Genomic DNA, 55613 nt, shown 5'->3' on the forward strand with positions numbered 1-55613 from the left:
GCCCAGAAAAAAACAAATTGCATCGATAGGGACCCACCTATAAAAAGAAAAAATAAGATCCGTCGCTACGCTCCGAGTGGGTCCCTATCCTTGCGGATCACTGGGTCCCTGTCTTGCGATTTCGCAAAAATGAGGTTCTAACAACTTTAGTAGGCTTTCTGAATAAGCAAAGGTCCCAGCCTTCTCAAGGCGTTTAATAAGATGAGGAATAATTGGAATCGGGTGTTTATCAATAAGAGGCTTAAAAAATTCTTCTGATAAAGAGCTCGGTTGTATTTTTTGGCTTTGAATATGGGAAATGAAGCCGAAGGAAACTGTGCCATCTAAAGAAAGAGGAATGAAAATAACATCAGATCGTTGAGAAACTAAACCAATTTCTTGAGAGCACCAATCTGAGCTTTTGAATTCTGCACTAAGAATGGGAATAAAAAAATCACATATTTGTAGCTCTTGAATTATTCTTTTTTTCCATTCCTCAGAAACTATCAAATCCTCATGTGCTAAAAAGCAATCTATTCCTAATTCTTTTAATTTAGCTTTAACTTTGCGCCCTTCTAATTTATTTTTAGTAGAATAACTAAGGAATGCTTTGAGATTTGCTTTTGAATTTAATCTGTTGGAAAAATGATCTTTTAGCTCAAGCCAAAGTAATTCTAAATCACTGTTTAATGGATTATGTTCAAGAATAAGTTGATTCTTGAGTTGTTGGCTTTGAGTATCTAGAGATTCTTTTAAAATGTGAACATTATATAAACTTCTTAGGGCAATTTCAGGATCAAATATTGTTTCTAAATCAATTTGTAAAATTTTCTTAATATCATCACTTGGGAAAAAATTTTTCTGAATTATTAAGTTTTTAAAAGCTTGAATTAAGTCACTTTTTCTTTCTCTTAAATTTTTAAAGAAATTTTCTATTACTTCGGAAATGGCCATTCCACTATTTAGCATTCCTCTGGTATTCATTTTTTGAAGAATGCTTATTCGTTCTTTGGAAATTCTTTCGAGAGAAGATGATAAAATCTTTGATTTAATTAGCTGCCAATGGTCCTTGAATTCTTCTAAATGATTTTTCATAATTAAGCTGCTAAGCACTCCATTGCTTCTATTAAGTCTTCTTTACTAGGCTCTAGGTAAATTCCAGTAGCCTGTAAACTAGAATGTTTTTCTGCACGGCATGTTTACTGATCCAACGCTTCTCATAATCCAGATAAATCTGCTTCATTAAGTCTGACGCAGCAAGTCGTGACGCCTCTAAAATATTTTTCTCAATCTCTTGATATTTACCGAAATCTTCCGCTAGTTCTATCCGAACGATCAGTTCGTAGCTGATCATAGGCGAGGCTCCTTTCTTGTCCTTTTCAAACCAAGAAATCCTCGCCTTCTTTTTATCTCTAAGCAAAATTAAACTTTCCTTACTTTTTGCTCTTTTTTACCCCCAGTAATTAAATGCATCCCAACACGACGCGTTAGCAACTTTTTTTGATTGGAGTCGATAAGTGAAACAAGAGCAGCAATTATTATTTTAACTTAGGAGGTATTTTATGTCTTCACAAGGTGGTACAAAAAGAATTCCGACCGCAAGTTTTATTCCTGTCCATGCGCCTGTATCGCACGATCCCAGTGAGCCTGTGGTTTTCGCAAGATTAACACCTCTGCCTCCAACGACAAATCCTTCTGCCTATGCTTCTCAAAATGCTGCAAACCACTATGCTCAAGCCCCCCAAGCACCTTCAAGAAATTTTTGGACCCGGGGTTGGGAGAATTTTTCCATTTTTGATTTGATCCCTGGCGTAGGCTGTTCAGCCAGTTTAGGTGTGAATGAATCCAATGCAGATGCTGGTGCTACAGACAGGCCCGATGGTTTTGTTTCTGTCTGCAATACCTATGCTCCATTTACACCTCTGGCCTCTATTCGACCCAACACACCTTTAAACGCTATTGTTTTAGGGGGCCCCAACGGAGAGTTTGTTTGTTATCAGGAATGGAATTATGTTCCCCCAAGAGACCCGCTTCCTCCTTCAACATATACTCCTTATGTGGACGGTTATGCCATTTTGAATCGAGGTACAGGCGGTATTACTCGTTTGCCTATAGTACACAATCAAGAGTTCTCTTCTAGAACGTGTTCTCTTTCAGACGATGGACGTTATGCGGTAGTGATAGAAAGCCCTCATGCAGCAGGCCCTGAGCAAATTTTGCTGGTTGATTTGCAAAATCCCAACTCACCGCGCCGCCTCACAGCGGGAGATGCTTCTAGTGTTGCAGGAGTGATCAGTGCAGATGGAAGCACCGTTTACTTTATCTCTCGCGCCAGCAATCTCACAAGTGATTTTAATGGCAATGGGGGTATTTTCGCCTATGATGTGGCACGTAGAACGATGAGCCGATTGCCTCTTCCTTCTGACATCCATTTTCCCGTATCTCCGCTCGATGGAACCCTGACTCAGGAGTTGGCATTAAGTGCCGATGGAAATCGTTTGGTCTTTACAGCAAACTCAAATTCTTCAGACGATGTACTGTATGCCCAAGTTTATCTATTTGATCGAAGAACAAACAACACCATTCGTCTCTCTTCCTCTATCTCAGGACAGGAGGGTAGCCATTATTCTTTGGAACCGTATATTTCAGGAGATGGGCGAAGGGTCTTATTTACCTCAGCATCAGATAATTTAATCCCAGGAACAACAGGCTTCCGTACTTATCATGCTATTTTATGGGAAGAAGGAAGAGGTTTGCGTCTCTTGAGTACCACTCCTGATGGAAGACCCTTGGGAAGTCCCAATTACTTTACACGTTCCGACACCTATGGAATTAGTCGTGATGGAAGCCGCGCGTTTATAACAAGTAGTGATCCTCAAATCCTGCCAGACATGTGGAATACCCTTCCACCCGGCTACATGGCCGCCGGCGCTCAAGAACTGCTTGCACTCGATCTTAATACAGGACGGCGTTCTCTCATTTATCAAAGCTTATGCTTAGGACTCCGTTTTGGCATAGGCGCTATCTCTCCTGATGGTCGTTACGGTGTAGGCTCTTTTATGGGCATCGACCCAGAGACTAATAATCCCTATGCTTACCCCTTATTAGGATTTGGTGTGGATTATTTTTTGGATCCTTAAAAAGCTTGAACCAAATCCAGCGCCAAATTCAGCCTCAAAACATTCACACTCGCCTCGCCAAAGAGCCCCTGTTGAATGCAGTATTGCTCTAAGTACTCAGAGTGATAATAACGACTTGTCATCGCGAATGTTTATCGAATGGTTTTAGATTTGGATTCATCACGGACCCGGGGACCTGCATGAATAATCATGCCAAATTAGTGAGCTTTTTGGCTTGCTCGATGGGGAAAAATCACGATGCAGCCTAATATAAATAGGAACAACACTGCGGATGCAGTATAGCGACTCAATGCCAGGCCGCCGGAGCCGATGGGCTTATCTAAAAAATCACCCACCACCGCACCTAAGGGTCGGGTTAAAATAAATGCCGCCCAAAAGAGGAATGTGCGAGAAATACGTGTCCAGAAATAAAGAACCGCCACGATAACCAGTAAAAGGCTGAATAGGATAGCCCCTCCGCGATAGCCAAGACTTGCCGTGTCGGCAGTCCAGTCGCCCAAGGCAGTTCCCAAAGTTTGTGAAAACATAATGGTGACCCAGTAAAACATCTCCGTTTTCGGATTGCGGACTGTGTCCACAGAAACAGAACCCAAAGTCCAATACCAAGTGGCTAGAGAACTCATCAATAAAACAAAAAGTAATAAACTCCCCCCCGCGTAACCCACGCCTAGAGAACGGTCGGCAAAATCAGCTAAGGTCGTACCCACAGTGGTGGTAGCGATAATCGTAGACCAGTAAATAATAGGGTGGAACCGAGTGGCCTTAATCTGGACAATCACCGCAATTAAAAAGATTGTGGCGAAGATCAGCGTACTCACCAGATAGCCTAAATTCATCGACATCGAGACGGCATCCCCTGCGGTTTCTCCCAAGGTGGTTGCTGTAATTTTGATCATCCAGAAAATGAGGGTGAGTTCAGGCACTTTGCTCAGATTTTTTTCAATAGTAGTGTTTCCCATTTGATCTCTGCTTGAATTAGTTTTTCATCACGAGGATTTCCACAGTCCCCGGAAGGATAGAAGGTCGGGGATGAGGTTGTGTGGCAGTGGGTGGCAAAGGATCACTAAATTTTGCCGTAATCAGATACACAGAATGAGTTTTGGAATTAAGGGCCATCGTCCGTGCGCCCTTTTGTGTAGCGACATTGGCAATGACTTCAAATTGATCCGGAGTTTTTTCCTGCACCACGCTCAGAGTGCCTTCTCCATTGGGAGAAAATGCAAGTTGGGTTACAGGCTCAAAGGCTGCAGCATCGGGTTTTTTACCGATGCTCACGCTCGTAATAAATGCACCTGTGTCCGAATTTAAAATAATCATCTTCTCATTTTCACACACTGAAAAAAGTCGATGATTTTTTTGATCGATTGCTAAACCTGACGGGGATTCGCAGGGTGTCAGAGGCCATTCCGCGATCAGCTTCATTTGCTTGGCATCCATCACCGCTAGAGAATTTTTATCTTCCAGATTTACAAAAATATTTCCTTTTTCATCTGAAACCGCAAACTCAGGTTTAGCATTCAAGGGAATCGTTTGAAGCACTGAATCTTTTTTAACATCGATCACCGTAGAATCATGACTCTCCCCATTAAAGGCAAAAATTCTCTTGCTGAACGAGTCGTAAAGGATGGCATCCGGTTTTTTCCCCACCGGGATTTCGCTCAGAGTTTTGTAAGATTTCAAATCGAAAGAAGTAACGGTATTAGTTTTACCATTGCTGACAAAACCCTTGTGCAAGGTGGAAACAAGGGCGACGCCATGAACTCCCGAAAGATTTTTAATGGTTCCAATGATTTTTTCTGTAGCAAGGTCCATCACATCCACTTCTGTCCCGCGTGTGATGTAGAGTCGATTTGCATTTTCATCGAGAATCAGCCAATCCCAGCCTTGATTTCCTTCTAAGGCAATACGATGATCAATATGATATTTTGCTTCTGCGATAAAAGGTAAAAAACAGAAAAGCACTACGATGAATGTTAGAAACAATTTTTTCATAAATACCTCTAAAATAATTAAGCCACCCATCTCTCCGCAATTTCCCAAAGTCTTTTCCCTTCCCCACTCATTAAAAAATTTCTATAGCTATTCAGTTCTTCGAGTACAGTTGTGATACGCAAAGCACTTGCCGTAGTGATAATCCATGGCTATTCCAGGAATCCATCCAATTGCGGGCAAATGTTTCGGTTTGGGTTTGGGGAATCATTTTTATCTTCTTTGTAAAAATGGGAAAGAGAGAATGTTTTTTTGAGTATTCATCATTAATTTATTATTAAAAAAGCTAAGAAACTATTTTGAGAATTTTTTTACTCTTCGTATCGAAATAACATCGATTGTGACCCCAAGGTACTTGAAACAAAAAGCCAACAGCTTGTTGGCTTTTTTCAGCTTCTTCTTTATAGAACAAAAACCATCGCCCCATTGTGTATGTTTTTGTTTTTCAACGATGTCTTTACCCAAATCCCAATAGAACTGAAGTAGTTCAATATTTACTTTTACAGCCGCCTTGAGTTGGACGCTGCGAACTTTATTTTTAAGCTCTTTCAGCCAAGTGGAATAGTCCGCATCTTTTTTTGGCGTAAGATTCATATTCGTAATTTTCTGGGGAAGGCGTTTATAGAGCTAGAAAAAGTTTAGATTTTTTGCAAAGGGTTTTGTCAAACACTTTGCATTTTAACTTAAATTTCGCATTCTCTACAAACTCCCCATATCAATCACAAACCGACACCTCACATCACTCTTCACCACGCGCTCATAAGCCTCATTCACTTTCTGAATCGCAATCTCTTCAATGTCGCAAACGATGTTATGCTTGCCACAGAAATCGAGCATTTCTTGAGTTTCCGCAAAGGTTTTAAAGGTTCTTTGGCTTGATGGGCGGCATAGGCTTTGGCTTGAGTCATAAATTTTCCTTTCGGTTGAAATCGTGGCTGATTTTTTGCGCTTACAATAATCTGGCAGGGATGACATCCCTTTTTAGAAGGGGTAGCCTTTTCGAATGAGAGACTCTTTCCACATTCGCAATGCAGCAGTAGAAGATTTTCACAAAGCGTGCTCGCTGATTTACCAATCGTCTCCGCGAGATTTTGATTTTCTCTTTTCTAGCTCGCAACACTCTCCTCTCGATTTTCTGCACTATGCCTTTCAAAAGAAAAAAGATTTTCTTTCGCATGAAGTGCACCGTGTTTTAGAGAAGTCAGGAGAAGTAATGGGAGTCGGTGCTTTCTATAGTCGTAAGAATTATGCTGTTTTGGAAAAGGGTCACGAAGCACATGTGGAAGAATTTTATCGGCAAGATGCAGCTGTTATTTTTAAACGAGAAGAGGGCTTGGACGATTACTTGCCTTTGCCTCCGTCACACACGCTCTACATCGCGAATCTCGCGATTGATCCACCTTTTCAACATCAGGGGGCGATGAGCTTTTTCTTGTCCCAGCAATTTGCCAAAGCAAAAGCGGAGGGATTTCAGTTTTGCGCTCTGGATGTGGATACGGATAATTTTGTGGCACAAAATCTTTATAAAAAATTAGGTTTTGAAAATCATGGCGAGAAGTCTTTCTTTTTTAAAGGTAAGCGGGGCCTTTTGCAAAATGTTTATCGAATGGTTTTAGATTTGGATTCATCTAAGAATTAAAGCAGCGAAGGGGCAATATTAGCGAGTGAGCTTGTGTTTTGGGTTTGGCTTAGATCGCTTGGTTGCATGCTTTGAGCCAAAGCGCTGGCTGAACTCGAAGTGATAGATTGAAACTGGAGGATGCTTTGCAAAGCCTTTTGTAGAGAATCCGAAGCTGTGCTGAGCTGGGAGGAAACATTTTGTAATTGAAGAGAAGCAGAGTTGGAAGTGAAAAAGGCTTTATTCAAAATATTCAGAGACTGTAGCACCTTTTGAGGAGAAGAGGCATCCAGCTGATCTAGCCCAAGAGCTTGAGCGGACAGATTGGGAAGATGAATTTGTGCTTTATTTTCTGAATCGGTGTCGCTGGTGTTTACAAAAATTGTTTTTTCATTAGAGAAAAGCTGTTGCCCCGAATATTGGGTTGAGTCGATCAATTGGGTATAGTTTTCTAAAGTACTTTTGATATTCTGATCGATTGTGGTTCTTTCTTGGGAAGAAAGGGTGGAGCTTTCAGCCTGGGTCAAAAGATTTTTTAAGGAATTTAACAAATTATTCACCTGGCTCAAGCCCCCCTGGGCGGTTTGAACCAGACTCGCATTGTCGGTTACTTCCGTAAGTGTTTTGGAGATGGAATTTTGTCTTTTGGATAAAATTTGGGCAGTATTTGAAATACTGAGTAGGGGAGTGAATAAAAGTGAATTGTCAGTAGCATTGGGATCGGTGGAGCCCAAAAGGGAAGAAGATAATGCCGAATTGGGATCAGTACTCGTTCCGGCATTAGGATCGATCACCCAGCTAGAGGCCGCATTCTGCTGTTGCGAAGAACTCGAAGGATTTAAGATCGAGTTTGCTAGAAGATTCAAATTCAAATTCGAAATGTTAAGTGTCATAAAAATGCTCCCATTAATTTTGTTTTGTCCCCAGGGTGTTAAACTAGCAAACCACATGCCAAACCCTTATTGCCTCATTCAGAAGAAGAAAATTAATGGGTTAATGGTGAATAAGGTAAATGTAAAAAGAAATTAAGGATTGTGGACGGAAAAAACTTCCCAAGATTATCTCGATCCAGCTATCCTTTCACTTCCTCATAATTGGGATTAGAAAATTAGCTTGAACCTTTTTTGTTTAATGTCGTCTTTAAAAAAAAGGGAGGGTTTTCATTGATTTTTTGGCAAAGAAGATTGTGGCTGAAACAGCCTCTGTGGCGTTGGATGGGACTTGGGTTATTTCTGTTTCTGGCGATTTGGGCATTTCATACCCGCTCTAAACCAGATAAAAAAACAGGCCTCGCAGTGAGCGTAGCCACTGCGGAGTTGGGGGATATCCCTTTTTATCTGGATGGGTTGGGATCGGTTACTGCTTATTACTCGGTTACCGTGCGGAGCCGAGTGGATGGGCAATTAATCTCAGCCCCCTTTACGGAAGGACATTTTGTACAAAAGGGAGAGGTGTTGGCTGAGATTGACCCCCGTCCTTTTCAAGCACAACTGGCCCAAGCAGAAGGACAGCTCGCAAAAGACGAGGCCTTGCTCACGAATGCCCGTTTGGATCTGCAACGTTACAAAGGTTTATTTGCCCAGAATGCAGTTTCAAAACAGCAATTGGATACCCAAGTGGCCCTTGTCGCTCAAGATGAGGGAGTGGTAAAAAGCGATCGGGGGGCTGTGGCGGCTGCTAAACTTCAATTGAATTATTGCCACATCGCCTCTCCCATTGGTGGTCGTATTGGTCTGCGTCTGGTGGATCCCGGTAACATGGTTCATGCGTCTGACGCGAATGGCTTGTTGCTGATCACCCAACTCCAACCTATCACTATTGTTTTTACACTTCCTGAAGATAACATCCCAAAGATAATGGAAATGGTTAATAAAACTTTCCAACTCACGGTAGAGGCCTATAACCGTGATAAATCCCAAAAGCTGGCCTCAGGGAAATTACTCACTCTGGATAATCAAATTGATCCGAATACAGGAACCTTGAAACTCAAGGCCGTTTTTGACAACAAAGACAATTTGTTATTTCCCAATCAATTTGTGAATGTTCGGCTTTTGCTCGAGACCAAGCAAGATCAGGTTTTGATTCCTCCGGTGGCCGTTCAGCGCGGCTCTCAAGGGACTTTTGTTTATGTGGTGGCAGCAGATAATAAGGTCGAGATGCGGCCGGTGAAGCTGGGTCTTGTCGAAGGAAATAATGCCTTAATCGAAAGTGGTCTGCAGCCCGGAGAAACTGTGGTGATTGATGGAGCCGATAAACTTCAACCGGGAAGTTCTGTCAAGGTTCAAGCGCCCAATAACAATTCCAATGCTTCAGACGCTGCCTCTACCGAATCCAAACCGGGGACGAGGAAGTCTAAAAAATGAGTCCTTCCCGTATTTTTATTTTACGTCCAGTGGCCACTTCGCTCTTGATGCTTGGACTTTTTTTGGTGGGTCTCTTTGCCTTTCGCGAATTGCCTATTTCTGCTCTTCCCCAAGTGGATTATCCGACCATTCAGGTGCAGACTTTTTATCCAGGCGCCAATCCAGAAGTCATGACCTCTTCGGTGACCAGTCCTCTCGAGCGGCAATTTGGCCAGTTACCGGGGCTGACACAAATGACTTCAACGAGTTCTTTTGGAAGTTCTCTCATCATTTTACAATTTTCTCTTAACCTGAATATCGATGTGGCCGAACAAGAAGTCCAGGCGGCAATTAATGCCGCTTCGAGTTATCTTCCCCGGGATCTTCCTAATCCTCCCATTTACAGTAAAAACAATCCGGCGGATGCTCCTATTCTCACTTTAGCTCTTACTTCGGACATCTTGCCGCTTCCCCAGGTGGAAGAGTTGGCGGATACCCGACTTGCTCAAAAAATTTCTCAGCTGCCTGGCATAGGTCTCGTGAGCATTAGCGGAGGACAGCGTCCCGCCGTGCGTGTTCAAGTCAATCCTACGGCGATTGCTTCCTATAGCATGAGTTTGGAAGATATTCGAACGGCCTTGGGACAGGCGAATGTGGACCAGGCCAAAGGGGTCTTTGATGGTCCGAGGCAATCCTGGACCATTGGCGCCAATGATCAGCTTCTTTCCAGCAAAGAATATGCCCCTCTCATTGTTGCTTATCGTAAGGGCGCACCTATCCGCTTATCGGATGTGGCGACCGTGGTCGATAGTGCAGAAAATATCCGACAAGCGGCCTGGGTGAATACCAGGCCCACCGTGTTGCTCAATATTCAGCGCCAACCGGGGACCAATATTATTGGCTTGGTCGACAACATTCAGAAAGTGCTTCCTCAACTCAAGGCCTCACTTCCTTCTACCGTTCAGGTTTCCATTATTTCCAATCGGACCACGACCATTCGTGCTTCGGTGGAGGATGTAGAGCTTGAACTGGTTTTGACTATCTTTTTGGTGGTGGCAGTTATTTTTGTTTTCTTGAGAAGTTTTTCCGCCACTCTCATTCCGGGCATCGCGGTTCCTTTGTCGCTCATTGGCACTTTTGGCGTCATGTATCTATTGGGCTACAGTCTGGACAATTTGTCGCTCATGGCCCTCACCATCTCCACCGGTTTCGTCGTCGATGATGCGATTGTGATGGTTGAGAATATCATGCGCTATATTGAAGGGGGAGAGCCTCCGCTGGAAGCCGCCTTGAAGGGAGCCCGTGAGATTGGATTTACCATCGTTTCACTCACGGTCTCTTTAATTGCAGTGCTGATTCCCTTGCTTTTCATGGGTGATATTGTGGGTCGTCTCTTTCGGGAATTTGCAGTGACCTTGGCGGTGACCATCATGATGTCCGCTATTATCTCTCTCACGCTCACACCCATGATGGCTTCCAAAATTTTAAAACACAAAGAAGAGGGACAGCAAGGGCGCTTCAGTCGGCTTTTTGAAAAATATTTTAACCTCACCCTCGAATCTTATGGGAAGTGGTTAAAGTTTGTCTTGAGACATCAAAAAGAAACGATAGCCATTGCTTTAGGAACTTTATTCCTCACCTTTCTGATGTTTTATTTTGTGTCTAAGGGATTTTTCCCTGTGCAAGATACGGGCGTGATTCTTGGGATTTCTGATGCCTCACAAAGTATTTCTTTTGCCCAAATGGCGCAGCATCAGCAAGAGTTGGTGAAGGCCATTCTTCAAGATCCTGCGGTAGAAAATCTTTCTTCTTTTATCGGAGTCGATGGGGCAAACAGCACTCCCAACAGCGGGCGTATTCAAATCATCTTAAAACCTCGGGAAGATCGGGATGCAAACGCCTCCGAAGTTATTCTTCGTCTTCAAAAACGTTTGGCCGATATTCCGGGCATCACCCTGTATATGCAGCCTATACAAGATCTGACGGTAGAAAACAGGATCAGCCGTACCCAATATCAATATACGATTGAAAGCCCCAGTTCAAAAGAATTGGCCCTGTGGGCCCCTCAGCTTTTGGAGAAATTAAAATCCCTCAAAGATTTAAAAGATGTGGCGAGTGATCAACAAAATAATGGACTGGGGCTTTTTCTCAACCTGGATCGGGATACGATGTCACGTTTTGGAATTACACCGCAGATGATTGACAATACCCTCTACGATGCCTTTGGCCAGCGGCAAGTTTCCACGATTTTTACCCAATCCAACCAGTATCATGTGGTGTTAGAGGCCAAGCCGGAGTGGCAGAAAGATTTGGAGGGCTTGGGGGGGATTTACATTGCGACTCCCAGCGGGGCCCAAGTTCCCCTGATGTCTCTCGTACGCTCCGAAACCATTTCGACACCGCTTTCTATCAATCATCAGGGCCAATTTCCCTCGGTCACTCTCTCTTTTAACCTGGCCTCGTCTGTTTCACTGGGTTCGGCGGTGGAGGCCATTCACAAAGCGACAACTGAATTGAAGATGCCGGCGAGTATTCAGACCAATTTTCAGGGCACGGCCCAGGCCTTTGAGGCCTCACTTCAAAATCAGCTGGTACTGATTTTGGCCGCGATTATCACGGTCTATATCGTCCTTGGAATTTTGTACGAAAGTTATATCCATCCGGTGACCATTCTTTCCACTTTACCCTCTGCAGGCGTAGGGGCCATCCTGGCGCTGATTCTCTTTCGCCAGGATTTGGGAATTATAGCCCTTATTGGAATTATTTTACTCATCGGTATTGTGAAGAAAAACGCCATCATGATGATCGATTTTGCCCTGGAGGCCGAACGTAAAGAGAAAAAGTCTCCTGCAGAAGCCATCTACCAAGCCTCCCTTTTGCGCTTTCGACCCATTATGATGACTACCCTGGCAGCCTTGCTAGGGGCTGTGCCCCTTGCCTTTGGGAGTGGTACCGGTTCGGAATTGCGCCGCCCCTTGGGAATTACCATCATCGGGGGCTTGCTTTTCAGTCAGCTGCTTACCCTGTTTACGACCCCTGTCATTTATTTGCAATTTGATCGTCTCAAGACCTGGTTTGCCGAATGGCGAAAAAAGGCAAGACACGAAAACAAGGAACCCATTCCCCTGGAGGGCCTGTGAGAAATGAATATCTCTGAACCCTTCATTCGCCGTCCCGTTGCCACCTCTCTTCTCACCTTGGCTCTAGCCCTGGCGGGGATTATTGGATTTCGTCTCTTGCCCGTTTCTCCTTTGCCCCAGGTGGATTTCCCCACCATTCAAGTTTCTGCCGGACTTCCGGGCGCCAATCCGGACACCATGGCTTCTTCTGTAGCCACACCGCTGGAGCGCCAACTTGGGCATATTGCGGGTGTGACCGAAATGACCTCTACCAGTTATACGGGCTCTAGCACTGTCGTCCTTCAATTTGATTTGAGTCGTAATGTCGATGCCGCCGCGCGAGATGTCCAGGCCGCGATCAACGCGGCACGCAGCAATCTTCCCGCGAATTTGCCGAGCAATCCCACTTACAGAAAAGTGAATCCAGCCGATGCACCGGTTTTAATTCTTTCTCTGAGCTCAGATATTTATGATACCGCGCGTCTCTACGACGCGGCTTCTTCCATCCTGCAACAGAAGATTGCCCAGGTGAGCGGGGTGGGGCAGGTTTCGGTGGGAGGAAGCTCGCTTCCTTCCGTACGGGTAGAATTGAATCCCTTTATAGTGAACAAATACGGCATCGCCCTGGATTCTCTGCGCGCCACTTTGTCTGCTGCGAATAGTAATATTCCCAAAGGCGAATTGGCCGAGGGAAATAGCGTGATGTCGATTTATGCCAGCGACCAATTGCTTAAGGCCGATCAATATAAATCGCTCATTGTGGCCTATCGCAATGGTGCCGCGATACGACTTTCCGATATAGGAGAGGTTCGAGATTCGGTGGAGGATCTTCGGAATGCAGGACTGGCCAACGGTAAGCCGGCTGTCCTTCTAATTATTTTTCGCCAGCCGGGGGCCAATATTATTGAAACAGTGGATCGAGTGTATGCGCTCTTGCCCCAGCTGGAGGCCTCCATTCCTTCAGCCATGAAACTGCAAGCGATGGTGGATCGCACGACGACCATTCGTGCTTCTATTCGAGATGTGGAGGTCACGCTTTTAATCTCTATTGCCTTGGTTGTTTTAGTCGTCTTTGTTTTTCTTCGAAACGTCTTGGCCACCTTAATTCCGAGTATCGTCGTTCCTCTTTCTCTGGTTGGGACTTTTGCAGTCATGTACCTGCTGGGTTACAGCCTAGATAATCTCTCGCTCATGGCCCTCACGGTATCGACCGGTTTTGTAGTGGATGATGCCATTGTGGTCATCGAAAATATTGCCCGACATCTGGAAAAAGGGATGGATCCTTTCGCCGCCGCGTTGAAGGGGGCAAAGGAAATTGGTTTCACCGTACTTTCAATGAGCCTCTCACTGATCGCGGTATTTATTCCAATTTTATTGATGGGTGGAATTGTGGGACGCCTTTTTCGCGAGTTTGCGGTGACTCTTTCGGTAGCCATCGTCGTTTCTCTGCTGATTTCTCTCATTGTTACCCCCATGATGTCTGCCCGATTTTTAAAACATGAAAGTGTGGAGCAGCAGGGGAAACTTTATCAATGGAGCGAGAGATTATTTCAGCGTATTCATGAGGCCTATGCGTCGGCCTTGCGAAAGGTGTTGCATCATCAGGCACTGACACTCGTTGTTCTGGGAATTACAATTTTCATTAATGTTTTACTTTTTATTGAAGTGCCCAAGGGGTTTTTCCCTCAGCAGGATACAGGGCGCTTAACCGGATCGATTCAAGCCGAACAAAGTATTTCCTTTCAGTGGATGAAACAGAAGCTGGCGCAATTTGTAAAGATAATCATGGAGGATCCTGCGATTGCAAATATTGTTGCCTTTACAGGAGGGTCCGGAGGAAGCAATACAGGCCGGATGTTCATTGCGTTGAAAGATCTTGGAGAACGTAAAATTTCAGCGGAAGCGGTGATCGCCCGTATTCGCCAAAAGACTGCAAATGTGCCGGGGGCAACGCTATTCATGCAGATGGTTCAAGATATTCGTGTGGGAGGTCGATCCAGCAATGCCCAATATCAATTTACCCTGCAGAGTCAGGATTCGGATCTCCTCAACACCTGGTCCCCTCTTGTTTTGAAAAAGTTGCGCACCCTGACACAAATGGTCGATTTGAATTCCGACCAGCAAAATAATGGTCAGCAAATGATGCTTTCGATTGATCGCGACACGGCGTCTCGCTTGGGTTTGACGCTGCAAAATATTGACGATGCCCTGTATAGCGCCTTTGGTCAAAGGCAGGCTTCCACGATGTACACGCCTCTCAATCAGTATCATGTGGTGCTCGAAGTTGCACCTGTCTATTGGCAAAATCCGGAGATATTAAAAACACTCTTTGTGCACACTCCTACGGGTAACGATGTGCCTATGGCCGCCTTTGCGCGTTTCGAACCGGCCAAAACTCCGTTGGTGGTTAATCATCAGGGGCAACTTCCTTCCACGACCTTTTCTTTTAATTTACCGGAAGGCATTTCTCTGGGGGAAGCAGTAGAAGCCATTCACAGGGCGACCGATGAAATTCGAATGCCGGCGGTGATTTCCGGAAAATTTTCAGGAACGGCTCAGGCCTTTCAGGATTCTTTAGCCAATCAATCGCTGTTGATTTTGAGTGCCCTGCTTGCCGTGTATATTGTGTTGGGGGTTCTCTACGAGAGTTACATTCATCCTGTTACCATTCTTTCCACGCTTCCCTCCGCAGGGGTAGGGGCCTTGTTGGCACTACTGATTTGCCGGATGGAATTGAGTGTAATCGCCTTGATTGGAATTATTTTGTTGATTGGGATCGTCAAGAAAAACGCCATCCTGATGATCGATTTTGCCTTGGAGGCCGAGAGGCAAGAAAAGAAAAGTTCCCAAGAAGCCATCTACGAAGCCTGTTTGCTGCGTTTCAGACCTATCATGATGACGACTCTGGCTGCCTTACTCGGGGCCTTACCGCTGGCCTTGGGGACAGGAACCGGTTCGGAATTGAGACGCCCCCTGGGCATTGCCATCGTGGGGGGATTAATTGTCAGTCAAATGCTTACCCTCTTTACGACGCCGGTGGTTTACCTTTATATGGAACGGTTACGAATTAGGGTTGAACAACTTCGAGTTCGAATTCAGAGGCGTTTTAAGAGGGTGTAAAAAATAAATAGGAAGAAGAATATCATGCAGAATTTCATCCCCACCCAAAAAATAATTTTAAAATTATTTGTGCTGGCCTTGGCGGCAAACCTAGGCGCCTGCTTAGCTCCTCGTTATATCCGCCCTACAGTCGAAACGGCTCCTGCCTTTAAAGAACAGGCTACTCCCGAGGAAGCGAAGCAATGGAAAATGGCGATTCCCAGCGATCTTTTGGCCTGCGGACCCTGGTGGGAACTTTTTGGGGATGCTCAATTGAATGAGCTGGAACAGAAAATTGCCAGTGGCAATCAGAATGTGAAACAAGCGGAGGCGCGGTATCGTCAGGCCCGTGCCTTGGTGAGTGGTGCCCGAGCGGTATTTTTACCGACGGTCACGATACAACCTGCACTCAATCGAAAAAATACGGGAGGCGATATGAGTCATAGCTTTGACTTATCGGGAACTGCCTCCTGGGAGTCGAATGTGTGGGAAACGGCTTCGGCTTTTAAGGGCGCCAAGGCTAGGGCCCAATCGAGTGCAGCTCAATTAGAAGGCATGAAGCTCAGCATGCAGGCAGAACTTGCGACCGATTTTTTTTCCTTGCAAGAATTGGATATGGAAATCGGCCTTCTGAATTCTTCCGTGACTTATTATCAGGAGGCCTTGAAGCTCAATCAGATACGATTGCAGGGCGGAATTTCTTCGGAGCTGGAGGTCGCCCAGGCTCAAACGCAATTAGAGAGCACGCGGGCGCAGGCGACAGATCTTGGGATAGCACGGGCTCAATTTGAACACGCCCTCGCGGTTCTGATTGGCGAGTCGCCTTCTACTTTTTCTCTTCCGCTTAGCCAAATTCAACGCGAGCCTCCTTCTATTCCAGCAGGACTTCCTTCTCAATTATTGGAGAGACGACCCGATATTGCTTCGGCCGAAAGACTCGTCATGGCGGCCAATGCTCAAATTGGACAAGCACGGGCCGCTTATTTCCCTGCCCTCTCTTTAACCTCTTCGAGGGGATATACAGGGCTATTGAGTTCTCCTCTTAGCTTTTGGAGTATAGGCGCGTCTGCTGTTGAAACCTTGCTGGATTTCGGTCGCCGCCGAGCAGGAGTTAGACAGGCGCATGCCACCTATGAGGAATCGGTGGCCTTCTATCGTCAAACCGTGCTGAATGCCTTCAAAGAAGTGGAAGACAATCTCGCGGCACTGCGTTTACTTTCGCAGGAGATTGCTCAACAAAATTCCGCCGTGAAAGCCGCCGAAAAATCTCTACAAATCGAAAGTGCTCGCCTGAAAGCGGGAACTGTTTCCAATCTTGATGTAATTGTGGAAGAAAATATTTTGCTCACAAATAAACGCAATGCTGTTCAATTGATCGGTCGTCGCATGAACTTGACAGTTGCGCTTATCCGCGCGCTGGGAGGGGGATGGGAGAGTTTCCGGCTTCCCTGAAAAGCCTGTATTAGCGATTGAGTTCTCGCCTTGACATCTCGATTGGCTGTGCTTACTTCGCCAGAGCTGCTTTTAGTAAAAATTTAATCCGACATTTCTTTAGGGGGGGTCATTATGGAAAATATCAGCGAACGCGAAAAAGCCATCGCACTTGCACTGCAATCCATCGAAAAACAATTTGGCAAAGGTTCTATCTTGCGCATGGGCGATAAAGATTATGTGCAGGAGGCCCTGGAGGTCATTCCCTCGGGTTCTATTTCCCTCGATTTAGCCTTGGGCGTAGGGGGCTTTCCCAAGGGGCGCATTGTGGAAGTTTATGGGCCGGAATCCAGCGGTAAAACCACACTCACCCTGCATGCCATTGCTGAGGCCCAAAAGAAGGGGGGCATTGTGGCTTTTATCGACGCGGAACATGCCTTTGATATTCAATATGCAAAAAAACTGGGGGTGAAGGTAGAAGATCTGCTGCTGTCCCAACCCGATTCCGGTGAGCAGGCCCTGGAGATCGCAGAATCCCTCGTGCGGTCGAATGCCATTGATGTCATTGTGGTCGACTCCGTGGCAGCGTTGGTTCCCAAGGCAGAACTCGAAGGCGATATGGGTGACGCACAGATGGGAGCTCAAGCCCGCTTGATGAGTCAGGCCCTACGTAAGCTGACAGGGCTTGTTTCCAAAAGTAAAACCCTGCTTTTCTTCATCAATCAAATTCGCATGAAAATTGGGGTCATGTTCGGAAATCCGGAAACGACTACCGGTGGAAACGCGCTGAAATTTTATGCCTCCATCCGTTTGGATATACGCCGCATCGGGCCTATCAAACAAGGGGATCAAATGGTGGGAAATCGAACCCGCGTGAAAGTTGTCAAAAATAAGGTGGCTCCTCCTTTTAAAGAAGTGGAATTTGATATCATCTACGGAGAAGGAATTTCCAAGGATGGCGATCTACTCGATTTGGCGGCCAACAGTGAGATTATCGAAAAAAGTGGTTCCTGGTTTACCTACCAGGGAGAACGTTTGGGACAAGGACGCGAAAATGCGAAGCAGTTTTTAAAAGATAATCCGAGCATCGCGGCTAAAATTGAAAAACAGGTTTTTGAAAATTATGGCATTGTCAGAAGCGAAGCCCCTGTGGCGGGAAAAGAAGAATCTAAAATAGAAGCCAAGGAAAAGAAGAGAGAGAAAGAGAAGTTGAATTAGGAGGCATTTATGGGATTAGTTTATGCCGACATAGAACTCACTTCCGGAGACGATTTGGTTCTTTTTCGAAAGAAGAAAATTCAGGAAAAAGAGATCAGAACGCTTCCAGTCAAAATACTCGTCGACAGTGGGGCTTATACTTTATCCATTAATGAACATATCAAGGAACAGCTAGGCTTGGAAAAAATTGAGGAAAGGGTAGTGGAATTGGCGGATGGTTCCGAAATGCGTCTGGAGGTTGTCGCTGCAGTAGAGATTCGTTTTGAGAATAGACGGGCGATGGTGGAACCTGTTGTGTTACCTGGTAATGCAGAACCCCTTTTGGGAGTGGTTCCCATGGAAATTATGGATGTGCGGATCGAACCGCTTCAAGAAAAGTTGATTGTAAATCCGGAGACACCGTTTATTCCGAAGAGTAAATTGAAAAAAATATGAATTCCAAACAAATCCGAGAAAAATTTCTTCAATATTTTGAATCTAAAAATCATCAACGTGTGCGAAGTTCTTCGCTGATTCCCAGCAATGATCCGACCTTGTTTTTTACCAATGCCGGCATGGTGCAGTTTAAGAATCTTTTTTTGGGATTAGAAAAAGCGAGTTACAAGCGGGCAACTACCTCCCAAAAATGCATGCGTGTTTCGGGAAAGCACAATGATTTGGAAAACGTGGGTCGTACTCATCGGCATCATACCTTTTTTGAGATGCTCGGAAATTTTTCTTTTGGGGATTATTTCAAAAAAGACGCCATCCATTATGCCTGGGAATTTTTAACTAAAGTGATGAATTTGCCCAAAGATCGTTTGTGGGTCACGGTTTTCCGCGAAGATGATGAAGCGGCAGCTTTGTGGGAAAAAGAGATAGGGATAGATCCTAAAAGGATCATTCGTCTGGGTGAAAAAGACAACTTTTGGAGTATGGGCGAAGAAGGCCCTTGTGGACCTTGTACCGAAATTCATTATGATTTTCGGGTAAAATTTGAAGAGACTGAAGAGAGCTTTTTGAAGGCCGCCGATTCGGGTGAAGTGGTAGAAATCTGGAATCTGGTTTTCATGCAGTATAACCGCAGTGCGGATGGCACTATGGAAGATCTGCCCAAACCCAGTGTGGATACGGGAATGGGCCTGGAGCGTCTGGCTTGTGTGGTGCAAGGAAAACTTTCCAATTATGAATGTGATTTGTTCACGCCGCTCATTTCCAGAATAGAAGAGTTGGTCGGAAAAAAATGTGGAGTGAATGAAGCCACGACGGTTTCCATTCGAGTATTGGCCGATCATATCCGCGCCACCGCTTTTTTAATTGGTGACGGTGTGCAACCTGCCAACGAAGGCCGAGGTTATGTGCTGCGACGTATTATGCGCCGTGCCATTCGCCATGGACGCATGCTGGGGCAGAATCAGCCTTTCTTTTATAAATTGCTCGATACCTTGGTGGCTGAAATGGGCGAGGCCTATCCCGAATTAATTAAACACAAAACCTTTATCGAATCGGTAATCAAAGCTGAAGAAGAACGCTTTCTCACCACCCTTGAAAAAGGTCTGGAGATGATTGAGGCCGAAAAACAAAAGCTGAAGCAGAGTGGGGAAAAGTGTTTTGCGGGAGACATCGTCTTTAAACTTTACGACACCTTTGGTTTTCCCGTCGATCTCATCCAGAATATCGCCGATGAAGAAGGCTATATCGTGGACATGGAAGGCTTTGAAGAAGCCATGCTGACCCAGAAACAATCCGCCCGCCGTGCCTGGAGAGGTTCAGGTCAGGAAAAAGTGGCCCAAGTTTATCAAGAGTTGGCCAAGCATTTTCCTCCCACAAAATTTTTGGGATATGAAAGTTTGGAGGCCGATTCTAAAATGTTGGCCATGGTTCGCAATGGTGAAAAAATCAACGAAGCAAAAGTGGGCGATCAAATTTATCTCCTCGCAGAACAAACTCCTTTTTATGGCGAGTCGGGGGGACAAGTGGGTGATGTGGGAACACTCAGTGGAAGAAATTTTAAGATTCAAATCGAAGATACCCAAAAACCCGTGCCCGATTACGTGGTGCATATTGGAAAAGTTACGCAAGGTTTCGTGAAAACGGGGGACCTTATCCATCTGAGCGTGGATGCCAAATTTCGTACACCGACTCAACTCAATCACACGGCGACACATCTATTGCATGCTGCGCTCCGCCAGGTCTTGGGAGATCATGTTCGTCAGGCGGGGTCACAAGTGGCGCCTCATCGCTTGAGATTTGATTTCAGTCATTTCGAGCCGCTGACGGACGAGCAAGTGGAGAAGATTGAATCCATCGTGAATCAAAAAATCCGCGAAAGTATTCCTGTCGCAAAAAAAGAAATGGCTTATGACGAGGCTATTTCCACCGGCGCGATGGCCTTGTTTGGAGAAAAATATGGAGACAAAGTTCGCGTGTTGAGCGTGGGTGATTTTTCAACTGAACTTTGTGGGGGAACTCATATCGATCATACCGGCGAAATTGGCTTCTTTAAAATTGTGGAAGAAACTTCAGTCGCCGCCGGTGTGCGTCGTATTGAGGCTGTGACGGGACAAGACGCCCTCCAGTATTGCCGCAAGTTGGAGCGTCAATTGAAGCAGCTTGCGCAGCAACTGAAGGTAGGGGTGAGTGACTTGCCTGAAAAATTAAATAAACTGAGCGAGCAGACCAAAAAAATGGAGAAAGAAATTGCAGCTCTTCGCAAGAAGCTGCTTTCAGGAGACTCTGCAGCGGATACTGCTCAAGACATCCGTGAAAAAAATGGTGCGAAATTTTTGGCCACAAAAGTGGAGGCCGAAGATATTAATTCTTTACGCGCCTATTCGGATCAGCTTCTGGCAAAGCTGGGAAATGGTGTGCTGCTCTTGTCCGCAGCTATGGAAGGCAAAGTGACCCTCATTGTTCGTGTGTCCAAAGAACTCTGTTCCCAATACAAGGCCGGTGAGATCATTAAACCGTTGGCAGAAATTATCGGTGGCTCCGGCGGAGGTAGACCTGATATGGCCCAGGCGGGAGGGACTCATGTGGAGAAGATAGAAGAGGCCTTGAAGAAGTTTTATGAAATCATGAAATGAGAACTCTAACAGCAAGTCTGGAGAGCGATTGCTTGGATAATAGTGTGCTGGTTTCCCCCTATCCCAATGTAGTTTTTATTTTAGCCCGACGCGCCAGGAGGGCTTTTTTGATCAGCGTGAGCAGCATCGGTAAAATGGAGATAAAAACGACCGACAAAATGATGCTATGAATTTTTTCTCCCAGGGCGCTTTTACCCAAAAAATGCCCAACGCTAGTTAAGGAAATAATCCAAAGGCTAGCTCCCAAGATACTGAATAAAATAAATTTTTTATAGGGCATCTCGGCAACGCCGGCGATGAAGGGAACAAAGGTTCTGAAGATGGGAACAAAGCGGGCCATCACCACCGCCTTGCCACCATGTCTTTCATAAAAGGCATGGGCATCCTCGGCATATTTCTTTTTAAAAAATCGTCCGTCCGCTTTGGCAAAAATTCTATGTCCGGTCTTGTTCCCTAAAAAGTAGCCCAGTTGGTCCCCAATAAATGCTGCGCCAATTAATCCAAGGTTAAGTAAATAAAAATCTAAAATGGGTTGGTGGTATCCAAAACTTTTTGTGGTGAGATAGCCGGCGGTCACCAGCAAAGAATCGCCCGGTAAAAAGAAACCGGCCAGCAAGCCTGTTTCTGAAAAAATGATAAACATGATTAACCACGGCCCACCTGTTCGAATAAGCTGTTCAAGTCCGCCACTGGAGTGAAGTTCTGTTAAGAATTGATAAAAAGAATTCATGAGTTCCCTTAAAAGCTATTAATAGTAATTGATTAAAGCCTTCTACTTCTTTTAAAATATTTGAATAGGAAAAAATAATTATGGGGAAAATTGCTTTGGTTCTATCAGGGGGCGGTGCTCGGGGGGCCTATGAAGCCGGTGTGATTAATTATATTCGTACAGGCCTGCCTAAAACAGTCAGTTCCAGGGCCTTTGAGATCATCTCGGGTTCTTCAGCAGGAGCCATCAATGCCGCCGCCGTAGCCGCTTTTGCTCACGATCCTGAGCTTCAAGGCAAAATTATTCGGGAATTCTGGTCAAACTTAAAGCCGGAAGATGTCTACAATCGAAGTTTTTCGGCAGCCGCACAGTTTATTTCCTCTTCTGTGGGGGGCTTGTTTCGAAATCTCATTGCCCTGAATCCTCTCCGCTCCAAAAAAAGCTCATCCCATCATTTTAATTACATTTTAGATACTAATCCCCTGCGTGAATATCTCAAAAAAAATATCCCCTGGGCCCAGCTCAATAAGAATGTTTTAAAAGGCACAGTGGATGCCCTTACCGTGACGGCAACCAACACCAAAAGTGGACGCTGTGAACTTTTTATCAAAAAGAAACCCGAAATCAACTACACCGGAGAATATCGGGTTCATGAGGTGAATTTTCAGGCCGAACATGTCATTGCCTCGGCCGCTATTCCTGTCATCTTTCCCACTATTAAAATTGGAAAAACCTATTACACCGATGGCGGCTTGCGTCTTTTTGCGCCCATGTCTCCCGCGATTCAATTGAATGCCTCGGGCATCATCATGGTGGGGCTGAGACACAAGGCCACCGAACAAGAGATTCGTGCCTACGATGATGTTGAAATGAAAACGCCTCCCACGATTGCCCAACTTGCAGGACGAGTGATGAACATGATTTTTCTGGATCGTGTCCAATACGACCTGGAGCAGATGGATCGCATTAATAAAGTGATAGAATGGAGTGAAAAAGTTTACGGAAAAGATTATCTGACAAAAATCAACAGAATGCTTTCCAAAGAAAGAAGGACCGTCGACATTGCCAAGCGCGGGCTTAAAAAAATTAATGTCGTTGAAATTTTACCTTCCACTTTTATCAGCAATATTTTCGAGCAATGGTACACCAAGCTTTCAAAAGGGGTTTACAAGCTTTCGGCGATGGAACAATTGCTCTTGAGAGTACTTGACGTCAATGCCACAGATTCTCTAGAGCTGCTCAGCTATCTGACTTTTTCCAAAGAGTATATACAAGATCTGGTTGAGCTCGGTTATCAAGATGCCAAAAAACAGAAAGACCGTTTGATCGATCTTTTATCAACCCCTCATGAAACTGATTAGCTGGAATGTAAATGGACTCCGCGCTGTAGCCACCAAGGGCTTTCACGATTGGCTTGCTCAAACAGATCCTGATATCCTGGGACTTCAGGAAATTAAATGTAAAACAGAACAACTCACCCCGCTCCTCAAGGAATTCCCGGGTTATCATTCCTATTGGAATCCCGCCCAGCGCCCTGGCTATAGCGGGGTGGCTCTCTTTACCAAGCAAAAACCCATTGAGGTGCAGCTCAGCCTGGGGATTCCTCATTTTGACGACGAGGGAAGAACTATTATTGCCGAGTATGAAAATTTTTTTCTCATCAATAGTTACTATCCGAATGGTCGAGATGATCTTTCCCGCGTGTCCTTTAAATTGGAGTACAGCGATGCCGTCCTCGCTCTAGCAAATAAACTCAAGGCTTCCAAACCCGTTCTGCTTTGTGGAGATTTCAACACCGCTCACCAGGAGATTGATTTGGCACGTCCCAAGGAAAATCAGGAGAACACAGGGTTTCTTCCGCAGGAAAGAGCGTGGATCGATAAGCTGCTGCTTGATGGTTATGTGGATATTTTCAGAAAGCTTAATCCAAACCCCGGACATTATTCCTGGTGGTCTTATCGGGCCGCTGCACGAAAAAAAAATGTGGGTTGGAGGATTGATTATTTTTTTGTAAGTGAAAACTTTGTTTCGCAGGTGAAAAAATCTTATTATCAACACGAGGTTTTAGGGTCGGATCATTGTCCGGTGGTTTTGGAAACTGCATAAAGTCCCTCCCCTTAAGCTAAGGGGAGGTTAGGAGGGGTTATGGTCCACTTGCATAAAATTGCCATAACGCCCCCTGACCCCCTCTTAGCTTAAGAGGGGGAAATCTCATGTTCAGCTCAAAAAAACAAATTGAACAATTAGAAACACAAATTGCTTCACTCCAAAAAAAAATTAAAAACATCCAAGAAAGTTACGAGCAAAATTTAAGATCTCTGCGTCAACAAGTTGCGGCCATGGTCAGTGGTTATCCGGTGAGTCCGGAGGCCATCCTTTCGGGATTGGGCTATTCTGAAATCCCCAAAGAAAATGTGCTTGAGTTTATAGAACAGCATCCCGAGTTGTTGGTGCTGGATGTTCGCTCCGATACAGGCTGGAATGCAGGTCATATCCCCAATGCCAAGCATATCCCTGCCGAGCAAGTGCTGTTGCGACTGCATGAATTTCCCAGTAAAAAACAGCCCATCCTCACGATTTGCACCAATGGCAACACCGGGGTGAGCGTGGCTCAACAACTGGCCCGCGAAGGTTTTCAACTGGTGTTTAATGCCTTGGGTGGAATGGCTGGATATAGCGGAAAACTGGAAGCGCCGAAGGCAGAGATCACAAACGAAGAAGAAATCGAAGGTGAAAATAGAGAGCTCATCGCAAAAGTGGTAGAAATTATCGACAGAGATATTCGTCCAGGGCTTAAAAAAGATGGGGGAGATTTAAAAATTCTTTCAGTCCACGAAGGTGTTGTAAATATTAAAATGATTGGTGCCTGTGCAGGTTGCGGGGCACTGCATTCTACAGTGAATGAGGGAATTAAAAAACATGTGATGAAATTGATTTCAGAAATAAAAGATGTGAGAGATTTGAGTAAGGGAATTTAGATGTTTCAAGTCACCCTCCATCAACCAACAAAAGGTTACCGCTACAATATCGATTCATTACTTCTCTCCAAATTTGCAAAATTCAAAAAAAATGAAAGGGTCTGTGACCTCGGTTGTGGAGTGGGAATTCTCGGTATCCTGGCCTTAATTTGGGGAAAAGCTAGTGAAGTAGTGGGAGTCGAAGTACAGGAAGAGCTTGCACGATTTGCACAGCAAAATATTGAAGAGCTTCAGCTGCAAAATTCTTTTCGCCTGATTTGCGACAATTGGAAAAGAGTGGCAAAGCAGCTGAAGTCAGAGCGTTTTGATTTAATTTTGTCCAATCCTCCTTACCGAAAATCAGGGAGCGGAAGACTTTCCAGTCATACTCAAAAAATTATTGCCAAGCACGAGGTGAAAGGAAGTTTGAAAGATCTGCTTATTACTGGAAAACAATTGATGGCCCGCAAAGGCCGATTTTGTTTGATTTATCCGACGCTGCGACTTGAAGAATTCATTCAAGAAACCGGGAAGCAGGGGCTAAAAATTTCCAGACTCCAAATGGTACATCCCTTTGTCCATCAAAAAGCTAATCATTTTATGGTGGAATTAAAATTGAGTGTGCAAGGGGAAATTGAGATACAACCTGCTTTAGTGGTTTATAAAGAAGCAGGTGTTTACACAGAAGAAGTCGAAGGGTGGGTGGGAAAGCAGTTTGATCCATCGGAGTTGGATAGGGAATAAGGCCTCAATTTGGGAAGGTGACTTCGCTCACTTTCAGGCGATCACTTCAGTGTTTCCCCTCTCCCTTCGAGGGGAGAGGGCAGGGTGAGGGTGATATTGATGGAATCAAATTGAATCAAATGTCACCCCCTCCCTAACCCTCCCCCCTCAAGGTGGAGGGGATTTCTAATCCAAGTGGCGTCTGTTGACTTCTAGTCGACAGTGGTTGAATCAATTTCCCTTAAACCCCGGCCTCCGTTTTTCTTGAATCGCTCTTACACCTTCTTTCAAATCTTCCGTGGGGAAACACTGGGCTTGTCCACTAGACTCGTAATCAAACACTTCCTCTAAAGTCCAATTTACCGCCTTTTGAAGGCCTTTCTTCATAATCTTGAGAGGAAGAGGTGCGTTGGTGGCGATTAGATTTGCAAAAGCCAGAGTTTCTTTTTCCAGATTTTCAGGGCTGCAGATTCTGTTCAATAAGCCCATCTGAAAAGCTTCAGAAGCTTCTAATGTCCGTCCGCTAAAGAAGAGATCGGCGGCCTTGGCGGGGCCTAGTAATTTGGTGACGAAATAAAGCCCACCCATTCCCGAAGATAAACCTAACTTTGCAAAATTAACTCCCATTTTGGCTTGGTCCGAGGAATAACGAATGTCGCAAGCGAGGGCCAGACAAAAGCCAGCGCCAATGCTGGGGCCATTGATCATGGCAATGCTGGGGACTTCCAAATTTCTCACCGATAAAAATTTGGAATAAAATTCGATCATGTCTTGTTTATTTTGCTCCGGGGTTCTCTTCGTACGATCCAAAATAAATTGCAGATTTCCACCGGCAGAAAAAGCTTTGCCAGTGCCTGTCACAAGCACGACGCGGAGTTCTTTCTTCTGATTCAGCTGAGGGATAAGCGCTTTGAGTTCGTCTCCCATTTCTGGCGTGATCGCATTGAGTTGTTCGGGATTGTTTAAGGTGATTTTTCCTATAGGCCCATCTTGATTAAAAAGAATCAGTGGCATATTCATCCTCTATTATAAGTTTTAATGTGAGAATCTCGGAAATCATAAAAAGGTTTTTCTGTCATGAATAAAATTGCCCTTGTTCAAGACCCTCTTTACTTAGAACACCTCACCGGTGCCTTGCATCCCGAGTCTCCTCAGCGCTTAAAAGCCATTTCTGCAATGCTGAAAAATAGTGGCTTAGAAAGCAAAACCAAAAAACTCGAGCCCCGAAGAGCTACCCCAGAAGAAATCCAACTCATTCATACTCCGCAACTTTTTAAACAAATCGAGGCCACTCAATACCGCGAATCTACTTATCTGGATGCCGATACCCATGCCTCAGAAAAATCTTTTTTAGCGGCGGAGTCTGCGGTGGGGGGATTGTTAACGGCCTTGGATGAATTGCTCGAAGGAAACATTGAACAGGCCTTTTGTTTTCCGCGTCCCCCCGGACACCACGCAGAAGCGCATCGGGCGATGGGTTTCTGTTTATTTAATAATGTGGCGATTGCGGCGGAATATGCGTTGAAGAAAAAAAATCTTAAAAAAGTTTTCATCTACGATTTTGATGTGCATCACGGCAATGGCACTCAGCATGTTTTTGAAGATCGTGCAGATGTGTTTTATCTCTCACTCCATCAATATCCGTTTTATCCTGGCACGGGTGCTGCTTCTGAAAAGGGCCAAGGAGCAGGCGAGGGTTATACGCTCAACCTTCCACTGCCTGCGGGTTGTGGGGATAAGGAATACCTGCAAAATATTCAAAATCAAGTTGAGCCAGCCCTCCTGAATTACAAACCAGATCTCTTGATTGTCTCAGCAGGTTTTGATGCCCATCAACGGGATCCTCTAGGAGGGATGGAAGTGAGTACAAAGGGCTTTCGAGCGATGGCGGAATCCATCACAAAAATGAAAATAAAATGCGGAAACATTCCTGTGCTTTATTCCCTCGAAGGTGGATATGACTTGCAAGGTCTTTCCGAATCGGTAAAGGAAGTGGTTGAGGTGATGCTGCAAAAGTAAAAACATTTCCCCCTCTTAAGCTAAGAGGGGGTTAGGGGGCGTTATGGCAAAAGGGGAGGCGACTTACATATGAAAAAAAACTTATTAACTCTCTTACTTATTCTTTCATTCACAGGAGCCTGTATGCCTTCTAGCAAAGAAGTAAAAGTGACCGAAAAAATCGCCGTAACCGAACCCAAAGAACTCACTATTGACGCCGCAAAACATTATGAGGCGACTCTTGCTACCAGCAAGGGAGATATCCACCTTTCTTTAAATGCCGAAAAAGCCCCTTGGTCCGTCAATAATTTTGTCTACCTGGCAAAGGCTGGTTTTTACGAGGGCTTAACCTTTCATCGCGTGGTGCCTGGCTTTGTCATTCAAGGCGGAGATCCTGCAGGCAACGGAACAGGTGGCCCTGGATATACCGTGAAGGGCGAAACTACCAATGGCCTTTTGCATGAAGAAGGCGCCTTGGCCTGGGCCCGAACGGGTGATCAAATAAATCCTGAAAGACGTTCCAGTGGTTCTCAATTTTATATCACCTTGGCGCCTACACCTGCCTTGGACAATCAGTACACGGTATTTGGAAAAACAATTTCAGGGATGGAGGTGGTGAAGAAAATTCAAGTGGGGGATGTTATCAATAAGGTGACGGTGACGGAGAAGTGATGGGATGAAGAAAAAATTAAAAATAGACTTCTTGCCTGGCACCGAAAAGTAGAATTCCATGAGAGTAAAAAAAAATCTTCTACTCATTGAAGACGATGAAGAATTGTCTTCCTATATTTCCTTGTATCTTCAATCAAAAGATTATCCCGTCTCCATCGCTTATAACAGCAAAGAGGCACTAAAGCTTATTCAAAACCATGAATTCGATTTGGTGCTTCTGGACATTCAATTACCCGATGGAGATGGCATTGATCTTATCCGCCATATTAAGAACAAAAATCCCCTGCTGCCTATAATTGTGACCAGTTCTTTTGCCGAAGTTCAGACTGTAGTGAGGGCTCTTAAGAGGGGAGCCAGCGATTATATTCAGAAACCTGTGGATATTGAAAAGTTGGCCGAAAAAATTCAGGACTTGCTCGAGATAAAAAACAAGGATGCTGCAAAAGATGCGGGGAGCAGCTTCCAGGATATTGAAGGGCCCTTTCAAAAAAGTGAGGTGATGGGATATCTCTGGAAGCAAATCGCGGGAGTGATTCACTCGGATGTCCCCCTCATGATTTATGGCGAAACAGGGACGGGAAAAACTTTTCTTGCCAAAAAAATTCATGAATACAGTCACCGAAATAAAGCTCCCTTTGTGCATGTGAATTGCCCTTCTATTCCCGAGCATCTCATCGAAAGCGAAATATTTGGCCATAACAAAGGGGCCTTTACCGGTGCCGACAAAGAGGTTGAAGGGAAGCTTGAGTTCGCCGAAGGAGGCAGCGTTTTTCTGGATGAAATTGGTGATATTTCGATGTCGTTTCAGGCCAAGCTGTTGAGGGTGTTAGAAAGTCGTGAATTTGAAAAGCTGGGAAGTAACAAGACGATCAAGGCCAATATTCGCTTTTTAGCTGCCACCAATAAAAATCTTGAAGAAGCCATTCGGCTTTCGCATTTTCGAGAAGATTTGTATTACCGTTTAAATGTATATCCTCTCTACCTCCCCCCCTTGAGAGAACGTAAGGAGGAGATTCTTTCGCTCGCAGAAATATATCTTCAAAAACTTTCACATCAATTTAACAAATCCATTCTTCTTCTCAGTGCCGAAGCGCTTCGCAAAATGCAGGAGTACAATTGGCCGGGAAATATCCGAGAATTGGAGAACGTGCTCCAGCGGGCTTTTCATGCTGCAAGGGGAGTGGAGTTGAATGCAGAAGATATTGTCCTCCTCAAAAAAAATGAAACAGTTAAAAAAACAAGGGCGGCGCTCACTTCACTCAAAGAATTGGAACATCAAAAACTTTTGGATGCCATTCAGGCATCGGGGGGTAGCATTACGCGCATGGCAAATATTTTGGGGGTGGGGAGAGATACAGTTTATCGCAGGCTTGCCAAATATGGAATTGATTACAAAAAATAGGCTTCCACAATGAAAGAAACAGACAGCAAAATACCGGCAATTGAAGAAGAGCGATTTCAAAAGGTGGTTGAAGCCGCACCTTGTGCCATGGTGATGGTCGATAAAAACCAAAATATAGTTTTGATCAATACTCAGACAGAAAAAATATTTGGCTATGAGCGTCAGGAACTTTTGGGTCAAAAATTGGAAATCCTTATTCCCCAGTCTTTTCGATCTCGTCACCAGGGGCAAGTGGACAATCATTTTATCACTCCTTTGACTCGTCCCATGGGAGTAGGTCGGGATCTTTTTGCCCTGCATAAAAATGGCAAAGAATTTCCGGTGGAAATTGGATTAAATCCCCTGCAAATGAATGAAGGCTCCTTCATTTTGGCCTCCATCATCGATATTACTGAAAGAAAAAATAACGAGCTTATTCTGAAAGAAAGTGAAGAAAGGTTCCGTCTTTTAGCCGATTCGGTCCCCGTTTTAATCTGGATGGCGGGTCCCGATAAAAAACATTTTTACTTTAATAAAACCTGGCTGAATTTTACCGGGCGCAGCCTTGAACAGGAAATTGGCGATGCTTGGGCTACAGGGTTGCATCCTGAGGATTTGAAGTTTTATTTTAAAACTTATTCCGCCAGTTTTGATGAAAAAAAACCATTTTCGATAGAATATCGATTAAAAAATAAAGAGGGAGTCTATCGTTGGCTGATCGACACAGGAATCCCCCGCTTTAATCAGAAAGGGGAATTTTTAGGGTATATTGGTGGCTGTACCGATATCAGTCAGCAAAAGGCTTTGGAGCAAACGGCCAATGATGCCCAGCGAATGGCGCATCTGGGTTCCTGGCAATGGGATATCAAAAATAATACCGAAATCTGGTCGGATGAACAATTTAGAATTTTTGGCTACGAACCCAAAACCATACAAGCCCACCACGAAACTTTTATGAATGCCATTCCTGTCGATAAAAGGCAAAAGGTGCTTTCTGCATTTCGAAGTGCTTTGGAGGACAATCTCCCCTGTCATATTGAAAGCAGCATTGTGAGGCCCAATGGGGAGCTGCGCCATGTTCTGCTGCAAGGTGAAGTGAAAAGAAACGAAAAAAATGAAGCCGTTTTAATGAGTGGGACTGTGTTTGATATCACCGACCGTAAAAAAGTTGAACAGATGAAAAATGAGTTTATCGCCACTGTGAGTCATGAACTTCGCACGCCGCTCACTTCTATTCGGGGATCCTTGGGCCTTATTTCTGGTGGAGCAGTTGGAGATATGCCCGACAAAGCCAAGCCGCTTGTTCAAATTGCTCTCAGCAATTGTGAGCGCCTGGTGCGAATGATTAATGACATTCTCGATATTGAAAAAATTGAATCGGGGAAAATAGATTTTCATTTGAAAATATGTGACCTCAATGAAGTGATAAAAAATTCTGTGAAGGCCAATGAAGATTATGCCTCCCAATACGCTGTGTTGCTTAAAATAAACGAGACCAGTGAATCTGCCTTTGCCTCTATCGATGTCGATCGTATGACTCAGGTGCTGACAAATCTTATCTCAAACGCGGTCAAGTTTTCATCGAAGGGCGATATCGTGTTGATTTCAGTATCCCGACACGGTTCAAATATACGGGTTTCGGTTATGGATAAAGGCAAAGGAATCCCGGAAAATTTTAAAACCAAAATTTTTGGGAAATTTGCCCAAGCCGATTCCTCTAGTACAAAACAGAAAGGTGGCACGGGATTGGGTCTGAATATTTGCAAGAAAATTGTTGAAAAGCACGGAGGAAAAATAGGTTTTGAATCCATTCCGGGTGCAGGCGCCACATTTTATTTTGATTTGCCTGGCCTGGAATGTTCGAAGGATGACAATCAGGCCTAGAACAGCCTCCTACAAAATCCTACATAAAATGTATTTGTAGATTTGTGGTTCAAACCAAAAAAAGAGGGCAACGAGACTATTGCCAGCGATTTCAGATGCTTGCCTGGCAGGGCACAGGAAAGCTAAAATGGCCGCTATTTTGCTGTCATGTATTAGTAGAGTTTCAAGATAGATCTGAGTAGACGGGTTGTTATTAAATAGCCTCCTTTCCTTACCCTCCCACCCCTGGGCCGAAAGACCCAGGGGGTTTTCCACTAATTGGAGTTCGTGTGTATTATGCGTATGAATACTGTTGAGTTAGAAAAAATCCTTTACGTAGAAGACGACGATGACATCCGGATTCTGGGTGAAATGGCGCTCAGAGTTGGACCTTATGAAGTGATTAGTTGTTCAAGTGGGCCAGCGGCTCTTAAAGAGGCTGCAGAGCAAAATCCCGACCTGATTATTATGGATGTGATGATGCCTGGCATGGATGGGCCATCGGCGCTGAAGGCCTTGGGTCTTATTCCCTCTACGCAGCAAATTCCTGTAATTTTCATGACCGCAAAAGTTCAGCCTGAGGAAATAGAAGCTTATAAAAAGATGGGAGCTGTGGGTGTGATTTCAAAACCCTTTGACCCCATGACCCTTGCGGGGGAAGTAGAAAATATATGGAAATCCATTTAGCCGAATACCAAAAAAAAATAAAATTGCTTCACGAAACTTATTTCTCCAAACTTCCGGAAAAACTGGAAATCCTTGATCAATGCCTGGAAAAAATCAGCCAGCACTTGTCTTCAAATCAGGACTGGGCCTTGTTTTATAATACTACCCACAAGCTTGCCGGATCAGCCACAACCTTTGGTTTGCCTAAAGTGAGTCAGATAGCCAACCGTTTACAGATTCTTATTTCAGATTTTTCTGAACACAAAGAATTGTTGGATGAAAATAAAATAAATATTTTAAGTGGCCTGGTGGATGATTTGAAGAGCCAAACACTGTACTCCAAAAGTGGAAGTATCGAGCTGATGTTAGAACATCAAATTTCACCAGGAAAAAGGCATCTGGAGCCACAGAAAAAAATTCTTATCGTAGAAGACGATTCTATCTATGCAGAACATCTTGCCTTGCAATTAGAGGCCGCGGGCTTTTTATGTACTGTGCTTACAGCACTTGAGCCACTGGAAGAAGTTCTCGTCAAAACAAGGCCGGATCTTATTTTGATGGATATGTCCTTTCATGGCAAACGATTCGCGGGGGCTGAGGTCCTAAAGCAAATCAGGCTCTCCCAGGAGTTTTCTTGTCCGCTCATTTTTCATTCTTCAGACAGCAGTTTCGAAAGCAGGCTGGAGGCCGTTCGGGCTGGAGCAAACTGCTTTTTATGCAAGACCACACCCCTTTGGGGAGTTATCGATGTCATCGATCAGATGCTCTATAAGGAACAAATAAAATCTTTTTGGAAAGTTCTTGTCGTGCCCGAGGATGAACTGCTTGTCCGAAAATGCAATATTCTTTTTGAGCAGGAAGCTATTAAAATATTTCAGGTGCCAGATCCCACTTGTGTCATGGATAAAATTTCTGAACACTCTCCCGATTTGATTCTTATCAATCTGTGCCTGCCCAAGATGCAAGGCGAAGAGTTGGCCGCAGTGATCAGGCAAGTGCCATCTTTCGAAAGAATTCCCATTGTTTTCCTTTCTTCTGAAAAGGACTCCCCAAAACGGATAGAGTTTCTTCGTCAGGCAGGCGAAGATATCCTGCAAAAAAATATTGATTCTACTGAGCTGCTTTTGGTGCTTAAACGCAGACTTCAAAGGTTCGCTCGATTAGGCCAATTGTTTAGCACCGATGCCCTGACGGGCCTGCTTAATTTCAAGGTCTTTCTGGAGAGAGCAGAACAGGAAATAATAAGAGCGAGACGCCATAACATAAAACTTACACTCGCAAAAATAGACATCGATCATTTGAGCTTAATCAATGAGGCCCATGGTCATGCGGTAGGCGATGAAGTGATTACGGAGTTGGCCTATTTATTAGAAAAAAAACTTAGAAGAAGTGATATTGTGGGGCGAGTGGGAGGCGATGAATTTTGCGTCCTGCTTCCAGAAACAGAAGCAGAAAAATTGCTGAAAATATTTGAGGAAATTGCGCAAGGTTTCCAATCGATTTTATTCCGGATGAATAGAACGGAGTTTACTGCATCTTTTAGCTGCGGACTTTCTTCTCTGCTGCCCCATCATAATGTTGAAGCCCTCATGGAGCTTGCTGATCAAGGGCTAAAAAAGGCAAAGAAACTTGGACAGAGTAAAGTGGTTATTCAGGAAGAGTTGTAATTACGAAGACCTTTTAGTCCTCCAAAAAGAGAGAAGCGATAAAGCATAAATCCCAGCCGTCTCCCCCCTCAAAATATTTTTTCCCAGCGAATAACTTTTAAAGCCTTTTGAGTGAGCCATTTTTACTTCAACTTCACTGAAGCCCCCTTCTGGACCAATGAGCAGCAAGCATTCTTCGGCTTGATCCTTTGAAAAATCGGTTTCTAACTCCGATAAAGCCAAGCTGTTATAGGGGTGAAGTAGGGCTTGGAGGATTTTAGGATTATCGGCTTCAATTTTTTTCAGATATTCCTGAAAACTCAAAACTTCATTTATTTGAGGTAAATGTAAATTTTGAGATTGCTTTAAAGCCGCTTGGGATAAGGCGATAAAACGTTCCTGTTTTTTTGTTTTGTCTTTTTCCGATTTTAATTCCACCACGCCATGCTGAGAAAGCAGGGGAGTGATTTCATCCACCCCCAACTCCGTGGCCTTTTCAATCAGCCAATCCATGCGTTGATTTTTGAGAACGGCACAGACCAGGTGTATCCTGGGTTTTGGGCTCATTGCTTGATGAACTTTCAGGATTTTCAGGATGGCCTTGGGGAACTCCAAGTCTGCCTCTTGTAGGACACAATAATATTGCTTGCATTCCCCATCCGAGATGGTGATTTCATCGCCTACTGACTTGCGTAATACACGCAAAAGATGATGCGATTCGGAGACAGACAAGTGGAGCTTGTCTTGAACAATATTTTTTGAATCCACTAAAAATTGAGGCATAAATTATGTGGGAAAATCGCCAACAAACAGGTTTCGTGAAAGCTTTTACAGAAACCGTAAAGCAAAGCATGCTGGAGCCCGCTCGTTTTTATGATTCTATAACTCCTCAGGGTAGCTATGACCAGCCTTTATTCTACGCCCTGATCTGCATGTGTCTGGGTACTTTTTTTGCCTTGGCCTACCAGTTTATTTTTCAAAGTTTTTTTTCGATGCTAGGAAGTTTTTTTCAGCTTCCCTCTTCTGAACTGGGTTTGAGTGTAGGTTTTTATTTCTTCATGGCCTTGGCTTCGCTGGTGGCTGCTCCCCTATTTTGTTTTATCCAGCTCATTTTGAATGCAGCAATTTATCACCTCTGTTTGTGGGCCTTGGGCGCCAGCCCCAATGGCTTTGTCGCTACTTTCAGGGCCTTGTGCTATTCGCAAGGGCCTCAGGTTTTGCAGATAATCCCTTTCGTGGGCAGTTTCGTGACTCTAATTTGGCAGCTGGTGATTCTGTATAATGGGTTTAGAAAATTGCAGTCAGCCAGTTCAGGACAAGCCTTGGCGGCCATATTATTTCCAATTATCTTCATGTGTCTGTTTAGCCTCTTGTTCTTTTTTGGAATTATCCTGCTTGTGTTTTTTATTATATTTGCAGTGAGCAAAGCCTCTCATGGAGTGTAAATGAAATCTGTTGCCTTAGCTTTGGATATTGGAGGGAGCTTTATAAAGGCCGCCTGTGTGGATCTCAAAGGTTGCATTCTTTTTGAACAGTCCTTTAGCTCTGGTCCGAAAGATACCAACACGAAGTTTCTCAAACATCTTTTTGAAATCATCGAGGCCTTAAGAAATTTCTGTGCTGAAAAAAAACTTCAGATTCTAGGCCTGGGCTTGGGGGTTCCTGGAATTGTGAATGCTCAAAAAGGCATCGTCTATCAATCGCCGCATTTCTCTCAATGGAAAAATTTTAAAATACGAGCTGCTCTTCAGAAAAAAATTCCTTTCCCCATTGATATGGATAACGATGCGAACAGGGCCGCTCTGGGCGAGGCCTGGCTGGGAAAAGGAAAAGCGCTCAGGAATTTTATCTTCCTCACTTTGGGGACCGGCATTGGCGGTGGCATTGTTCTCAATAAAAGAATCTGGCAGGGAGATTCCGGCTTTGCGGGGGAATTAGGGCATTTGGTGATTGATAGAAATGGTCGAAGCTGTCCCTGTGGCGGCCAGGGCTGTTTGGAGCGTTATGCCTCCCTCGTCGGCCTACAGGAGGCATGGAGAAGGGTTTCAAAAGCTCCTTTCCCAGGTCCTCAAGAACTTTATTTAAGGGCGATGAAAAAGGATAAGGCTGCGCTTGAAGTCTGGAAGCAATTTGGAAATTCTTTGGGGCTAGGTCTTGCCTCTTTAATGAATGTTTTGGGCATTGAAAATATTATCCTCGGAGGAGGCATCTCAGAGGCTTTTGCGGTTTTTGAAAAGGCAATGAAACAGGGAATGCAGCAACATCTTTATCAGACGAGTTTTAAAAAGATGAGGGTTTATCCATCGCAGCTTAAAAATAAAGCAGGAATTTTGGGTTGTGCTTATGCGGTGTTTTTTGTAAATCAATGAGACTTTCAGCGAGGGGACTGGGAGTGTTAACTGTTCGGGAGGATCGTTAAAATATGAAAACTATCGCGTGCTTATTGCTAGTTATTTTTTTAAATTTCTCACTTTTTAGCCTGCAAGCCAAAGAGAAAACAAAAACTCAAGAAACAATGCCTTCCCCTGCAACTACCCAATCCATTCCTTTTGCAGAGGTTGCCAAAAGCACGGCAGAAGTTTTATGTAAGAGGACAGATGAATGTTCCAAAGAAAAACTTCCTGCAGGAGAGTGTTTGAAAGAAACTCAAGAGGCGTTTACCCAGGCCTATGATCGCTTGCCCAAAAATAAAAAAGTTGAAGTGACCCAAGATGAAAATGTGAATTGTATTAAAACTATCGAAAAAATGCACTGTCAGGAGTTGCAGAGTGCAAGCAAGCTTCCCGGTTGTGAATATATCGAAAAGTTGAATCAGCCATGAAAGTTCTGTGTGCCATGAGTGGTGGAGTGGATTCGTCTGTGGCTGCTTTGCTCTTAAAGCAACAAGGTCATGAAGTGATTGGAGTGTCGATGAAGCTGCGGGAGATGCCGATGGATCCATCTCTCAAAGTCAGCGGTTGCTGTTCGCTGGAAGATTTTAATGATGCCAGGCGTGTGTGTGATGCCTTGGAGATTCCCTTTTACGCCCTAAATTTTAAAGAACAATTTAATGAAAAAGTGGTGGATGTTTTTGCCTCCGAATATCTGAGAGGGCGCACTCCCAACCCCTGTGTGCTCTGCAATCGGGACATCAAATTTGATGCGCTTTTGGCAAAGGCTGAGGAAATGGGGGCGCAATCTGTAGCGACGGGTCATTATGCACGCATTCAAAAAACGGGCGAAAATTACCAGCTGCTCCGTGGGCTAGATTCCAAAAAAGATCAAAGTTATTTCCTTTTCTCTTTAGGTCAAAAAGAACTCTCAAAAATGATGTTTCCCGTAGGGCATCTGACCAAGCCTCAAGTTCGGGAAATCGCACGCGAATACAATTTGAAGACCAAAGACAAACCCGAAAGCATGGAGATCTGCTTTGTGCCCAACGATGATCCAGGGGCTTTTCTAGATTCCTATATAGCCGAGGGGCGACATCCTCCACCAGGGGATTATATCGATCTCTCGGGTAAAGTGATTGGCAAGCATGAGGGCATCCACAAATATACGATTGGCCAACGTCGAGGAATAAATCTTTCGATGGGAAAAAGATTTTACGTCCAAAAAATTAATCCTGAAACGAACCAAATTACTTTAGCGGAAGATAGAGCCTTGTATCAGAATTCCTTGTTAGCTTCCAAAGTAGGCTGGATAGGCTCTACGCCAGCGTTGGAAGAGTGGATGAGTGCAAAAATTCGTTATCGGACTGAGCCAGCGGATTGCCAGATTCAAGCCTTGGAGAATGGGGATTACCAGATAAATTTCAAAGAAGCGCAACGTGCGATTACGCCGGGACAGGCCTTGGTGTTTTATCGGGGGGACGAAGTGTTGGGGGGGGGCTGGATAGAGAGGGGGTTATGAAAACCGTCGCCATTTTCACCATGGGTTGCCGAGCCAACCAAGCCGATTCGGCTATTTTGGAAGGCATGCTGGCGCGTGAAGGCTGGCGTCTGGTGGATACGAAAGAGCCTGCGGATGCCTATATCCTCAATACCTGCACGGTCACTAACAATGCCGATCAAGAAGCGCGCTATCTCATTCGTCGGCTGCATCGACAAAATCCGGAGGCTTGTATCTTGGTGACGGGCTGTTCTGCCCAAGTAAATCCCAAAGCCTTAGCGGGTGTGGAGGGCGTTGCTTTTGTGGTGGGCAATACTCAAAAAAAATCGATCTTGGACTTGCTGAAACAATCAAAACCCTTAGTCCCTGAAATTATGGTTGAAGATATTTTTCAAGAAGAAGCCATTTTTAGCTCCGATTTCTCTTCCTATTCAAAAAATACAAGGGCCCTTTTAAAAATTCAGGATGGCTGCAATCAGATGTGCAGTTACTGTGTGATTCCCTTTGCGCGCGGGAAAAACCGCAGTCTCTTGCCTCAGTTGGTGATGGATGAATTGCATCGCTTGTCTGAAATTGGATACTACGAAGCGGTGCTTACCGGCATTCATATTGGTACTTACGGCCGCGATCTGAGTCCCCAAACGGATTTGCTGGCCTTAATGAAGCGCATTGAAGACGAGGTCCCCATTCATCGCGTGCGCCTGTCCTCGATAGATCCTGAAGAAGTCACCGAAGAAATGATTGAGTTTTTATCCGGCTCCAAAATATTTTGTGCCCATTTGCATATCCCCGTGCAAAGCGGGGAAGATCAAATCTTAAAGCTGATGCGACGGCGTTATACGGCTCAAGAGTTTTTGGACCTTGGTGTAAAATTGAAGGAAAAAATTCCTGGTGTTTGTCTGGGAACTGATATTATGCCTGGTTTCCCCTACGAAAACGAAGAGCGTTTCGAAAAAAGTTACCGCTTAATGCAAGAGAGTCCCCTAGATTACTTGCATGTATTTCCCTATTCGGCCAAAGAGAAAACTCGTGCAGCAAATTTTCAGGATCAGGTTTCTCAGGCCCAAAAAAGGGAGCGAGTTTCAAAAATGACTGCGCTTTCAAAAGAGAAGAGGAATCAATTTTACGAAAGTCAAAAAGGCAGTATCCAGGAAATCATTTTGGAAGAAAAGGCTATGCATTTTCCCGAGCATTTTTCCGACAAAATAAGAGGGGTCTCCCGAAATTTTATTTCGGTTTATGTGGTGGCGAATGAAGATTTAAAAGGAAAACTTGTCAGTTGCAAGATCACTGGCTACGAGGGTGACTATGTTTTTGGAGAAATTATTTAGCGACGAAAGACGTCGACTCAAAGAGTTGGAAAAGGCCTTGGGCGTGAAGTTCAAGAAGCGCGCTCATTTGCGCCACGCCTTAACTCATCGTTCTTATGCTAATGAAAAAAAACTGGATGCTACCTTACACAATGAGCGCCTTGAATTTTTAGGTGATGCGGTGTTGGAACTCGTGGTTTCTGATCTCTTGATGGAAAAATTTCCCAAGGCGGCTGAAGGAGAATTGTCTAAACAACGGGCAGCAATGGTAAACGAAAAAAGCCTGGCGGCCATGGCGAGGCATTTTGGTATTGGCGATAAGCTTTATTTAGGGAAAGGTGAAGCTTTGGGGTTGGGTCGCGAAAAAAACTCGCTTTTGGCCAATGCTTACGAGGCAGTATTGGGGGCCCTTTATTTGGATAGAGGTTTTAAAAAAACCTGCAGGGTGGTTCGCTTGCATGCCGAAAAATTGCTTAGGCGCGTGACGGATGAAGGGTTTTATAAAGATTACAAGACCCAACTTCAAGAGACAGCCCAAAATTTATTTAAGACGATTCCCCGTTATCGCCTGGTGGCTCAGACAGGGCCTGATCACGATAAAACCTTTGAAGTGAATTTGATGATCAATAATGAAATCTACGGGACGGGTTCTGGAAAAAATAAAAAAGATGCAGAGCAGTTGGCTGCACAGAGGGCCTTGTTGAAGATAGAAATGATGCCTCAGCCTGAGAATGTTGTAGCGTCGACATCGCATTAGTTAAGAGAAAAACCCATGTTCAAATCTGGCTACATTGCCATCCTCGGGGCTCCAAATGTTGGGAAATCCACACTGCTCAATGCTTTGCTCGGTGCTAAACTTTCCATTGTTTGTGACAAGCCTCAAACGACTCGCCAAAAATTTTTGGGCATTGTCCATCACAAAGAAGGGCAACTTCTGTTCCTCGATACCCCCGGTTTACATCAAGCCCACAAGCGTTTGAATCAGTTGATGGTGGATGCTGCCAAATCGGCCATTGAGGAGGCCGACCTTATTTATTACATGGTGGATCCTAAAGCCCCCACTCAGGCGGATTTTGGTTTTATCCAGGAGATAGAAGCCAAAAATAAAAATTATTTTTTACTGATTAATAAAATTGATAAGACAGATAAGCTTGATCTACTGCCATTTGTCGACGCCTGGAGAAAAAAGTGTAAGGCCAAAGAAATCTTTCTCATTTCTGCCCTCGGTTCTGATGGAATTCAGGAAATTCTTAATCAATCGCCACAATATCTTCCCGAAGGCCCGGCCTATTTCCCTGAAGATCAAATCACCAATCGAGACATGCGTTATTTGGCTTCTGAAATTATACGAGAAAAATTATTTCATCTTACCAGTGACGAAATTCCCTATTCCCTGGCTGTGGTCATTGAAGAATACAAAGAAGAAACCAAAATCAACCGAATTGCTGCCACAATTTTTGTGGAAAAAGAATCGCAAAAACCCATTGTGGTGGGCAGGGGAGGTGCGGTGCTTAAAAAAGTAGGACAAGCCGCCAGAGAAGAATTGGAAAAGCTTTGCGACAAAAAAGTGTTTTTAAGTTTATTCGTAAAAGTGGTGAAGGATTGGACAAAGAAAGAAAGTGTTTTGAAGGAGTTGGGGTATTGAGGGCCCTAAGTTTTATTAGACTTCTTTCCTAACCGTCACGAGCAGTTGGCCTGCAAGGCGCGGTGGGGCCCGTTTTCCGCAGCGTACGAGTTGTACGTGAGGAAAAACGGGGGAACCGCAACGCCGCAGGGCATTTGCGCAGTAGGTTAGGAAAGAAGTCTATTCCGACTTTTTGTCTCGAGTTCCTGCATACAACTCATACTGCAATAAGCGGCAATCCATTTTGGCCGAATAAAACTCAAGTCGGGGATGAGGTCTTAACCCAATTTTTTTGGCGAGGTCCAGATTGCCTGTGAAAATATAGCCCCAATAGCCTTTGCATTTTTTCTTCATAAAATCGCCCATGCGACGATAGGTGTCTTCCAGTTCACTTTCTTTTCCCAGGCGTTCTCCGTATTCGGGATTAAAAAAAATAACGCAGCGTTGCTCGGGAAGTGGATCCGGAAGAGGGGTTATTTCAAAATCGCCCACTGTAAATTGAATATATTTTTCTACCCCTGCCGCCGCAGCGTTGATTTGAGAGGTTTTGACGGCTTCTGAATGGATATCGCTAGCCTGGATAAGAAGATCGGGCACTTCTTTGATTTGTTCTTTCAGTTTGCGTTGTTCCTGTTCATAAACTGCTTTGTCGTAACCTTTCCAATGCATGAAGCCGTAATTATTTCGAAGCAGGCCCGGCCGGCGATGGGTCGCCAGCAGTGCCGCCTCAATGGCCACTGTCCCCGAACCACACATGGGATTAATGAAAGGGGAGACCTTATCCCACTGGGTCGCCATCAGGGTAGCTGCGACCAGCGGCTCCTGCATGGGTGCCTTACCGGGCATCTTGCGGTACCCGTGCTTGGCCAGTGTTTCACCACTGGTATCGATAAAGATTTCGGCAATTTCATCTTTCCAAAACAAATGAACCACGCTGTGATCCAAGAGAGGTCCAGAATCAGGCCGTTTCCCGGTTGTACCGCGCATACGATCCGCAATGGCATCTTTCACCTTGAGATTCATGAATAAACTATTGTTCACGGTCGCGTGATCGACGGCTGAAGTAATCGAAATATAGCCGTCTTTGGGAAGGATTTTCTCCCAGGGAAAAGTAAGTAAGGTGTTGTAAATTTCTTGAGGGCTGGTGGCTGGAAATTTTTTCAGCAAATAAAGCACCTGACTGGCACAGCGCAGATTCAAATTGAGGCGAATACAGTCGTTGAGGGTCCCTTTTATTTCTACGCCGGTCGTGAAAGTGCTTTCCGGCGTGAATCCCAAATTGATCACTTCCTGTTCGAGATAAGGAGAGAGGCGTTTGTTGCAGATGATGAGGATGGGTTTGGGGGTGGTGAAGAAGCTCATAGAGCCGAAGGCCTATCAATTGAAAGTTGTAAAGGTGTTCTGTTTTGAGTTTCTGGAATTTTTTTAGATTCGATTAGTGGTTCTATCTTCGAAGGGGTTGGCTTTGGTAAAAATTTGCCTATGTGACAACAAGAGTTTTGCAATTTATCAAAAAAATTTACCGAAGTATTAAAAGGGAAATTAACTTCAAAAATTATGGATATTAGGAGTAAAAATACGCCTACTACAAATATGAAAAGTAAGTAATCTGAGGAATTATCTGGTTTCTTATTTTTATTAAGAAGTTCTTTCTCTCTTTCATTCAGTTCAGCGCCGGCGGCTTTATTAATAAGTGCATGCAATTCATTAATTTGGAATTCTATAATAACTTTTGCTTTCCATACGCCAAAGAGAATAGCCATTATAAAAATAATTGCCGCCCCTAAAAATAAATAGGGGCATTTCAAATTTTCTTTCTGTAAAAAAGTATTTACAATATATCCAAAAATCACAGAAGATAACGTGACGGTTGATAAAAACCATCCAAACCAAGTAGTTCTGGCAGAAGCCAATAGTGTTATATTTTTATTTTGTTCATCCATAGCCATTTAACTTTCTCTTACCTCTTAAATTTTTTTTGGTCTTCGCACCATCGAGTGGATAAAATAATATACTTTAATTCATTCATTTATTCCCCTCTCCCCTTGGGGGAGAGGGCAGGGTGAGGGGTTCATTCACTTGCTTCCAATATCTTACTCAACACTCCCTCACGGTTCTCATAAAATTCATTATTCCAAAATCGTAATACTTTGTACCCCTCTGACTTTAACCATTCATCACGCTCACTGTCTTTGTTCGCACATTCAATATGTTGACTTCCGTCTAATTCAATCACAATCCGCTTTTCCAAACATACGAAATCCACAATATAAGCGCCAAGAATATGTTGTCTTCTAAACTTCAATCCCTTTAAATGCCTGGATCTCAAATAGTACCAAAGATCATTTTCTGTATTTGTACTTTTCTTTCTGAGTAATTTTGAAACGCCAACCAGTGCACCCATTTATTTTTCCCCTCACCCTGACCCTCTCCCCCAAGGGGAGAGGGGAATCCTTGCTGCCTATTTCTAATTTACCAACTCGTTTCTACGATGAGTCTTTTTTCATAAGACCCCCTTCGAAATAATCGAATACTCCCCCACCTGCGGAATATCCCCCAGCAGCCAACCCGGGAAACTGCCGCCATGCAGAGATTCCAAAGCCTCTCCTGTTTCACTCTGGATTGCTTCAATCGTAAAATTGAAATTTTTTTCAGGGCTCATCACTTCCAGTTTATCGCCTACACTCAATTTGTTTTTGGGGCTCACAAGCAAACGCCCTGGCTTACTTTCTAAAATCATCCCACCAAATTCCTGGGTAAAAATATCCGTTACACCGCTTTCATAACGTTGAAGAGAACTGTCCTTTTTCCCCACTAAAAATCCGGGCGTGTAACCACGGTTGTGGATTTTGTGGAGTTCTTTTAAAAGGTCTGGATTAAAGGCTTTGCCGGCGAGCATGTCGTCAATGGCTTGACGGTAGGCTTTAGTGGTGACCGACAAATAATAAACTGATTTGGTTCTGCCTTCGACTTTGAAAGAATCCAAACCTGCCTCCCACATTTCTTTCAGATGCTCGATGGCCATCAAATCGCGGGCATTCATAATATAGGTGCCATGCTCATCTTCATCAATGCGCATGAATTCACCAGGACGTTCTTTTTCTTCGAGATAATAATCTGCGGGCGTTGCATACAGTTTATAGGGCCAACGGCAGGAGTTGGTGCAGAGACCTTGATTGGCATCGCGGTGTCCGAAATAATTGGAAAGCAGGCAGCGGCCGGAATGGGCAATGCAAATGGCCCCGTGCACAAAGGCTTCCAGTTCCATTTCGGGGACTTTATCTTTAATAAATTTAATATCGTCGATGGAAAGTTCGCGTGAAAGAATGATGCGGGCTACTCCCATTTTATGCCAAAATTTCACGGCAGCCCAATTCATCACGTTAGCCTGAACCGAAAGGTGGACGGGTATTTCCGGGTGTTTTTCTTTGACGAGATGGATCAGTCCTGGATCTGCCATGATGAGCGCATCGGGTTTGGCCTGCATCATTTCGTCTACTTTTTTGGTGAAGAGATCTATCTTGCGATTGTGACCCAAGATATTCGCAGTGAGATAAAATTTCTTATTCAGTTGGTGCGCGTATTCCGCTCCCTCAAGAATGGATTCGTCCCGAAAACCGTTCTCACGTGCGCGTAGTGAAAACTGGGGGATCCCCGCATAAACTGCATCGGCCCCATAGGCGAAAGCAAATTTAAGTTTTTCAAGATTCCCCGCAGGGACAAGGAGCTCAGGGTTTTTCATTATCTTTCTGAGCTAGCACAGTCGATCAATTTCCGCTAGTCAACTCCATTATCCTTCGCTATAGAGTCCGGCAGCGAAAGGTTCTTCATGTCCCCCAAAAACGAAAATCCGAGCCCTAAGGATGTTTACATCGTGGTCGGCAGAAGCAATACGGGCAAAACAACCCTCACGAGACGACTTGCCGGATTTAAAGGAATTACAGAAGAAAAATTCCAGGAGACCCATGTCTTTCTGGAACATGGCAAGTTTGAAGGAACCGATGCCTCACTCATTAATACTCCCGGCAACAATTTCACCTTTACCGACAATGAAGATGAACTCATCATCCGCAAGCTTTTCCTGCAGAACAATGTGAAGGGAATCCTTTTTGTCGCCGATGCAAAATCGCTGGCGAAATCTCTCGCGTTGTTTTTTTATTACCAGGAATTTGGTGTTCCGATCCTGTTGAATCTGAACATGACTGACGAAGCCTCCATCCGAGGACTGGTGATTGATACGTACAGGTTAGCCAAGCTCTTGGGAGTTACGGTCAATTCTACGGTAGCGATCGAATCCTCTGGCATTTCGCCTATCAAAAATATCACGAAGAGTGAATTGCCTATCGGTAAGCCCATTCGTTACACAGAATCGATCGAGACCTATCTCAATGAGTTCGAAAAGTTGACGCTTTCCCGGCTCAAGTATCGCCGTCTGCTGGCTTTGGCAGCCCTGACCGGTGATTCGGCGGCCTCTGAGTATATCGTACAGGAATGTGGAGAGACTGTCGGGCAAAGTGTTCATCAGCTCGTTGCTAAAACCCGTCAAATATTAGGCGCAAAAAATATCCCGAACCTCTTGACGAATATCTACCATTCTGAGGCTGAGCAGATTGCTCGGCAGGTCGTGACGCTGTCTACCGATATCAAGATTCCCTTCATGGATCGCTTGGGAGTTTACAGTACGAGGCTTGCTACAGGCATTCCGATTGCTCTTCTGGTTTTCACGGGGCTCTATTTTTTTGTGGGGCGGTTTGGAGCCCAGTTTTTGGTGGATCTTTTAGAAAAAAAACTTTTTGGGCAGATCATTAATCCGTATATGACTGTGGTCTTTTCGCATATTCCTTCTCCCTTTGTTCAGGAAATGTTCATGGGGAAATACGGCATCCTCAGCACCGGGATTACACTGGCGTTTGGTATTGTTTTTCCGGTCTTGCTGACATTTTATTTTGCCTTGGGGGTTCTGGAATCGTCCGGATATCTTGCCCGTCTCACCATTCTTTTTGAACGTTTTTTTAAGAAACTGGGGATGACGGGGAAGGGGATCATTCCGCTGTTGCTGGGTTTTTCCTGTATCACGATGGCCATCATCACGACGAGAATCTTAGATGGGCGTAAAGAGAAGATCATCGCCAGTGTGCTGCTGGTCCTGGGAATCCCGTGTGCTCCGCTCCTGGGTGTTGCCCTGGTGTTGTTGTCAAAAATGACAGGGCTGGCTTATGTGCTTTTTTTTGGGATTATTTTTCTGCAAGTGTGTCTGGCGGGTCTTGCGTTGAATCAATTGATCAAAAGTCCAGCCTCTGTTTTCTTGTTTGAAGTGCCCTCCATGCGGCTTCCCCATCTAAGATCGTTGATCTCTGGGGCGACCAGAAGGACCTATGGCTTTTTGGTCGAGGCGGTTCCCATTTTTATTTTGTCCATGTTCAGCATCTTTATCATCGATAAATTGGGGGGCATTGTTCTGCTCGGCCGGATTCTAAAACCCCTTCTGGTCGGTTTTATCGGACTCCCGGTGGAAAGCGTCACCGTCTTTCTCATGTCCATGATCCGGCGGGAAAGTGGCATTGCGATGTTGTCGCAATATGCCGATCTGCAACTCTTTACCCATGTTCAAATATTAATTAACCTGATACTGCTCAGTTTTTGTGTCCCTTGCATCAATGCCATGATCACACTCATCAAAGAGAGGGGACTCAAGTTGGCCCTGTGTGTTCTGGCCTTTACCATTCCCTATGCGGTCCTGCTGGGTGGATTTTTGAACTGGGTACTGACAAAACTGAACGTGACGCTGTGAGGTCCTATGAGTATTGAAACTGACGAAATTTTAGAATCGATTTACGAGGCTTCTGAAAAAAATGATAATCGGATCGATACGGTTCGAAGTTTATGCAAGGTTCCGTTGACTCCAGAACTGCTCGGAGATCTGGCCAAAAACGAACTCGTTCATGCCCGCGATGACGATTTGTCCCTGACTACAGCAGGACGTGCAGCCGCTGAGAAAATCGTCCGAAGAAAGAGACTTGCACAGGTTCTTCTGTATCACGTATTGAAAATCAAAGACCTTCGCTTGCACGAAATCGCGTGTGAGTTTGAGCACGTGGTTTTTCCAGAAATTGAAGAAAGTATCTGCACCATGATGGGACATCCGTTGGAATGCCCCTTTGGCACCAAGATTCCTCCGGGTGATTGTTGCAAGCGCATGCAGTCCGAAGTCCGGCAGGTGGTGAAATCACTGAGTGACATGAATGCTGGAGAAATGGGGAGGATCGCCTATATTCGGACCTTCAACCAGGTGAACCAGCACAAATTCTGCTCGATGGGATTACGCCCCGGCGTCGTCCTGGAGCTGCACCAAAAATATCCCGCCATCATCGTCCGTATCGATCACACCGAAATCGCGATGGATGAAACCGTGGGCCAGGAAATCTACGTCTGGCCGACGACCTAGCAACACCCGCATCCGCCTGAAAACTCTGGGCTGCGTGCAGATCGAATCATGTTCATGCCCTCGCAGGCAATCAAGGCTGCAATCACAATTGCAGCGATACTGTCAGCCCACCACAGTGCAGGAAAGATCCAGAAGAGCAGGCTGCCGATCAGGAGTACCAGGGAGAGTTTAATGCAGGCCAGTGAGCATTGAGAGTCATTCAGGAGCGCGGCGCTATTGAGTAGACGAGCCAGTTTTCGCTTGGAGATCCAGAGGGCGAACATGAACGATAGGCTCAGGAGTGAAATGATCATGCCCGGTAAGGTGGTGGAGGGATGGCCCTTCTGGAAAAGTTGAAAGGACGATCCCGTAATTGTCACCAGAGCCAGCAGCAGAAAAAGTATACCCATTGTCAGGCTTATTCTTCTCTCTCTGTCCACAGACAGCCGAATGGATTGCTCGCTCTCACCGCGCAGCCTCAGGAGTACCAGGAAGGCCGAAGCGACTTCAATGAGACTGTCAATGCCAAAGCCGAAGAGTGACACGGAATCCTCACCAGCTCCGAAGGCAATCGAAACCGTTCCTTCCACAAGATTGTAAAGGATTGTAAACCACGCAAGAAAAACAGCTTGTCGGATAAGAGATTTGTACATATTTTATAGATAAAGCATTTTTTGATAGACATGTCTATCATTACTAGTTATGACTTATTTTAGGAGAGTGAGCATGAAACCGACCCCATTAACCAGTTCTCTCGAAGATTATCTCGAAACCATCTACCTTTTGATACGAGAGAAAAAGGTGGCGCGCGTCAGAGATATCTCCCTGGCGCGCGATGTCAATTCTTCATCCGTGTCGCCGGCGCTCAAGCGACTGGATGAACTGGGTCTGATCCAGCATACGCAGCGGGAATATATCGAACTCACTCCCCAAGGCGAGATCGAAGCCATCCGGATCTTTTCGCGGCATCGCTTGCTGGTGCATCTCTTCCAAAATGTTTTCAACATGCCCGAATCCACCGCCAAAACTGATGCGTGCGCCATGGAGCATTCTCTTTCAAGTGAAGGGATGGATCGCCTGGAAAGATTTATTGAATTCACCAAAAATGATCCTGAGGGCATGCGATTGATGGCGAGTTTTCAGCGCTTTGCTACAGCAAAGGAGAAGGAAACTGGCAACTCGTCTCGTGAAAAAATGAAAATGACCATCGCCGGATTGAAACAGGGTGAGCAGGCAAAGGTTGTTGAGATCCGTGGAGAAGGTGCAATCCGGCAGCGCTTGCTGGATATGGGCATTATGCCAGATACCCTCATTGGTGTCGAGCGACGGGCGCCTGTCGGAGACCCGATCTGGATCAAACTGCAGGGAGGCCAGCTTTCGCTACGGCGTAAAGAAGCTGAAGCGGTCGTTGTATTGAAAGAACGGAGTGAAGCATGAAGATTGCTTTGGCAGGAAACCCGAATTCGGGGAAGACATCCATTTTTAACGTGTTGACCGGCTCGCGCCAACACGTTGGCAACTATCCTGGGGTCACGGTTGAGAAACGTGAGGGGAAATACCAATGGGAAAATGTCAATTATGAGGTCCTGGATCTGCCAGGTACTTACAGCTTGAACGGTTATTCTCCCGAGGAACAAATTGCCCAAAAAGAATTGTTAAAAAGTAATCACGATCTTGTTGTCTTTGTAGTGGATTCGACGGCACTGAGGCGGAGTCTGGTGTTCTTGTGTCAACTGATGCAACTCGAAAGCAAGATTGTCCTTTGTTTGAACATGGCCGATGAGGCGGAGAAGTCTGGACAGAAAATCGATCGGGAACTGTTCGAAAAGTTGGTGGGATTTCCTGTCGTGGAAACCGTTGCCTACAAAGGGATCGGAATTGACGCATTAAAGAAAGCGGTGGCACGGACAGCAGCAACGCCACTGCAAGCAAGCCGCCTGGTCCTTGGCGAACGGCTTACGGAAGCTGTCCGCAGAATTCGAGAGAGTCTTTCCGGCAAGTTTGGCCACGAACCTGGAGGGAGTTTCTGGCAGTCGGTCCGCCTCCTGCAGGGCGATCCGGAGACCATCGAGGCCCTGAAGAAGTACGGGACAGCCGCTTCCGAGACGCTCTCCCTCGTACAAGTCCGGCGTGCAGCCATCGAGGCTGAAACCAGTCGTGACATTTCGCTTTATATTACTGAACAGTATTATGGTTTTGTGGATGGACTTCTTCGGGAAGTGACCCTGAAAGAACCTCATGAGAATGCCCGAAAGATCTCCGATTTTATTGATTCCATTCTGGCCAATCGCGTGTTGGGACTGCCCATATTTTTGGCGATCATGTATGCAACTTTCTGGATTACTTTCACGGTGGGGGACTATCCGGTGCAGTGGATACAAAATGGTTTTGGATGGTTGTCTATCCACCTCTCCAGCCTCTGGCCCGTCGGTTCCGATTCGGCACTTCGCTCCCTCCTGGTGGATGGCATTATCGCAGGCGTGGGTGGGGTGGTGGGTTTTGTGCCCAATATCGTGCTCCTCTTTATGTGTCTGGTAATCCTGGAGGACACCGGCTACATGGCCCGGGCCGCGTTTTTGATGGACAAGCTCATGCATGTTTTTGGATTGCACGGACGGAGCTTCATCCCCTTGATGAGCGGGTTTGGATGCAGTGTCCCCGCGATCATGGCCACACGGACACTGGAGAACGAGCGTGACCGTCTCACGACCATGTTGGTACTGCCGCTCATGTCCTGTGGGGCCCGGCTTCCGATTTGGATGCTCCTCATTCCAGCTTTTTTTGCGCAGAACCAGCGCGCTGCCATGATGTGGGCGATCTATATGATAGGCATTCTCCTGGCCTTTCTGCTGGCCTTTCTGCTTCGAAGGACCGTCCTCAAGGGAGAGGATGCCCCTTTTGTGATGGAGCTGCCGCCTTACCGGCTGCCGACTCTTCGTGCGGTCATCAACCGGATGATCGAGCGTGCGTGGCTGTATCTTCAAAAGGCAGGGACCATCATTCTTGCTGTCTCGATCCTCATGTGGTGTCTGACGAGCTATCCCAAGAAAGAACATTTCGAGATCGATGCAGAGCTCCAGGCGGGGCGGGTGCAAGCGCTGTCTCCGGAGGAAGTAGAACATCTTCGTGCTGCCGAGTCTCTGACTTACTCCGTAGCCGGACGTGTTGGTCATCTGATCGAACCCGTCATTCGTCCTCTGGGTTTTGACTGGAAGATCGGCGTGGGACTGATCGGCGCCTTTGTGGCCAAGGAGGTCTTTGTCGCCCAAATGGGAGTGTTGTATTCACTGGGGGATGTGAAAGAAAACACCAGTAGCCTCCAGGAAAAGCTGCGGAACGCTTATTCGACGCGGGTTGGATTCTCCCTCATGTTGTATCTGTTGATCGCTACACCCTGCATGGCCACCGTTGCCATCACCCGGCGTGAATCTGGCCGCTGGAAATGGGCCCTGCTTCAGTTTGGAGGGCTTACGGCAATTGCGTATGTCCTTTCGTTTCTATTTTTCAATATTTCGAGGTTCTTTGTATGACTATAAATATAGATACCGTCGCGGTGATTGTTATTGTGGCGCTTACTGCGGTCATTGTTGGCTTCAAGATCTATCGAGCCTTTCGAAAGACGTCTTCCAAGGAGGGAAGCAAATCGGGTTGTAGTGGCTGTTCAGGATCTTGCCACAAATAATTGGGAGAAAAAAATGAAATCCTCAAAAATAATCCGTATTGTCATTGTTATGATTATGGGGTTGGCCTCCTGGTTCTGTGTCAGCTCACCCCTTCATGCGCAGACCGACGAGATTCAGGTGTATACCGGGGAGATCAACAAACCTCGCGAGTTTAGCATTACGCTGCACAATAATTTCATTGCGCTGGGCCGGTCGACGCCAGGTTTCCCCGACGGACTTGTCCCTCGGCATTCGCTGAATGGAGTTCCTGAATTTGGTTATGGTGTCACAGACTGGTTTGAGCTGGGTGCTTATGTCCCTGTTTATTCAATCACCGAAGAGGGTCATGTCCATGTGAATGCCTTCAAACTGCGGACCCTTTTCGTTTCACCTCATGCCAACGAGCGAAAATTTTTCTACGGGGCTAATTTTGAGTTTAGCTACAATCGGCCCCAGTGGGATGAGCGTCGCTTTTCCGGCGAAATCCGGCCGATTATTGGAACGCGTGTCGGAAAGTTCGATTTTATTTTCAACCCGATCTTCGATTACAACTTTTATGATATCGGTGAGACCTCTTTTGTTCCGGCTCTACGAGTCGCGTACAACTTGTCTCCAGTCTGGGCCGTGGCGTTAGAGCACTATGCAGACTTTGGTCAGTTCAAGGATTTCGGAAACCAGCAAGCTCAGTCACTATTTGGGGTGGTTGATTTTAACCCCAAGCCCTACGCTGTAGAATTCGGCATCGGTCATGGCTTCACAGCAGATTCAGATGCCCTGGTCTTGAAGTTGATTGTTTCTAGAAACTTCTGAAATCATCCACATTCGTGACTAACTTTCCTCAGCCTTCTCGACCTTCTTGGTCGGAAGATTCTCGCGTTGCATTTGTTTGATTCCCGCGACAAGTGCCATGATACCGAAGATGAGCAACAAAAGAGGGACGACACCCTTGAAAATATCCACAAAGATATACCACCAACTGACAAAGCCCCAGATACTTAGAAGCAGTGCAACAATTCCGCCCAGAATACTGTACATAAACATTTTCCTCCGCATGAAATACTTATACTTAAGTTAAAAAATTATATTTGGAAGGATCGATCACCGTTAGATCCTCACTGGTCGCGTCATTTTTAATGACCTCGGCGATGTCCCGACCCAGAGTTAAATAATCTTGGTCATTCTCTAAGGGGTCGGCTTTTTCAAGAACCCGCTTGAGGGGCTTTATTTTCAAAAAATTTCCCCCTTTGAATTCGCCCAAACGAACTTTGCTGAAACCCCTCTTTAGATTAATCTTTCCCAAATCTATTTTGCGGCATCGTTGCGCTACCTTCTTAAAGGAGGCCGATACATAGGCGGAGCACTTTCCGGTATAAAAGGAAGTTTTCTTGAGGAAGGCCTTGGCCCTCTCGACATTCTCATCGATAGCTTTTTCAAGCTCTGTCGGTACAACGATTTCCGAGTTTTTTTCCAGCTCGAGATTTGCTTCTGTGGATTCTGCAGTCATTTTGAAGCCCTCATAAAATCTTGTTCTCAATCAATTGGAAATTAGGTGGTTGACCCTAGCATAGAGCGAAAACTTTTCAATATAAATATCCTCCATGTCGAGCCCTCCCTCTCTAAGGCTTTCGACAAGCAGCTCTCCCATGAAGGATGCTCCTCCCCCAGTCACCACCATCATCTCTACCCATTGGGTGACATTGGTAAAATAAGACACCAGAAAATCAGAAATGAATCCAGTTAGGTTTTTGTTAAGATCCCATCGGGTTTGATCGGTGATTTGTGAAATGTCAACCAGGTCTCCCGATTCAAATTCCAACTGACTGAGTCCGGCCTCAATCTGCTTGATCACCCAGAAATAGTCCGGCTTTATTTTATTTTCCAGAAGTCGTCCAAAGACAATCTTGTAGTAATTCCAAATACCAATATCCAGCAATTGGAAGGATGCAATGCCTTCAATAGAATTGGCGATATAGATCTTTGTCGTATGATAACCAATATCCACCACCAGGGCAGATTCGAATTCACTATTGATGGTCCTCAAGAAATTCAGAAGGCTGTCCCCGGCGGTTAGAAGAGCGGTCTGGAGCTTTACGGTCTTCTGAATCCGCGCCTGATCAAACCCTCGAATCGCCGAGACGGTCAAAACGGACTGATTCAAGTGTTCAACAATTTCCCCCCAGATTTTCTGTTTGTAAGGGGTCTCAATAAGGATTCCCAGCTCAATCTCTTCATTGTTTGCCGAATAATCAAAGATGATTTTTTTCAGGATCAGCAACCCGTTCAGACAGTCACTGCCGAAGTCTCCGGCTTTGCCATGTAAAGAATCAAAGCCAGCCTCGTGGCAATCATACCCCACCGAATAGAAGCTGCCTTCCTGTTCGTAGCGGAGCGCCTGCGATTCGTTCGATTGTGTCCTGGCACTGATCGATGGGAAAAAATACTGACCATAAGACTCAGGGCCACGCCCAGTGACCTCATAGACATGAGTTTTGGTGTAGAAATCTCCTGGATCGATAAGAATTTTTTTCACTAGAATTGAATTTTTCTCTGCGATTTTCCCATCCTCAAACTCTTATAATTCTTTCGTTCCACGGGAGCCGCTTCTACCAGGGTGACAAGCTTGGCGGCCTCACTGGGATCCAGTTCCTGTTTTGGGGCAGAAATAGTATTGCCACCCCCAACTCCTCCCACATGAAGGTTCCGAAGGACATTCTTGATCTCTCGAATATCTTCAAAGATAGGGGTGTTTTCATAATTACCCACGGAGACGGTTTTTGCTTCCATTAGGGCATCCAGTTGAGAAATCTTATCCTGTGCTGTATCCGAACCGCTCTCCGTTATTTTTTCGACGAGATCCCGCAAGGCCAGAATGGGATCGCGGCCCTTTCGTTTACTTTTATCCAGGAGCTTCAAGTAAAGCTTCAGCACCAGCTTGAGTATTTTCTTGGAACCCTCCGGGTGGTAGCTGGCTAGTTGGCCGACCAAGTCTTTGAGTTCGGTATCCATGACTAAAAGATAGGGATTCATCACGCCTCCTGGGTTTCCTGGATCACTTTGTTCACGCTGAATTTCTGGTCCACATCTCTTCCAAGCTCAACAGCAATTTGGTCACGCGCCAACAGCATGAAGCCGACACAGTTGATATAGCGGGGATCTACGCCAATTTCGGATGCCGAGATGACTTTTTTGTCTAGCACTTCCGGAGACCAGGAAAAATATCGACCAATTTCTTTTTTGATTGAATCAAACAACAGGTGAGCCCCACCCCCGATGACGGTAAAGTAATCGATAGATTTCCCTTTTCTCGATAGGGCCGCGATGTCACTCGAGAGGCATTCCACAATATGTTTGGCCATGTCCTCGGATTCTCTTTTGAGGAGGGCCGTAAAATCAAAATTGCCAGCACCCGGCACTTCAATCATAAACTCCTTGCGCGGCAGCCGCTCCATGATGCGTTGCTCTGGTATTTTAAACTTCTGCCCGCTGGATTCAAAGATGACTGTACTGATATTTTTGGTGATGGTGTGGATGCCTTCGGAGATCGAATCGGCCAGGTTCACATCCGCTTCATTGTCGATGATTGGCAGTTTGATCCAGGTTCCATGCCCCACATCGATGACATAGGTATTGAAAATTTCCATGTTGAACTTCTTGAACAGGAAGGCCATGTAGGCCCCGTAGGCCTGATACTGCATGACCGAAAAATCAAGTTCGACTTCAATCTCCATCACCTCATTCAACGCCACGTTCTTCGCCTTGATGCACAGGAACTTCTTGTCATTGCGGACGACAAGTCTATTCTGAATATAGGTCAGGAATTCCTCGATGACATTTTCGCCATGATGAACGGTGATGCCGAAACCAAACCCTATGTTGGTAATGGGTTTGCCGCGTTCCTTCATTTCCAGATTTTGTAGAAATACCCCCGCCTTGATGGCCAGAAAAGCGTCTTCGTAATTCTGGATCAGCCCCTTGTTGGTGAACCAGTTGGTCATCTCCGAATTTCGGGTCATCGCTCCCACGTAGCGCCAGCAATTCCTGCTGTCGTCAAAGACAGCCAGATTTTTGATCCACCGCGTATCCGCAGTCCGATTCATCAGTCTCCAGCTTTTCTCCATTCCTTCAGAAAGGGCCGAGCCAACCACCGAAGAAAAAATTACGATGGTATCTTCACAACAGAATTTGCTTGTGGAAGTCCCAAGCTCACCGCCTATTGCAACACATTTTTCCAGATCAGCCATATGTCTCCCGTTTACGGACTATTTATTTGATACGGTATTCTTTTTTATTCAAGAAATTTGAAACCAATGACAATTCCATCTGTTACCCCGCCTTCTTCCACGTATCGGATGATTTCGCCGAGAAGACTTAGGCTGCTGTTGGAGGTAGGATCGATCAGCTCGAACTCAAACGGACCTGCACTTAGCTTTTGGACCATTTCAGGGTCAAATCCAGACGGATTGGCCGCCAGCAGAGCATCTTGTGAGATATTTGAGACGTCGTAGACGCGGTCTTCAGATAAACCCACCTGGGCCTTGATAGAATTGATTCTTAGATCTTTTCTTTGGTCAACTTGTAACATTAGACACCCGCACTGATCAGGGCCCCTCGGGCTGTTGCCCTCATTGGATCTGCGGCGATACGAACCTCCGAGATCTGGATGGGGAGAGAGACCTGTTTTAGGATTTTTTCGAATTTGACTTTGAAGCCATTGGGCATACAGGTTCCTCCCGCCACAACGATGGGGATCGCCTGATGAAGTTTGGGCATATTCTGAGCCTGTGAAAGTACGGCGGAGAGTTGGCTTAAGACGCTCAAAATCAAATCGTCATAATAGATTTCAAAAGCGTTCTCCATCTTGTTCCGGGGAGGTCTTGAGAAATCGAGCGTTTCTTCTTTAAGCACCCTTACTCGGTTTCGTGTCTCATTCACCACTCGCGCGACGCTCAAGTCGATGTCATCGCCACCCTTGGGAACGCTGAAAACGATGATAGGTACGGACAGGAAGGAGAGACAAACATTGCACATGCCGCCGCCCATGCTGATGCCGATGCCCGTGTAGTTGTCTTGGGAGAGTTCGGAGAGAACCACCGCCATACCTTCGGTAA

Annotated in this window: 53 protein-coding genes and 1 pseudogene; 32 read left to right on the top strand and 22 right to left on the bottom strand. The window is 45.3% G+C overall.

Features of this window, described 5'->3' with window-relative positions; genetic code table 11:
* Positions 1 to 84: 84 nt before the first annotated feature.
* Together HQM15_07115 and HQM15_07120 are read right to left on the bottom strand one after the other, a co-directional pair.
* Positions 85 to 1074 carry a toll/interleukin-1 receptor domain-containing protein gene (locus HQM15_07115; protein MBF0492533.1) on the bottom strand — a complete coding sequence of 330 codons (990 nt, stop codon included), beginning with the start codon at positions 1072 to 1074 and terminating at the stop codon, positions 85 to 87.
* A gap of 52 nt (positions 1075 to 1126) precedes the next feature.
* Positions 1127 to 1333, bottom strand: a complete 207-nt coding sequence (locus HQM15_07120; protein MBF0492534.1) for a hypothetical protein — start codon at positions 1331 to 1333, stop codon at positions 1127 to 1129.
* A 208-nt stretch (positions 1334 to 1541) separates the two neighbouring features.
* Between HQM15_07120 and HQM15_07125 the strand changes: the two genes are divergently transcribed.
* Positions 1542 to 3119 carry a PD40 domain-containing protein gene (locus HQM15_07125; protein ID MBF0492535.1) on the top strand — a complete coding sequence of 526 codons (1578 nt, stop codon included), beginning with the start codon at positions 1542 to 1544 and terminating at the stop codon, positions 3117 to 3119.
* Between the two features lie 197 nt (positions 3120 to 3316).
* Here the strand turns inward: HQM15_07125 and HQM15_07130 are convergent, their stop codons facing one another.
* The 4 genes and pseudogenes from HQM15_07130 to HQM15_07145 form a co-directional block, all read right to left on the bottom strand.
* On the bottom strand, positions 3317 to 4078 hold the full coding sequence (locus HQM15_07130; GenBank protein ID MBF0492536.1) for a hypothetical protein: 762 nt from the start codon (positions 4076 to 4078) through the stop codon (positions 3317 to 3319).
* Between the two features lie 16 nt (positions 4079 to 4094).
* Positions 4095 to 5111 carry a YncE family protein gene (locus tag HQM15_07135; protein MBF0492537.1) on the bottom strand — a complete coding sequence of 339 codons (1017 nt, stop codon included), beginning with the start codon at positions 5109 to 5111 and terminating at the stop codon, positions 4095 to 4097.
* A 291-nt stretch (positions 5112 to 5402) separates the two neighbouring features.
* Positions 5403 to 5702 (bottom strand): hypothetical protein, encoded by a 300-nt coding sequence (locus HQM15_07140; GenBank protein MBF0492538.1) that lies wholly within the window; start codon positions 5700 to 5702, stop codon positions 5403 to 5405.
* Between the two features lie 105 nt (positions 5703 to 5807).
* Positions 5808 to 5957: pseudogene (locus HQM15_07145) on the bottom strand (NAD(P)-dependent alcohol dehydrogenase).
* 154 nt (positions 5958 to 6111) lie between these two features.
* Here HQM15_07145 and HQM15_07150 point away from each other — a divergent pair.
* Positions 6112 to 6747: a GNAT family N-acetyltransferase gene (locus HQM15_07150; protein MBF0492539.1), complete on the top strand. Its 636-nt coding sequence runs from the start codon at positions 6112 to 6114 to the stop codon at positions 6745 to 6747.
* On the opposite strand, the gene HQM15_07155 is transcribed toward HQM15_07150, so the two are convergent.
* On the bottom strand, positions 6744 to 7619 hold the full coding sequence (locus HQM15_07155) for a hypothetical protein (GenBank protein MBF0492540.1): 876 nt from the start codon (positions 7617 to 7619) through the stop codon (positions 6744 to 6746). The two genes, HQM15_07150 and HQM15_07155, sit on opposite strands and share 4 nt — an antisense overlap.
* A gap of 270 nt (positions 7620 to 7889) precedes the next feature.
* Between HQM15_07155 and HQM15_07160 the strand changes: the two genes are divergently transcribed.
* The 7 genes from HQM15_07160 (at position 7890) to alaS (ending at position 21000) form a co-directional block, all read left to right on the top strand.
* Positions 7890 to 9089: an MdtA/MuxA family multidrug efflux RND transporter periplasmic adaptor subunit gene (locus HQM15_07160; GenBank protein ID MBF0492541.1), complete on the top strand. Its 1200-nt coding sequence runs from the start codon at positions 7890 to 7892 to the stop codon at positions 9087 to 9089.
* On the top strand, positions 9086 to 12208 hold the full coding sequence (locus tag HQM15_07165; GenBank protein MBF0492542.1) for a multidrug efflux RND transporter permease subunit: 3123 nt from the start codon (positions 9086 to 9088) through the stop codon (positions 12206 to 12208). The genes HQM15_07160 and HQM15_07165 overlap by 4 nt, the downstream gene beginning before the upstream one ends.
* A 3-nt stretch (positions 12209 to 12211) precedes the next feature.
* A complete protein-coding gene (locus HQM15_07170) occupies positions 12212 to 15307 on the top strand; it encodes a multidrug efflux RND transporter permease subunit (protein MBF0492543.1) in 3096 nt (1031 codons plus the stop codon).
* 24 nt (positions 15308 to 15331) lie between these two features.
* The gene (locus tag HQM15_07175; protein MBF0492544.1) at positions 15332 to 16738 is read left to right on the top strand and encodes an efflux transporter outer membrane subunit; all 1407 of its coding nucleotides are present in this window, start codon (positions 15332 to 15334) and stop codon (positions 16736 to 16738) included.
* A gap of 114 nt (positions 16739 to 16852) precedes the next feature.
* The gene (gene recA, locus HQM15_07180; GenBank protein ID MBF0492545.1) at positions 16853 to 17935 is read left to right on the top strand and encodes a recombinase RecA; all 1083 of its coding nucleotides are present in this window, start codon (positions 16853 to 16855) and stop codon (positions 17933 to 17935) included.
* A gap of 9 nt (positions 17936 to 17944) precedes the next feature.
* Entirely contained in the window at positions 17945 to 18370 is a 426-nt protein-coding gene (locus HQM15_07185; protein ID MBF0492546.1) for an aspartyl protease family protein, read from the top strand.
* Positions 18367 to 21000 carry an alanine--tRNA ligase gene (gene alaS, locus HQM15_07190; GenBank protein ID MBF0492547.1) on the top strand — a complete coding sequence of 878 codons (2634 nt, stop codon included), beginning with the start codon at positions 18367 to 18369 and terminating at the stop codon, positions 20998 to 21000. The genes HQM15_07185 and alaS overlap by 4 nt, the downstream gene beginning before the upstream one ends.
* Before the next feature lie 58 nt (positions 21001 to 21058).
* Here alaS and HQM15_07195 read toward each other — a convergent pair whose 3' ends face one another.
* Positions 21059 to 21730 carry a VTT domain-containing protein gene (locus tag HQM15_07195; protein ID MBF0492548.1) on the bottom strand — a complete coding sequence of 224 codons (672 nt, stop codon included), beginning with the start codon at positions 21728 to 21730 and terminating at the stop codon, positions 21059 to 21061.
* 80 nt (positions 21731 to 21810) lie between these two features.
* Between HQM15_07195 and HQM15_07200 the strand changes: the two genes are divergently transcribed.
* From HQM15_07200 to HQM15_07215, 4 genes are all read left to right on the top strand, one after another.
* Complete coding sequence (locus HQM15_07200) at positions 21811 to 23070, top strand: patatin-like phospholipase family protein (GenBank protein MBF0492549.1); 1260 nt, start codon at positions 21811 to 21813, stop codon at positions 23068 to 23070.
* On the top strand, positions 23057 to 23815 hold the full coding sequence (xth, locus tag HQM15_07205) for an exodeoxyribonuclease III (protein ID MBF0492550.1): 759 nt from the start codon (positions 23057 to 23059) through the stop codon (positions 23813 to 23815). The genes HQM15_07200 and xth overlap by 14 nt, the downstream gene beginning before the upstream one ends.
* 107 nt (positions 23816 to 23922) lie before the next feature.
* Positions 23923 to 24687 (top strand): NifU family protein, encoded by a 765-nt coding sequence (locus HQM15_07210; protein ID MBF0492551.1) that lies wholly within the window; start codon positions 23923 to 23925, stop codon positions 24685 to 24687.
* Positions 24688 to 25410, top strand: coding sequence for a methyltransferase (locus HQM15_07215; protein MBF0492552.1), 723 nt, complete (start codon positions 24688 to 24690; stop codon positions 25408 to 25410).
* Positions 25411 to 25620: 210 nt separating this feature from the next.
* Here HQM15_07215 and HQM15_07220 read toward each other — a convergent pair whose 3' ends face one another.
* The gene (locus HQM15_07220; protein MBF0492553.1) at positions 25621 to 26403 is read right to left on the bottom strand and encodes an enoyl-CoA hydratase/isomerase family protein; all 783 of its coding nucleotides are present in this window, start codon (positions 26401 to 26403) and stop codon (positions 25621 to 25623) included.
* A 63-nt stretch (positions 26404 to 26466) separates the two neighbouring features.
* Here HQM15_07220 and HQM15_07225 point away from each other — a divergent pair, with 63 nt between their 5' ends.
* The 6 genes from HQM15_07225 (at position 26467) to HQM15_07250 (ending at position 33636) form a co-directional block, all read left to right on the top strand.
* Positions 26467 to 27408 carry a histone deacetylase gene (locus HQM15_07225; GenBank protein ID MBF0492554.1) on the top strand — a complete coding sequence of 314 codons (942 nt, stop codon included), beginning with the start codon at positions 26467 to 26469 and terminating at the stop codon, positions 27406 to 27408.
* A gap of 123 nt (positions 27409 to 27531) precedes the next feature.
* On the top strand, positions 27532 to 28059 hold the full coding sequence (locus HQM15_07230) for a peptidylprolyl isomerase (protein ID MBF0492555.1): 528 nt from the start codon (positions 27532 to 27534) through the stop codon (positions 28057 to 28059).
* 58 nt (positions 28060 to 28117) lie between these two features.
* Positions 28118 to 29461, top strand: a complete 1344-nt coding sequence (locus HQM15_07235) for a sigma-54-dependent Fis family transcriptional regulator (GenBank protein ID MBF0492556.1) — start codon at positions 28118 to 28120, stop codon at positions 29459 to 29461.
* A 9-nt stretch (positions 29462 to 29470) separates the two neighbouring features.
* The gene (locus HQM15_07240; protein ID MBF0492557.1) at positions 29471 to 31324 is read left to right on the top strand and encodes a PAS domain-containing sensor histidine kinase; all 1854 of its coding nucleotides are present in this window, start codon (positions 29471 to 29473) and stop codon (positions 31322 to 31324) included.
* 276 nt (positions 31325 to 31600) lie between these two features.
* A complete protein-coding gene (locus HQM15_07245; protein MBF0492558.1) occupies positions 31601 to 31990 on the top strand; it encodes a response regulator in 390 nt (129 codons plus the stop codon).
* Entirely contained in the window at positions 31975 to 33636 is a 1662-nt protein-coding gene (locus tag HQM15_07250) for a diguanylate cyclase (protein ID MBF0492559.1), read from the top strand. Before HQM15_07245 ends, HQM15_07250 begins: the two co-directional genes overlap by 16 nt.
* Here HQM15_07250 and HQM15_07255 read toward each other — a convergent pair whose 3' ends face one another.
* Positions 33637 to 34398, bottom strand: coding sequence for a 16S rRNA (uracil(1498)-N(3))-methyltransferase (locus HQM15_07255; GenBank protein MBF0492560.1), 762 nt, complete (start codon positions 34396 to 34398; stop codon positions 33637 to 33639).
* 5 nt (positions 34399 to 34403) lie between these two features.
* Here HQM15_07255 and HQM15_07260 point away from each other — a divergent pair, with 5 nt between their 5' ends.
* Genes HQM15_07260 through era form a run of 7 tightly spaced genes read left to right on the top strand, consistent with a single transcriptional unit; the run spans position 34404 to position 40440 of the window.
* Positions 34404 to 35060 (top strand): YIP1 family protein, encoded by a 657-nt coding sequence (locus HQM15_07260; GenBank protein MBF0492561.1) that lies wholly within the window; start codon positions 34404 to 34406, stop codon positions 35058 to 35060.
* Positions 35061 to 35984, top strand: coding sequence for an ROK family protein (locus HQM15_07265; GenBank protein ID MBF0492562.1), 924 nt, complete (start codon positions 35061 to 35063; stop codon positions 35982 to 35984).
* Positions 35985 to 36037: 53 nt separating this feature from the next.
* A complete protein-coding gene (locus HQM15_07270; GenBank protein MBF0492563.1) occupies positions 36038 to 36436 on the top strand; it encodes a hypothetical protein in 399 nt (132 codons plus the stop codon).
* Positions 36433 to 37506: a tRNA 2-thiouridine(34) synthase MnmA gene (gene mnmA, locus HQM15_07275; protein ID MBF0492564.1), complete on the top strand. Its 1074-nt coding sequence runs from the start codon at positions 36433 to 36435 to the stop codon at positions 37504 to 37506. The genes HQM15_07270 and mnmA overlap by 4 nt, the downstream gene beginning before the upstream one ends.
* Positions 37503 to 38816: a tRNA (N(6)-L-threonylcarbamoyladenosine(37)-C(2))-methylthiotransferase MtaB gene (gene mtaB, locus HQM15_07280; GenBank protein ID MBF0492565.1), complete on the top strand. Its 1314-nt coding sequence runs from the start codon at positions 37503 to 37505 to the stop codon at positions 38814 to 38816. Before mnmA ends, mtaB begins: the two co-directional genes overlap by 4 nt.
* Positions 38794 to 39552 carry a ribonuclease III gene (rnc, locus tag HQM15_07285; GenBank protein ID MBF0492566.1) on the top strand — a complete coding sequence of 253 codons (759 nt, stop codon included), beginning with the start codon at positions 38794 to 38796 and terminating at the stop codon, positions 39550 to 39552. Before mtaB ends, rnc begins: the two co-directional genes overlap by 23 nt.
* A gap of 15 nt (positions 39553 to 39567) precedes the next feature.
* Positions 39568 to 40440, top strand: coding sequence for a GTPase Era (gene era / locus HQM15_07290; GenBank protein MBF0492567.1), 873 nt, complete (start codon positions 39568 to 39570; stop codon positions 40438 to 40440).
* Between the two features lie 159 nt (positions 40441 to 40599).
* Here era and HQM15_07295 read toward each other — a convergent pair whose 3' ends face one another.
* The 4 genes from HQM15_07295 to HQM15_07310 all read right to left on the bottom strand — a co-directional run bounded on the left by HQM15_07295 (position 40600) and on the right by HQM15_07310 (position 44164).
* Entirely contained in the window at positions 40600 to 41781 is a 1182-nt protein-coding gene (locus HQM15_07295; protein MBF0492568.1) for a class I SAM-dependent RNA methyltransferase, read from the bottom strand.
* Positions 41778 to 42368: a hypothetical protein gene (locus tag HQM15_07300; GenBank protein ID MBF0492569.1), complete on the bottom strand. Its 591-nt coding sequence runs from the start codon at positions 42366 to 42368 to the stop codon at positions 41778 to 41780. The genes HQM15_07295 and HQM15_07300 overlap by 4 nt, the downstream gene beginning before the upstream one ends.
* Positions 42369 to 42490: 122 nt before the next feature.
* A complete protein-coding gene (locus tag HQM15_07305) occupies positions 42491 to 42823 on the bottom strand; it encodes an endonuclease domain-containing protein (GenBank protein ID MBF0492570.1) in 333 nt (110 codons plus the stop codon).
* A gap of 99 nt (positions 42824 to 42922) precedes the next feature.
* Positions 42923 to 44164, bottom strand: a complete 1242-nt coding sequence (locus HQM15_07310) for a U32 family peptidase C-terminal domain-containing protein (protein MBF0492571.1) — start codon at positions 44162 to 44164, stop codon at positions 42923 to 42925.
* Between the two features lie 84 nt (positions 44165 to 44248).
* Here HQM15_07310 and HQM15_07315 point away from each other — a divergent pair, with 84 nt between their 5' ends.
* Together HQM15_07315 and HQM15_07320 are read left to right on the top strand one after the other, a co-directional pair.
* Complete coding sequence (locus HQM15_07315; protein ID MBF0492572.1) at positions 44249 to 46210, top strand: ferrous iron transporter B; 1962 nt, start codon at positions 44249 to 44251, stop codon at positions 46208 to 46210.
* A gap of 6 nt (positions 46211 to 46216) precedes the next feature.
* Positions 46217 to 46864 carry a metal-dependent transcriptional regulator gene (locus HQM15_07320; protein ID MBF0492573.1) on the top strand — a complete coding sequence of 216 codons (648 nt, stop codon included), beginning with the start codon at positions 46217 to 46219 and terminating at the stop codon, positions 46862 to 46864.
* Here the strand turns inward: HQM15_07320 and HQM15_07325 are convergent.
* A complete protein-coding gene (locus tag HQM15_07325; protein ID MBF0492574.1) occupies positions 46861 to 47496 on the bottom strand; it encodes a cation transporter in 636 nt (211 codons plus the stop codon). The two genes, HQM15_07320 and HQM15_07325, sit on opposite strands and share 4 nt — an antisense overlap.
* A 73-nt stretch (positions 47497 to 47569) precedes the next feature.
* Between HQM15_07325 and HQM15_07330 the strand changes: the two genes are divergently transcribed.
* The 4 genes from HQM15_07330 to HQM15_07345 are packed head-to-tail and all read left to right on the top strand — an operon-like array spanning position 47570 to position 51315.
* Positions 47570 to 48280 carry a metal-dependent transcriptional regulator gene (locus HQM15_07330; protein MBF0492575.1) on the top strand — a complete coding sequence of 237 codons (711 nt, stop codon included), beginning with the start codon at positions 47570 to 47572 and terminating at the stop codon, positions 48278 to 48280.
* Complete coding sequence (feoB, locus tag HQM15_07335) at positions 48277 to 50373, top strand: ferrous iron transport protein B (GenBank protein MBF0492576.1); 2097 nt, start codon at positions 48277 to 48279, stop codon at positions 50371 to 50373. The genes HQM15_07330 and feoB overlap by 4 nt, the downstream gene beginning before the upstream one ends.
* Positions 50370 to 50525, top strand: coding sequence for a FeoB-associated Cys-rich membrane protein (locus HQM15_07340; protein MBF0492577.1), 156 nt, complete (start codon positions 50370 to 50372; stop codon positions 50523 to 50525). The genes feoB and HQM15_07340 overlap by 4 nt, the downstream gene beginning before the upstream one ends.
* A gap of 13 nt (positions 50526 to 50538) precedes the next feature.
* Positions 50539 to 51315 carry a hypothetical protein gene (locus HQM15_07345; GenBank protein ID MBF0492578.1) on the top strand — a complete coding sequence of 259 codons (777 nt, stop codon included), beginning with the start codon at positions 50539 to 50541 and terminating at the stop codon, positions 51313 to 51315.
* Positions 51316 to 51333: 18 nt separating this feature from the next.
* Here HQM15_07345 and HQM15_07350 read toward each other — a convergent pair whose 3' ends face one another.
* The 7 genes from HQM15_07350 to HQM15_07380 form a co-directional block, all read right to left on the bottom strand.
* The gene (locus tag HQM15_07350; protein MBF0492579.1) at positions 51334 to 51546 is read right to left on the bottom strand and encodes a hypothetical protein; all 213 of its coding nucleotides are present in this window, start codon (positions 51544 to 51546) and stop codon (positions 51334 to 51336) included.
* A 25-nt stretch (positions 51547 to 51571) separates the two neighbouring features.
* Positions 51572 to 52009, bottom strand: coding sequence for a hypothetical protein (locus tag HQM15_07355; GenBank protein MBF0492580.1), 438 nt, complete (start codon positions 52007 to 52009; stop codon positions 51572 to 51574).
* Between the two features lie 30 nt (positions 52010 to 52039).
* A complete protein-coding gene (locus HQM15_07360) occupies positions 52040 to 53035 on the bottom strand; it encodes a hypothetical protein (protein ID MBF0492581.1) in 996 nt (331 codons plus the stop codon).
* Positions 53035 to 53532, bottom strand: coding sequence for a hypothetical protein (locus HQM15_07365; GenBank protein ID MBF0492582.1), 498 nt, complete (start codon positions 53530 to 53532; stop codon positions 53035 to 53037). Before HQM15_07365 ends, HQM15_07360 begins: the two co-directional genes overlap by 1 nt.
* Complete coding sequence (locus tag HQM15_07370) at positions 53532 to 54746, bottom strand: hypothetical protein (GenBank protein ID MBF0492583.1); 1215 nt, start codon at positions 54744 to 54746, stop codon at positions 53532 to 53534. The genes HQM15_07365 and HQM15_07370 overlap by 1 nt, the downstream gene beginning before the upstream one ends.
* A gap of 44 nt (positions 54747 to 54790) precedes the next feature.
* Positions 54791 to 55087, bottom strand: coding sequence for a hypothetical protein (locus HQM15_07375; protein ID MBF0492584.1), 297 nt, complete (start codon positions 55085 to 55087; stop codon positions 54791 to 54793).
* Positions 55087 to 55613, bottom strand: a 527-nt coding sequence (locus tag HQM15_07380; GenBank protein MBF0492585.1) for a hypothetical protein, incomplete at its 5' end; no start/stop codon positions are given. The genes HQM15_07380 and HQM15_07375, both read right to left, overlap by 1 nt.

It is taken from the genome of Deltaproteobacteria bacterium (assembly GCA_015233135.1).
Taxonomy (GTDB): domain Bacteria; phylum UBA10199; class UBA10199; order JADFYH01; family JADFYH01; genus JADFYH01.

Excerpts from the sequence above, each read along its gene's own strand:
- HQM15_07300 (MBF0492569.1), bottom strand. The coding sequence starts at position 42,368 with ATGGCTATGGATGAACAAAATAAAAATATAACACTATTGGCTTCTGCC.
- HQM15_07225 (MBF0492554.1), top strand. The coding sequence starts at position 26,467 with ATGAATAAAATTGCCCTTGTTCAAGACCCTCTTTACTTAGAACACCTC.
- HQM15_07260 (MBF0492561.1), top strand. The coding sequence starts at position 34,404 with ATGTGGGAAAATCGCCAACAAACAGGTTTCGTGAAAGCTTTTACAGAA.
- HQM15_07115 (MBF0492533.1), bottom strand. The coding sequence starts at position 1,074 with ATGAAAAATCATTTAGAAGAATTCAAGGACCATTGGCAGCTAATTAAA.
- HQM15_07220 (MBF0492553.1), bottom strand. The coding sequence starts at position 26,403 with ATGCCACTGATTCTTTTTAATCAAGATGGGCCTATAGGAAAAATCACC.
- recA (MBF0492545.1), top strand. The coding sequence starts at position 16,853 with ATGGAAAATATCAGCGAACGCGAAAAAGCCATCGCACTTGCACTGCAA.
- xth (MBF0492550.1), top strand. The coding sequence starts at position 23,057 with ATGAAACTGATTAGCTGGAATGTAAATGGACTCCGCGCTGTAGCCACC.
- HQM15_07305 (MBF0492570.1), bottom strand. The coding sequence starts at position 42,823 with ATGGGTGCACTGGTTGGCGTTTCAAAATTACTCAGAAAGAAAAGTACA.
- alaS (MBF0492547.1), top strand. The coding sequence starts at position 18,367 with ATGAATTCCAAACAAATCCGAGAAAAATTTCTTCAATATTTTGAATCT.
- HQM15_07210 (MBF0492551.1), top strand. The coding sequence starts at position 23,923 with ATGTTCAGCTCAAAAAAACAAATTGAACAATTAGAAACACAAATTGCT.
- HQM15_07230 (MBF0492555.1), top strand. The coding sequence starts at position 27,532 with ATGCCTTCTAGCAAAGAAGTAAAAGTGACCGAAAAAATCGCCGTAACC.
- HQM15_07215 (MBF0492552.1), top strand. The coding sequence starts at position 24,688 with ATGTTTCAAGTCACCCTCCATCAACCAACAAAAGGTTACCGCTACAAT.
- HQM15_07185 (MBF0492546.1), top strand. The coding sequence starts at position 17,945 with ATGGGATTAGTTTATGCCGACATAGAACTCACTTCCGGAGACGATTTG.
- HQM15_07170 (MBF0492543.1), top strand. The coding sequence starts at position 12,212 with ATGAATATCTCTGAACCCTTCATTCGCCGTCCCGTTGCCACCTCTCTT.
- HQM15_07200 (MBF0492549.1), top strand. The coding sequence starts at position 21,811 with ATGGGGAAAATTGCTTTGGTTCTATCAGGGGGCGGTGCTCGGGGGGCC.
- HQM15_07245 (MBF0492558.1), top strand. The coding sequence starts at position 31,601 with ATGCGTATGAATACTGTTGAGTTAGAAAAAATCCTTTACGTAGAAGAC.
- HQM15_07350 (MBF0492579.1), bottom strand. The coding sequence starts at position 51,546 with ATGTTTATGTACAGTATTCTGGGCGGAATTGTTGCACTGCTTCTAAGT.
- HQM15_07255 (MBF0492560.1), bottom strand. The coding sequence starts at position 34,398 with ATGCCTCAATTTTTAGTGGATTCAAAAAATATTGTTCAAGACAAGCTC.
- HQM15_07295 (MBF0492568.1), bottom strand. The coding sequence starts at position 41,781 with ATGAGCTTCTTCACCACCCCCAAACCCATCCTCATCATCTGCAACAAA.
- rnc (MBF0492566.1), top strand. The coding sequence starts at position 38,794 with ATGTTTTTGGAGAAATTATTTAGCGACGAAAGACGTCGACTCAAAGAG.
- HQM15_07365 (MBF0492582.1), bottom strand. The coding sequence starts at position 53,532 with ATGAATCCCTATCTTTTAGTCATGGATACCGAACTCAAAGACTTGGTC.
- HQM15_07175 (MBF0492544.1), top strand. The coding sequence starts at position 15,332 with ATGCAGAATTTCATCCCCACCCAAAAAATAATTTTAAAATTATTTGTG.
- HQM15_07345 (MBF0492578.1), top strand. The coding sequence starts at position 50,539 with ATGAAATCCTCAAAAATAATCCGTATTGTCATTGTTATGATTATGGGG.
- HQM15_07355 (MBF0492580.1), bottom strand. The coding sequence starts at position 52,009 with ATGACTGCAGAATCCACAGAAGCAAATCTCGAGCTGGAAAAAAACTCG.
- HQM15_07340 (MBF0492577.1), top strand. The coding sequence starts at position 50,370 with ATGACTATAAATATAGATACCGTCGCGGTGATTGTTATTGTGGCGCTT.
- mnmA (MBF0492564.1), top strand. The coding sequence starts at position 36,433 with ATGAAAGTTCTGTGTGCCATGAGTGGTGGAGTGGATTCGTCTGTGGCT.
- feoB (MBF0492576.1), top strand. The coding sequence starts at position 48,277 with ATGAAGATTGCTTTGGCAGGAAACCCGAATTCGGGGAAGACATCCATT.
- HQM15_07270 (MBF0492563.1), top strand. The coding sequence starts at position 36,038 with ATGAAAACTATCGCGTGCTTATTGCTAGTTATTTTTTTAAATTTCTCA.
- HQM15_07150 (MBF0492539.1), top strand. The coding sequence starts at position 6,112 with ATGAGAGACTCTTTCCACATTCGCAATGCAGCAGTAGAAGATTTTCAC.
- HQM15_07315 (MBF0492572.1), top strand. The coding sequence starts at position 44,249 with ATGTCCCCCAAAAACGAAAATCCGAGCCCTAAGGATGTTTACATCGTG.
- HQM15_07235 (MBF0492556.1), top strand. The coding sequence starts at position 28,118 with ATGAGAGTAAAAAAAAATCTTCTACTCATTGAAGACGATGAAGAATTG.
- HQM15_07330 (MBF0492575.1), top strand. The coding sequence starts at position 47,570 with ATGAAACCGACCCCATTAACCAGTTCTCTCGAAGATTATCTCGAAACC.
- HQM15_07370 (MBF0492583.1), bottom strand. The coding sequence starts at position 54,746 with ATGGCTGATCTGGAAAAATGTGTTGCAATAGGCGGTGAGCTTGGGACT.
- HQM15_07250 (MBF0492559.1), top strand. The coding sequence starts at position 31,975 with ATGGAAATCCATTTAGCCGAATACCAAAAAAAAATAAAATTGCTTCAC.
- era (MBF0492567.1), top strand. The coding sequence starts at position 39,568 with ATGTTCAAATCTGGCTACATTGCCATCCTCGGGGCTCCAAATGTTGGG.
- HQM15_07325 (MBF0492574.1), bottom strand. The coding sequence starts at position 47,496 with ATGTACAAATCTCTTATCCGACAAGCTGTTTTTCTTGCGTGGTTTACA.
- HQM15_07240 (MBF0492557.1), top strand. The coding sequence starts at position 29,471 with ATGAAAGAAACAGACAGCAAAATACCGGCAATTGAAGAAGAGCGATTT.
- HQM15_07195 (MBF0492548.1), bottom strand. The coding sequence starts at position 21,730 with ATGAATTCTTTTTATCAATTCTTAACAGAACTTCACTCCAGTGGCGGA.
- HQM15_07265 (MBF0492562.1), top strand. The coding sequence starts at position 35,061 with ATGAAATCTGTTGCCTTAGCTTTGGATATTGGAGGGAGCTTTATAAAG.
- HQM15_07140 (MBF0492538.1), bottom strand. The coding sequence starts at position 5,702 with ATGAATCTTACGCCAAAAAAAGATGCGGACTATTCCACTTGGCTGAAA.
- HQM15_07125 (MBF0492535.1), top strand. The coding sequence starts at position 1,542 with ATGTCTTCACAAGGTGGTACAAAAAGAATTCCGACCGCAAGTTTTATT.
- HQM15_07320 (MBF0492573.1), top strand. The coding sequence starts at position 46,217 with ATGAGTATTGAAACTGACGAAATTTTAGAATCGATTTACGAGGCTTCT.
- HQM15_07165 (MBF0492542.1), top strand. The coding sequence starts at position 9,086 with ATGAGTCCTTCCCGTATTTTTATTTTACGTCCAGTGGCCACTTCGCTC.
- HQM15_07130 (MBF0492536.1), bottom strand. The coding sequence starts at position 4,078 with ATGGGAAACACTACTATTGAAAAAAATCTGAGCAAAGTGCCTGAACTC.
- HQM15_07135 (MBF0492537.1), bottom strand. The coding sequence starts at position 5,111 with ATGAAAAAATTGTTTCTAACATTCATCGTAGTGCTTTTCTGTTTTTTA.
- HQM15_07120 (MBF0492534.1), bottom strand. The coding sequence starts at position 1,333 with ATGATCAGCTACGAACTGATCGTTCGGATAGAACTAGCGGAAGATTTC.
- mtaB (MBF0492565.1), top strand. The coding sequence starts at position 37,503 with ATGAAAACCGTCGCCATTTTCACCATGGGTTGCCGAGCCAACCAAGCC.
- HQM15_07375 (MBF0492584.1), bottom strand. The coding sequence starts at position 55,087 with ATGTTACAAGTTGACCAAAGAAAAGATCTAAGAATCAATTCTATCAAG.
- HQM15_07155 (MBF0492540.1), bottom strand. The coding sequence starts at position 7,619 with ATGACACTTAACATTTCGAATTTGAATTTGAATCTTCTAGCAAACTCG.